Raw genomic sequence first — 57,671 nt, forward strand, 5'->3', positions numbered from 1 at the left:
CTGCACACCGTCTGTGAAGAGGCCGGCTGCCCGAACATCTTCGAGTGCTGGGAAGACAAGGAAGCGACCTTCCTGATCGGCGGCTCCGAATGCACCCGCCGCTGTGACTTCTGCCAGATCGACACCGGCAARCCCTCCCCCGTGGACATGTTCGAACCGACCAAGGTYGCCCGCTCGGTCCAGTCCATGGCCCTGCGCTACGCCACCGTCACCGGCGTCGCCCGCGACGACCTCGCCGACGAGGGCGTCTGGCTCTACGCCGAAACGGTCCGCAAGATCCATGAACTGAACCCCGGCACCGGCGTCGAACTCCTCATCCCGGACTTCTCCGGCAAACCCGAACACATCGCCGCGATCTGCGACTCCAAGCCCGAGGTCTTCGCCCACAACGTCGAGACCGTGCCCCGGATCTTCAAGCGCATCCGTCCCGCGTTCCGCTACGAACGGTCCCTGGACGTCATCAGCCAGGGCCGCAGCCACGGCATGGTCACCAAGTCCAACCTGATCCTGGGCATGGGCGAGACCCGCGAGGAAATCTCCGAGGCCCTSCGSGACCTGCACGAGGCCGGCTGCGACCTGATCACCATCACCCAGTACCTGCGCCCGTCCGAACGCCACCTCCCGGTGGACCGCTGGGTCAAGCCGCAGGAATTCGTGGACCTGCAGCAGGAAGCGGACGAGATCGGCTTCCTCGGCGTCATGTCCGGACCCCTGGTGCGCTCCTCGTACCGCGCCGGCCGGCTCTGGGCCACCGCGATGCGCAAGAAGGGCTGGGAAATCCCCGCCGCCCTCGCCCACATCGAATCCTCCGGCAGCACCCGCCAGGAAGCCAGCTCACTGCTCGCGGCACACTCCTGACAGACCCCTTCAACCATTGCCGCCCAGGGCCGGCACCGGAGCAATCCGGTGTCCGGCCCTGAGCCGTGCATCACGTAGAATTAAGGCACTATGGCGAATTTCCCTGACTCCAGCACGTCCACTTCCTCGGCCGACGAGCCGAAGCGTGGCCTTTTCTCCCGCAAGCCCAAGGTAGCCAAGGCCAAGAAGCCGAGCCGGCTGAAGCAGATCAGGGAAGTCTTCCAGATGACCCGCCGCCACGATCCGATGGTTCCGTGGCTCATGCTGCTGGCGTTCCTCGGCGTCGTCGCGGTCAGCTTCCTGGTCGGATTCCTGCTGGATAACTGGATCACGGGCCTGATCATCGGCATTCCGCTGGGCATCCTGGCCGCCACCCTGATCCTGTCCCGCCGCGCCGAGCGGGCAGCGTTCGCCCAGATCGAAAACCAGCCCGGCGCCTCCGGTGCCGCACTCGGCACCCTGCGCCGCGGCTGGATCACCGAGGACCAGCCGGTCGCCGTCAACCCGCGCACGCAGGACGCCGTCTTCCGCGCCATCGGACGCCCCGGCGTCGTGCTCGTGAGCGAGGGTCCCAGCCACCGGGTCAAGCCCCTGCTCGACGGTGAACGCAAGCGTCTCGCCCGCATCCTGCCCAACGTCACCATCCACGTGATCGAGAGCGGCCGAGGCGAGGGCCAGGTGCCGATCAGCCAGGTCGCCAAGAAGATGGGCAAGATGAAGAACGAACTGACCAAGACCGAGGTCAGCACCGTCTCGAAGCGCATCTCCTCACTCGGCAACCGCCTGCCGATCCCCAAGGGCATCGACCCGTACAAGGCCCGCCCGGACCGCAAGGCCGCCCGCGGCCGCTAGGGACCCGTTGGCTACAGCTTTCCCGGGGCGCCCCGGTTGCCGGCATCTTGCCGGGAGCCGGGGCGGTCCGCTTTAACCGGGCTTAGCCCTTTTTGTCCGACCCGTACGACGACGGCGCCTGCGCTCGGAGGCCGTCACCGCATCGACCGAATCCGGAGACTCCCACGTGAAACTACCTTCGAAAACCGCCGTGCTCAGGGCCTTCAAGATCCTGGCAGTTGCCGAAGCCTTTAGCTGGGCAGCGCTGCTGGTGGGAATGTTCCTCAAGTGGGTGCTGCGGACCACCGAACTGGGCGTCGAGCTTGCCGGGCCGGTCCACGGGGCATTCTTCATTGGCTACGGCCTGACCGCCCTGACGTTGTGGAGGCTGCAGCGTTGGCCGTTCCGGGTGGCCCTGTTCGCCGGGCTGTCCGCGGTGCTGCCTTTCACCACCATCTGGTTCGAGCGCTGGGCTGAGAAGCGCGGCTATCTGTCCGCCAAGGACGTTGCAACCGAACCGTTGCCGGCCCGGGCGTCGGCCGGGGTGTAGCTCCGCGCGGGTTCTCCCTGGTTTGGCGGCGGTTTGCCGGGCGGCCGGGCGCTTCGTCACGGGGCGCCGGCCCGTTCGCCACAGATGGCCGTTATGCACAGTGCAATAGCGGCCATCTGTGGCAAACGGGGAACGATCGCCGCGTGGCGGTGGGCCCGCGGCCGCTAATCCGGCCTGCGGCAGCTACCTTGGACGGCAGCTACAACCCGCGGCAGCTACATCCGGACGAGCACCGTGTTCATGGCCTTGTCGTGCAGGCCGCGGTGGTCCGGGTCGAAGATGACGGCAGGGATCACGAGGCAGAGCAGCAGGCTGCGGACCAGGCCCGCGAGCGGCCCCGCGGGACCACCGCCGAGCCGGATGACATGGATGCCCATGATCCGGTGCCCGATGCTGTAGCCCAGCGTCCCAACCAGCAATGCCTGTTCGACGGCGAAGACCGCAAGATTGGCCCAGGGGTTTCCCGCGAAGGCGAAATTGCTGATCAGCAGGGCGATCCCCCAGTCGATGCAGATGGCCAGAATGCGCCGGCCCGCGCGGGCAATCGAGCCGGGGCCGGACTCGGGCAGCCCCAGCCGCTCCCCCGGGTACTTGGAGATGCCGGACGTGTCCGGTCCGCTGAGCCAGGAGCCTATGTCTTTGCGATCAACCACCCCACAAGCCTATCGGCTCCCGGCCGGGCGCCCGGCCTGTTCATCATTTGGACTTGGGGCGGTCACAGAGCGGACCCGGATAGGCCACACTGTGGACAGCGGCTAGCTTTAACACGTCAGCGCATTCTGTAACCTGCTTGAAACAAAGCGGACACCGTGGGGAAATCCCGTGTCCTTAGGGTGGTAACAGTTGCTAGCGGCATTGTGGGCGGGGTCAACACTGCGTTTACCCCGCCGTCGGACTGCGCTGGACCACACGGCCTGACGGCCAGATCTTTCATATGCGTAAGGAGCATAGATGTTCAAGACTGCGGACGAAGTCCTCAAGTTCATCAAAGACGAAGACATCAAATTCGTTGATATCCGCTTCACCGACCTGCCGGGCGTTCAGCAGCACTTCAACGTCCCGGCCAAGAGCGTAGACGCGGACTTCTTCGTTAACGGCCAGCTTTTCGACGGATCCTCGATCCGTGGCTTCCAGGGCATCGCCGAGTCGGACATGCAGCTCATCCCGGACGTTACGACGGCGTTCGTTGACACCTTCCGCATGGAGAAGACCCTCGCACTGAACTTCTCCATCGTGAACCCCCGCACGGGCGACCCGTACCACCGCGATCCGCGTGGCGTGGCCGAGAAGGCTGAGGCCTACCTGGCCTCCACCGGCATCGCCGACACCGCATTCTTCGCTCCCGAGGCCGAGTTCTTCGTCTTCGACAACGTCCAGTACCAGTCCTCCCCCCAGGGCAGCTTCTACAAGATCGACTCCGAGGAAGCCCACTGGAACACCGGCCGCGAGGAAGAGGGCGGAAACCTCGGCTACAAGACCCCCGTCAAGGGCGGTTACTTCCCGGTTTCCCCGACGGACAAGCAGGCCGACCTGCGCGACGCCATGTGCGTTGCCCTGGACGAGGCCGGCCTTGAGGTCGAGCGCAGCCACCACGAAGTCGGCTCCGCCGGCCAGGCTGAAATCAACTACAAGTTCACCACCCTGACCCACGCGGCCGATGACCTGCAGAAGTTCAAGTACGTCATCAAGAACACCGCCGATGCCTGGGGCAAGTCGGTCACCTTCATGCCGAAGCCGGTCTTCGGTGACAACGGCTCGGGCATGCACTGCCACCAGTCGCTGTGGAACGGCGGCGAGCCGCTGTTCTACGACGAGAAGGGCTACGCCGGCCTGTCCGACACCGCCCGCTGGTACATCGGTGGCCTGCTGAAGCACTCCTCCGCCGTCCTGGCCTTCACCAACCCGACGGTGAACTCCTACCGCCGCCTGGTCAAGGGCTTCGAGGCTCCGGTCAACATGGTCTACTCGCAGGGCAACCGCTCCGCCGGTATCCGTATCCCGATCACGGGCTCGAACCCGAAGGCCAAGCGCATCGAGTTCCGCGCGCCGGACCCCTCCTCCAACCCGTACCTGGCCTTCGCGGCCCAGCTGATGGCCGGCATCGATGGCATCCGCAACCGCATCGAACCGCCGGCTCCGATCGACAAGGACCTCTACGAGCTCCCCGCCGAAGAAGCCAAGGACATCCCCAAGGCCCCGGGCACGCTCGAGGAAGCCCTGGAAGCCCTGGCCGAGGACAACGAGTTCCTGCAGGCCGGCGGCGTCTTCACCCAGGACCTGATCGACACCTGGATCGAGTACAAGTACGAGAACGAGATCCGTCCGCTTTCGCTGCGCCCGAACCCCTATGAGTTCGAGCTCTACTACGGCGTCTAGCCGGAACACGCGGCCACGCCGGGCCTAGCCCGGACCGGTCCGCCAATCCGGTGACAGAAAAGGCCGGCCCGGGGTTTAACCACCCCGGGCCGGCCTTTCGTTTGCCCCGTGCACTTTCCACGTTCGCGGCTACGCTTGGTCTTAGGAACTCCATCGAGGAGCGGTGATGTCCCGGTTCCGAAGCTTCATCCATCGGCACCTAGTGGCCGACGACCCGGCGCCGGGCTATTCGCGCCTGGACCGGTACGGCGGTCTGGGGCAAACGGCCGCCGGCGGGACCGCGCCGGACGGCGGAGCAAATCCCGGCCCTGCAGACCGTTCCGTCGCGGATGCCGAGGCCGAGGCTCTCGCCTCGATCGAGGAACGTCTCACGGCGGAGGAGAATGCCGGCGTTGCGGCCGGGCAGTCCATCCGCGACCGGCGCTACCTCCTCGCCCTCGTTGCGCAGCAGCGCGCCCAACTGGAGCGGGTGGAGGAACTGGCGGCGTATCTGGACAGCCGCGCTCCGGGCGACAAGCACTACGCCTGGCTCCTCCGCGCAGCGCTCACCCCACCCGAGGACGAAACCGGGTTCAAAACCCCCGGTACATGATCCGCTGCGGGCCGGCGTCGCCGCCGAGGTACTGCCCACGGTCCTCGAAGCCCGCCTTGCGGTAGGCGGCCTGTCCTGCAGGGTTGGCCTCGTTGACGGAGAGGACGACGCCGCGCTGGTCTCCGCCGAGCGCCGTCGTGAGCCGGGCTGCCTCCCGCACGGCCGCGGCCGCTGCGGCCGCACCCAGTCCCCTGCCCTGCTGCCGCCGGTCCACGAGGAAGCCGCGCAAAAGCCAGGCGGACTCGTCGTCGTACCAGCCGGCGGCGCGTGCGGCCCCGGCCTGCAAGGTGGCCACGCCGACGGCCGAGCCATTGGAATCCATCACATAGGGAAAGCGGCTGGCCTCCTCGAGGCCCAACAGCATCATCCGCAGCGGATCCCCGACGAACTTCCTTTGTCCCTGCCCAAGCTCCAGGCCCGCGACCTCGCCCAGCTTGATGTCCCGGGCGTCGTCGTCGAGGTTCTTGAGGCTGATCAGCCAGACGTGTGCAGACATAAAGAGAAGCGTATCCAACGCCGGGCCGCCCCSCTGTCGGGGCGGCCCGGCGTCACACACCTAGAGGACCTTGGAGAGGAACTCCCGGGTGCGCGCCTGCTGCGGGTTGCCGAACAGCTCCTCCGGGGCGCCCTGCTCGCAGATGACGCCGTCGGCCATGAACAGCACCCGGTCGGCCACTTCGCGGGCGAACCCCATCTCGTGGGTGACCAGCACCATCGTCATGCCTTCGCGGGCCAGGTCCTTGATTACCTGCAACACCTCCCCCACCATCTCCGGGTCCAGCGCGGAAGTTGCTTCGTCGAAGAGCATGATGTCAGGGTTCATGGCCAGGGCCCGGGCGATCGCCACGCGCTGCTTCTGGCCGCCGGACAGCGACGCCGGACGTGCGTCCGCCTTCTCTGCGAGGCCGACGCGCTCCAGCAGTTTCAAGGCGTTGGCCCGTGCCTCGTCCTTGCCCTGCTTCTTCGACTCCACCGGCGCCAGCATGATGTTCTCGATCACGGACATGTGCGGGAACAGGTTGAAGTGCTGGAAGACCATGCCGATGTGCCGGCGGACCTCGTTGATGTCCACCTTGGGGTCCGTCACGTCGAAGCCGTCCACGGTGACGTGGCCGCCGGTGATGTCCTCAAGCTTGTTCAGGCAGCGCAGGAAGGTTGATTTGCCGGAGCCGGAGGGCCCGATCACGCAGACCACCTCGCCCTCGGCGACCTCGGCGTTGATGCCCTTGAGGACTTCGTTGGCGCCGAAGGACTTCTTCAGCTCCCGGACGGTGATCTTGCTGGGTGCAGTGACTGCCGTGCTCATTTGTTGAACCTCTTATCCGCAACGTTGGCCAGCTTGGTCAGCAGCATGATCACCACGAAGTACAGGACCGCGACGATCAGCAGGGTTTCAGTGATCCGGAAGTTTCCGGCGTAGATCTGCTGGCCCTGGTAGAGCAGCTCGGCGAAGCCGATGGCCAGCAGCAACGAGCTGTCCTTGAGCATGATGATGAGCTGGTTGATCAGGGACGGCGTCATGATCTTGAAGGCCTGCGGGACCACGACTTTCTGCATGGACTTCGCGTAGCCCAGGCCCAGGCTGCGGCTGGCTTCAAGCTGGCCCGGATCCACGGACTGGATAGAGCCCCGCACGATTTCGGTGATGTAGGCGCCGGCGTTGAGGCTCAGGGTGAGCACACCGGCCACCCAGATGTCGATCGGCTGGCCGGTCAACTGCGGGATGCCGAAGTAGAAGAAGAAGGCCCAGACCAGCAGCGGGGTCCCGCGGAAGATGCTGACGAAGGTCGTGGCGATCCCGCGCAGCAAGACGCTCGTGGAGATCTTCAGGAACCCCATGAAGACGCCGATCAGCATGGCCAGGGCGAAGGAAATGGCGGTGACCAGGACAGTGTTCCCGAGCCCCTTCATGAGGGCCGGGAAGCTGCTGGCCAGCAGGTCCCAGAAGCTGGACGGGGCGGCCTGCGTGGGGTCCTTGAGGTATTTGTCCAGGATTTCCTGGTACTTGCCGTTGGACTTCAGTTCGGCCAGGCCGGTGTTGAAGGCCTTGAGCAGTTCCGGGTTTTTGCCCTTGTTGACGGCGAAGCCGTAGGAGCCGCCCTTTTCCTTCTCGGATACGGCTTTGAGGCCGTTGTTCTGGCTGATGCCGTAGGCCAGCACCGGGTAGTCGTCGAAGACGGCGACGGCGTTCCCGGACTTCACCAACTCGTACATGGTGGCGGACTGGTCCAGGGACTTGACCGTGAAACCGTACTTGCCGGCGATCGACTTGGCGAACGTCTCGCCTTCGCTGCCGGTCTTGGCGGTGACGGTCTTGCCTTTCAGGTCCTCGTAGCCCTTGATGTCCTTGTTCGACTTGGCCACGGCCATCTGTACGCCCGATTCGAAGTACGGGTCGGAGAAGTCGTAGATCTGCTTGCGCGGCTCGGTGATGGACATGCCGGCGATCACGCCGTCGACCTGGTTGGAGGACAGTGCCTGCAGGGCAGCGTTGAAGCCGAGCGATTTGATCTCGACGGTGAATCCCTGGCTCTTGGCGATCTCACGGATGATGTCCATGTCGATGCCGGTCAGTTCACCGCCCGCGTCACGGAATTCAAACGGTGCGAACGTGGTGTCCGTGCCGATGACGTAGGTCTTTCCGGAGACGCTCGACGGCGCGGCGGCCGGTTGCGCCCGGTAGACGGACTGGTGCGCGGCGCTGGGCGCGTCCGCGGGCTGGTGGGATGCGCCTGCGGCTGTGGCCGCCGAGGCACCGAAAAGCATGGCGGCGAAGGCCAGCAACGCTCCGATGACCGTGGCCGTCCGCGGCCTGGCGGCCCCGGTCTGCTGGAGTCTGGGCAAGGTAAACAACCCCTAGGTAAGTGCGGCAGCCGGCCCGGAGGACCGGCAAAGTACCCTCCGAGGCTACCCGCATTTGACCGGCGGCGAGATAGATGTCGGCCCGCGGGCCTACTGGCCGTAGAAGACGCGCTCGAAGACAGCCCGTGCACGGCGGCTCAGCCGCAGGTAGTCCTCCTCGAGCTCGGCGGCGTTCCCGTGCCCGTAGCCGCACCAGCGGGCCACGGCTTCGAGGTCCCGGCGCGAGGACGGAAGCAGGTCCGAGGCGCGGCCGGTCCAGATCACGTTGGCGGATCGGATCCGGCTCGCGAGCCGCCAGGCCCGCAGCAGCAGCACCACTTCGCCTGCCTCCAGCAGCTCCAGTTCGGCGGCGGCTTCGAGAGCCTCCACCGTCGAGGTCGTGCGCAGTTCGGGGTGCCTGCCAGCATGGCGAAGCTGCAGGAGCTGGGCGAGCCATTCGACATCGCTCAGGCCGCCGCGGCCCAGTTTCAGGTGCCGGGCCGGGTCCGCGCCGCGGGGCAACCGTTCCGACTCCATCCGGGCCTTGATCCGCCTGACCTCGCGGACATCCTGGTCAGTAATCGCGTCCGGATAGCGGATGGGATCGATCATCGCCAGGAAGTCGGCGGCGAGTTCGTCGTCGCCGGCCATCGGCCTGGCACGCAGCAGCGCCTGCGCCTCCCAGATGAGGGACCAGCGGCGGTAATACTCGGCGTAGGACTCAAGCGAGCGCACCATCGGCCCGTTCTTGCCTTCCGGCCGCAGGTCCGCGTCCACCATCAGCACGCGTTCGGCCAGGATGGCAGGCTTGAGCGGCTGGGTCAGCAGGCTGGAGAGCTTGCCGACGATCCGGGCGGCCTGCTGTTGCGCCTCGTCTTCCGGCACGCCGGGCAGGCCGCGGTGCACGTACATGACGTCGGCGTCGGAGCCGTAGCCGATCTCGCGGCCGCCCTGGCGCCCCATCGCCACCACCAGGACCCGGGTCTTAAGCGGTTCCCGGGCGGACACCACCGTCTCGGCCACGCGGAGGGCACCGAGCATGGCGGCACGGTCGGTATCGGCCAGGGCCGCTCCCACCTGGTCTTGGTCCAGCAGCCCCGCGCTGTCCGCGATGGCGATCCGCAGGATCTCGCGGCGCCGGATCAGCCGGATCAGGCGCATGGCACTCTCCGGATCCGAATGCCGGGACATCTTGGAGGTGATCTCCAGCCACTGCGCCTCGTAACTGAGCGGCACCAGGTCCTTGTCCGAGCCGAGCCAGGCCACCGACTCCGGCGAGACCTCCAGCAGGTCCGAGATGAGCCGGGAGTTGGAGAGCACGTGGCAGAGCCGCTCGGCCGCCGCCGTCGAATCGCGCAGCAGGCCGAGGTACCAGTGCGTGGTGCCGAGCGCCTCGCTGACCCGGCGGAAGGCGAGCAAACCGCCGTCGGGGTCCACGCCTTCGGCGAGCCAGCCGAGCAGGATCGGCAGCAGTTGGCGCTGCAGGGCGGCTCGCCGGCTCACCCCGGCGGTGAGTGACTCGATGTGCCGCATGGCCCCGGGCGGATCCAGGTAGCCGAGCGCGGCAAGCCGGCCCTGCGCGGCCTCGGGCGTGAGCCTGGCCTCCTCGCTGCTCAGCGCGGCGGCGGTATTGAGCAGCGGCCGGTAGAAGATGCGCTCGTGCAGTTCCCGGACGGAACGCTTCGTCTGGCGCCACGTCTTCAGCAGCGCGTCCGGGTGCGGGCGTTCGTCGGAGAACGGGCCCAGGACCGCCTTGGCGAGGGAACGCAGCGACGCTTCCTTGACAGGCATCAGGTGCGTGCGGCGCAGCTGGAACAGCTGGATCCGGTGCTCGAGCAGGCGCAGGTAGCGGTAGTCGCGGTCGAACTCCTTGGCGTCCGAGCGTCCGATGTACCCGCCGGCGGAGAGAGCCGCGATGGCCGAGGTGGTGTCCCGGCCGCGCAGCGATTCGTCCGATTTGCCGTGCACCAGCTGGAGCAGCTGGACGGTGAATTCGACGTCGCGCAGCCCGCCGCGGCCCAGTTTGATCTGCCGCTGCTCCTCCTCGGCCGGGATGTGTTCGGTGACCCGGCGGCGCATCGAACGGACCGACTCGACGAACCCTTCGCGGCCCGCGGAGGACCAGATCAGCGGGGCGACAGCGGCCTCGTACCGGGCACCGAGTGCGGCGTCGCCGGCGATGGTGCGGGCCTTGAGCAGCGCCTGGAATTCCCAGCTTTCCGCCCATCGGGCGTAGTAGCTCTCGTGCGAGGCCAGGGTGCGCACCAGTGGCCCGGATTTGCCCTCGGGCCGGAGGTTGGCATCGACCTCCCAGAGCCCCGGCTCACGGCTTGTGGACATGATGGCCCGCGAAATGCCCGAGGCCAGGGCGGTGCCGATGGTGTTGGCTCGGAAGTCTTCCAGCGCGCCGGGATCGATCACGTAGATGACGTCGACGTCGGAGATGTAGTTCAGTTCGCGGGCGCCGCACTTGCCCATCCCGATCACGGCCAGCCCGACGTCGGCCACCTCCGCCGCGCTGAACTGCTCGGCCGCTTCGGCCCGGGATACGGCAAGGGCGGCCTCGATCGCGGCCCCTGCCAGGTCGGCCAGTTCTGCGCCAACAGCCGGCATGAAGTCCAACGGATCGGCGGCGCAGAGGTCCTTGATGGCGAGCTCCACGAGCCCCCTGCGGTAGGCCGTGCGAAGGGCGGCGTAGCCTTCCTGCCCGGTCAGCGCCGCGACCGGACGGGCGGCCTTCGGGTCGGCGCGGACGGACTGCAGCAGCCGGGTGCGCAGCGCGGCGGCGTCTGCCGCCTGCGGCTCGGGGCTCGCCGTGGTGTGGAAGGCGTCCAGGTGTTCCGGGTGCCGGATGAGGAACTCGCCCAGCGCCTCGGAAGCGCCCAGCACCCGGTAGAGCGGTTCGCTGCGGTCCGGCTCCGCCGCGGCAAGTTTCCGCAGGTCCGGGTGTTTTTCGATCAGCCGGACCAGGGACTGCAGCGCCGTGTCCGGGTTGGCGGCCAGCTGAAGCCCTGCGAACAGCGCGTCCTCGTCCAGGCCCTCCAGCTCGGTGGCGGCCAGGAACCGCTCGCCCTTCTCCAGGTCGTTGAAACCCGCGGCGATGAGGCGCCGTGCCAGGCTCATAGCGGCCGCCTAGAGGATGGCCAGGTTGCGCTGCAGCTCGTAGGGCGTCACCTGGAGGCGGTAGTCCTGCCACTCGGCGCGCTTGTTGCGCAGGAAGTGCTCGAAGACCTGCTCGCCCAGGATCTGCGGCATGAGCTCGGAATCCTCCATGGTCCGGATCGCGTCGTGCAGGCTGGCCGGCAGCGGATCGTGGCCCATGGCGCGGCGCTCGGCCGAGCTCAGCGACCAGATGTCGTCCTCCGCGGCGGCCGGCAGCTGGTAGCCCTCCTCGATGCCCTTCAGCCCGGCGCCCAGCAGCACGGCGTAGGCGAGGTACGGGTTGGCGGCCGAGTCGATGCCGCGGTACTCGATCCGGGCGGACTGGCCCTTGCCGGGCTTGTAGAGCGGCACCCGGACCAGGGCGGAGCGGTTGTTGTGGCCCCAGCTCAGGTAGCTCGGCGCCTCTCCCCCGCCCCAGAGGCGCTTGTAGGAGTTCACGAACTGGTTGGTCACGGCGGTGAACTCGGGGGCGTGCTTGAGGATGCCGGCGATGAACTGCCGGGCGGTTTCGGAGAGCTGGAACTCCGCGCCGGCCTCGTAGAAGGCGTTGGTGTCGCCTTCGAACAGTGAGAAGTGCGTGTGCATGCCTGAACCGGGGTGCGCCGTGAAGGGCTTGGGCATGAAGGTTGCGTAGGTGCCCTGCTGGAGTGCGACCTCCTTGATCACGGTGCGGAAGGTCATGATGTTGTCCGCGGTCTGGAGCGCGTCGGCGTAGCGCAGGTCGATCTCGTTCTGGCCGGGGCCGGCCTCGTGGTGGCTGAACTCGACAGAGATGCCCACGGATTCCAGCATGGTCACGGCGGTCCGCCGGAAGTCCTGCGCCACGCCGCCGGGCACGTGGTCGAAGTAGCCGCCCTCGTCCACCGGAACCGGCGCGCCGTCCGGGCCCGGCTGCTGGGACTTGAGCAGGTAGAACTCGATTTCGGGGTGGGTGTAGCAGGTGAAACCCATGTCCGCGGCCTTGGCGAGGTTGCGCTTGAGCACGTTGCGCGGATCCGCCGCGGAGGGCTCGCCGTCGGGCGTCAGGATGTCGCAGAACATCCGCGAGGTGGCTTCGGTCTCGCCGCGCCACGGCAGGATCTGGAAAGTGGAGGGGTCCGGCTGGGCCAGCATGTCCGACTCGAAGACGCGGGCCAGGCCCTCGATCGAGGAGCCGTCGAAGCCCAGGCCCTCCTCGAAGGCGCCTTCGACTTCGGCCGGAGCCAGTGCCACAGATTTCAGCGAGCCCACGACGTCGGTGAACCACAAGCGCACAAAGCGCACGTCACGCTCTTCGATCGTCCGCAGGACAAACTCTTGCTGGCGGTCCATGGTGCCTCTTTCCGGGTCTACGTCCGTGCCCCGGACCCGTCCCGACTACTCGTCCTGGCTGGCGCCCGCAGCTGCTCTCGAATCACTCTACTAAGCATTCCCGGCGATTGCTGGCCCAGCGCCCCCGCGTAACACACCGTTAACACAACGGCCGCCGGACCGCCGTCCGGGCGCCCCGCTGCGGTGCCGGGACGGCCCCGATTGTGACGGCTTTCACCGGGCCGGCGGGGCCGCCCGGTAGCTAGGACGCCGGGTATCGCACTACGCTCATGGCATGGCCCCCAGCAACAGCCCCGATTCGCCCCTGTCCGCAGAACTCGCTGCCCCCTACGGCAACGGCCCCGCCTCCGGCATGTCCGACGCAGCCCCGGCACCGGCCGCGGGCGGCGACGCCACAGGCGCCGCCCCCAAGGATGGTGCCGCCAAGCCGGCGGGCCGGATCCGCACACACCACCTGCGCCAGGCCAAGCTCAACGGTGAGCGCTTCGCCATGCTGACGGCTTACGACCAGTACACCGCCGAGATCTTTGACGCTGCCGGCATCGAGGTGCTGCTGGTCGGGGATTCCGCGTCCAACAATGTGTTCGGCAACGAAACGTCCCTGCCCGTCACGGTGGACGAGCTGCTTCCGCTCTGCCGTGCGGTGACCCGCTCCGCGCGGCGCGCCCTCGTGGTGGCCGACCTGCCTTTCGGCAGCTACGAGGTTTCCGCCCAGCAGGCGGTGGCGACGGGCGTGCGGTTCCTCAAGGAGGGGCTCGCCCACGCGGTCAAGATCGAGGGCGGCAAGTTCTACGCCGAGACCGTTCGGGCCATGGTCCAGGCCGGAATTCCCGTAATGGCGCATATCGGCTTCACGCCGCAAAGCGAACACGCCCTCGGCGGCTACCGGGTCCAGGGCCGCGGCGACGACGCCCAGCGGCTGATCGACGACGCCGTCGCCTTGGCCGACGCCGGTGCCTTCTGCGTGCTGATGGAAATGGTTCCGGCGCCGACGGCGGCCGCCGTGGACGCCGCTGTCGAGGTGCCCACGATCGGCATCGGAGCGGGCAACGCGACCACCGGCCAGGTGCTGGTCTGGCAGGACATGGCCGGGCTGCGCGGCGGCAAGATGGCCAAGTTCGTCAAGCAGTACGCGGATCTGCGGACCACCCTGAGTGACGCGGCCAAGGCCTACGGCGATGACGTCCGTTCGGGTCACTTCCCCGGCCCGGAGCATTCCTTCTAGTTCAAGCTTCGGGTTCCAGCGTTTCGGGTTCCAGGATTTCGGGTTCCAGCAGGGGCCGGACCTGCCGGCACAGGGCCTCAAGGTCCACCGGTCCCGCTGTACTGACGCGCAGGGTCCGGCCCAGCCCCAGCGGCCCGGCGTGCTGCGCCCATTGCTGCCACAGCTCTTCATCCTCATGCGCTGCGTGGTGGACCGCGTGCCGTTGGCGGCCGCGGCAGCGCTGCCTGGCGGTAGCCGCATCCACACTGCACCACAGCTCAGCAGCCGCGGTCCTCCCGGCGGCGGCCAGGTCCGCGGCGAGGAGCAGCCGGTCCCTGGGGGCAAACCAAAAAGATTCGACGACGGCGGGACCGGGATGTTCGGTGAGTTCGGACCAGAGGCGGGCCACAGCGGCGCGGCCCACGCTGGACGACTCCGCCGCCGTCGGACGCCTGCGGCTGTCCCAGAGGGATTCCTTGTAGGCGTCCTTGGAAAACAGCGCAATGCCCAGCCCGGCCGAGAGCTGGGCCGCGAGCGTCGACTTGCCGGAGCCGGGCAGCCCGTTGACCAGAAGGACAACGGGCGCCGCCCGGCCGTTACGCGTCGTCGTCGCCCTTGTCCCAGGCCTCGTTGCGGGCCTTGACCTTTTCGAGGGCGTGTTCGGCTTCCTCGCGGGTCTTGTAGGGGCCGATCAGCTGGCTCCAGTCGGACATTGCGTCTTCCTCGATCTCGTGAGTGTTGACGTTGTACCAGTATTCGGTCATGAAGACTCCTCCTGTGCGCGTATTTCCGGCTGATAGTCCGGCTGTTTCTCGGCTGTATTTTCCGGCCTTCGGCCGGGTACTTATAGAATCAATCTATGCCTTCCCTCACCTCGACTGCACCCATCGGCACCCTTGTCCCGGGAACAGTCAGCCCGCAACTTGCCGTGCCGGCGTCCATTCCGCGCCCCGAGTACGTCGGCAAACCCGCCCCGGCCAAGTTCACCGGCGCAGAGGTCAAGTCCGCCGAGACCATCGAGAAGATCCGCATCGCCTCGCGGATCGCCGCCCGGGCCATCGTGGAGGTCGGCAAGCACATCGTGCCGGGCGTGACCACGGACCAACTGGACAAGGTGGGGCATGAGTTCCTGCTCGACCACAAGGCGTACCCGTCGACCCTCGGCTACCGCGGCTTCCCCAAGTCGCTGTGCTCCTCGCTCAACGAGGTCATCTGCCACGGCATCCCCGACAGCACGGTGGTCCAGGACGGCGACATCCTCAACATCGACATCACGGCCTTCATCGGCGGCGTGCACGGCGACACCAACTACACCTTCCTCGTGGGCGACGTCGACGAGGAGTCCAGGCTGTTAGTCGAACGCACCGAAGAATCCCTGCGCCGCGCCATCCGTGCGGTGGCCCCGGGGCGTGAAATCAACGTGATCGGCCGGACCATCGAGTCCTACGCCAAGCGCTTCGGTTATGGCGTGGTCCGCGACTTCACCGGGCACGGCGTGGGCGAGGCTTTTCACACCGGGCTGATCATCCCGCACTACGACGCCGCTCCGGCCTACAACACGGTGATGGAGGCCGGCATGGTCTTCACGATCGAGCCCATGCTCACCCTCGGCACCGTCGAGTGGGACATGTGGGCCGACGACTGGACGGTCGTCACGCGCGACCACAAGCGGACAGCACAGTTCGAACACACCCTGCTGGTCACGGAGTCCGGCGCCGAAGTCCTGACCCTTCCCTGATCCCCGCACCGCCTTTCCAAGATCAACAACAAGACCCACCCCGCCCCTGCCACGAACGGAACAACATTGGCCAAGAAGGACGAGAAGTCGAAGAAGAACGCCCCGCTGATCGGCATCGACATCGGTGGCACCGGCATCAAGGGCGGAATCGTTGACCTGAAGAAGGGCAAGCTCGTCGGCGACCGGCTCCGCGTCCCCACCCCGCAGCCGTCCACGCCGGAAGCCGTGGCCGAAGTCGTGGCGCAGGTTGTCACGGAGCTGTCCAAGCGTCCCGACGCCCCCGCGGCCGACTCCCCTGTCGGTGTGACCTTCCCGGGAATCATCCAGCACGGTGTGGTCCACTCGACGGCGAACGTCGACAACTCCTGGCTGAACCTGGACATCGACGCACTGCTGACCGCCCGGCTCGGCCGCCCGGTGGAGGTCATCAACGACGCCGACGCCGCCGGCCTGGCCGAAGCCCGCTACGGCGCCGGTGAAGGCGTCTCCGGCACTGTCCTGGTGATCACCCTCGGCACCGGCATCGGTTCCGCCTTCATCTTCAATGGCAAGCTCGTCCCCAACGCCGAGCTGGGACACCTGGAAATCGACGGGTTCGACGCCGAGAGCAAGGCATCCGCCGTCGCCCGTGAGCGCGACGGCCTGAGCTGGACCGAATACAGCGTGCTGCTCCAGCGCTACTTCTCCCACGTCGAGTTCCTCTTCTCCCCCGAGCTGTTCATCGTCGGCGGCGGCATCTCCAAGCGCGCGGACGAATACCTGCCGCACATGTCACTGCGCACGCCGATCGTTCCGGCCGAGCTGAAGAACGACGCCGGCATCGTGGGCGCCGCCATTGAGGTTGCCCTGACGCACAAGCTCGCGAAGTAACCCCGGCACCGCACAAACGAAACCGGCCCGCAGTTGTCCAACTGCGGGCCGGTTTGTGGTGGAGCCGGTGGTGGCCGCGGCTTCCCCTCCGTTGCCACCACCGGAACTTGTTTGAGCCTAGAGCGGGCTCTTCTGCGGGTTCTTGCCTTCCAGACCCTTGGACTCGGCCTCATGGCGGAGCAGGGCGATGGCGGACTCGAAGTCTTCCAGCGATTCAAAGGCCTGGTACACGCTCGCAAAGCGCAGGTAGGCCACCTCATCGAGGCGCTGCAAGGGGTTGAGGATGGCCAGGCCCACCTCGTGGGCGTCGATCTCGGCGGCGCCGGAGGCTCGGATGGTTTCTTCGACTTCCTGGGCCAGCATGGCGAGGTCGTCTTCAGTGACGGGCCGGCCCTGGCAGGCCTTCCGCACCCCGTTGATGACCTTGCTGCGGCTGAAGGGCTCGCCGACGCCGGAGCGCTTGATGACGGTCAGGCTGGTGGTTTCCACGGTGGTGAACCGGCGTCCGCACTCCGGGCACTGACGGCGTCGCCGGATGGCGGAGCCGTCGTCGGCGATGCGGCTGTCCACCACACGCGAATCAGGGTTGCGACAGAACGGGCAATACACGTCGGTTCCTCCCCTGTCGCAAGCCTGGACCCACCAAGGGCCGAAGCACCGCAGTTGGCGCCTCGGGATCAGTTTACGACTAGATGTTGATGAATAACAAGCCTGTAATTACTACATGTTGTGGTCAGGCGCAGCTGCTGCCGGATGCGCCCGGCGGCGGCCCTAGCTCCGGGCCGGGAACCGCGCGGTGACCGCCTCGCCGTGCGCCGGAAGGTCTTCGGCGCCGGAAAGGCTGACGATGTGAGCGCTGACTTCCTCCAGCGCGCTCCTGCTGTAGTTGATCACCTGGATGGCGCGCAGGAAGGTGGTGACGTTCAGCCCGGAGGAGAACGCGGCCGTTCCGCTCGTGGGCAGCACGTGGTTGGAGCCGGCGCAGTAGTCGCCCAGGCTGACCGGGCTGTAGTCCCCCACGAAGATCGCGCCGGCGTTGCGGATCCGGGCCGCGACGCCGGCAGCGTCCGCGGTCATGATCTCGAGGTGTTCGGCAGCGTACGCATCGCAGGCCGCGATGCCCTGTTCGAGGTCCTCGACCAGGACGACGCCGGATTGCGGGCCGGACAGGGCTTCCCGCACGCGGGCGCTGTGCTTGGTTCCGGCAGCCTGGAGCTCGAGTTCGCGGCGGACTGAGGCGGCCAGCTCCTCGGAGTCGGTGATCAGCACGGAGGCTGCCTGCGGGTCATGCTCGGCCTGGCTGATCAGATCGGCGGCGACGAGGCCGGAGCGCGCCGTCGCGTCGGCGAGGATTGCGATCTCGGTGGTGCCGGCCTCCGAGTCGATCCCCACCACGCCCTTGACGAGCCGCTTGGCGGTGGCCACGAAGATGTTTCCCGGACCGGTGACGACATCGACAGCGTCAATGCCAGCGTCAATGCCGGACTCCGAATCGGAGCCGGGGATGCCGTAGGCGAACGTGGCGATTGCCTGGGCGCCGCCGATTGCGTAGACCTCCTCGATCCCCAGCAGGCACGCGGCCGCCAGGATCGTGGGGTGCGGCAGGCCGCCGAAGTCCTTTTGCGGCGGCGAGGCGAGGGCGATGGATTCCACGCCTGCCGCCAGGGCCGGGACGACGTTCATGATGACAGAGGAAGGGTAGACCGCCAGGCCGCCGGGGACGTAGAGCCCGACACGCGCGACCGGCACCCAGTTCTGGCTCACTACGGCGCCCTCGCCGAGTTCGACGTCGGTGTTCGCCGGACGCTGTGCGTCGGCGAAGCGGCGTGCCCGGCGGATGGACTCCTCGAGGGCGGCGCGAACGGCGGGATCGAGGCCGTCCAGGGCGGCCTTGAGGGCCTCGGCCGGAACCCGCGGGTGGGCTTGTTCGACGCCGTCGAAGTTCAACGCCAGCTCGCGCAGCGCCTCAAAGCCGCGCGTCTGGACCGCCGAAATGATGTCCAGGACCTTTTGCTCGGCGTCGGCCACGGTGCCATGCTGCGCCCGCGGGACGGCGGCGCGGAGTCCGGCGAGGGACAAGCGTTGCCCGCGCACGTCCACGGTGCGGAAGTTCAGTGCGGCGGATGCGGGGGTTGCCGGGGCGGAGGCAGAGGGTACGGGGCTGTCAGCAGTTGGGGTCACGCGTCCATTTTACGCGCCGGCGCGGGGCCCCCGGACGCTGTTACGGAGCGCCCCCGGATCAGGCGTCAGGTCCGCGCCTGCTCCGGCTCCGTCTCCGTCGACCCAAACACCGTGGAAAAGAAGATCGCCAGGGCGATGGCGGCCGGCCAGATGACCAGCATGGCGTAGGCCCGGAGTGAGAAGGCGATGCTGGCGCTGGCCGACGTGTCCGCCGGGGCGCTCCACCAGGAACCGGCGAGCACTCCGGTCCCCCAGGCCAGCAGGGCACCGGCGGCGCCTGCTGCGACTGCCAGGATTACCGCCGCTGTTCCCAGCCGGGCGGGCCTGCTGCCGGCTAGGAAGACCCCGGAAAGGCAGCCTGCCAGCAGGAACAGCCCGGCCAGGACGAGGTCCCGGGGAAGCCACGTCTCGGGGTTGCTGCCGGTGGCGAGTGCGGGGTCGCGGGTGAGGAGGTTCAGCCCCGTCGGCGCCAGAAGCCACCACAGCAGTCCCACCGGAAGACCCGCCGCGGCGATCGCGGCCAGCCCCCGCCAGGGCACCGCGCCGCCGGGGCCTCTGGGTGCGGCGGGCGCAGGGACGCCGGCGTGGTCGTCAACGGGCAGATGCACCGCGGGTTGTGTCATGCAAGAAACCTTAACAAAGGATCCGTCGGCACCGGACATTACGCCGCAACCCGGCACGTGACGCGGGGATAGCCGTCTGACGGGGTCCGAATACCGCGCGCCCGGCCTGCGGGAATACGCTGGCAGTGAGCACCAGTCGCAGAACAGCAGGGAGATGAACCATAGTGGCCTCAGCCGAAGAAGCCTTCGAAGGAACTTTCAAGGAAATGTTCCGCCGGCACGCCGCCGGCGTCGCCATCATCACCGCGAACTTCAACGGCGTCCCCTACGGTTTCACCGCCACCTCGGTGGCATCCCTTTCCGCCAAGCCGCCGCGTTTCACCTTCAACATGGCCCGGACCTCCAGGTCCTGGCCCGCGGTTGCCAACACCGCCTATATCGGGGTGCACATGCTCGGCCTGGAGAACCAGGAGCTCGCCGACCGGTTCGCCCGGTCCAGTGACCGGTTCGAGGGCGACCACTGGGCGCTGGGCCCGCACGAGGTGCCGATCCTCAAGGATGTGACCGGCTGGCTGATCGGCAAGATCCAGATGCGGCTTTCCTTCGAGAACAACGCCGTGGTGGTCGTCGAGGTGGTCGACGGCGCGCTCGGCGGCGACAGCGCACCGCTGCTCTATCACGGCGGCAGCTACAGCCAGCCGGTACCGCTGGACTACGAAATCTAGTCCGCCACCGGGCCGTTTCGACGGTTCCCTGCCGCCAGGACGCTTAGCGGCGTCGAGCCCGCAGGGAACCGTCGAAACGGGGGTCAGCTGTCGAGGCAGGTCGGGCCGAGCAGCACCTTCAGGTCGCCGAACAGCGACGGGCTGGGGTTGACGCGCAGGTGCACGGGCAGGCCTATGACCTCCACCCGGGAGTCACCGTGCAGGTGCAGCCGGACCTCCGACTTGCCGCGGTGGGTCCTGAGGACCTCGCCGAGCTCGTTCACCACGGCTTCGGTGGCCTTGTGCGTCGGCATGGTGATCACCAGCGGCCCGTCAAGGCCTTCGCTGAGGTCCGGCACAGAGAGTTCCATGCAGTTCAGGGCCACGGCGCCGTCGTCGCGGCGCTGCAGCCGGCCCTTGACGACGACGATCAGGTCCTCGGCCAGCACGGAGGCGATTGGTCCGTAGACCTGGCCGAAGAACATCACTTCCACCGAGCCGCCGAGGTCCTCGATCTCGGCACGCGCGTAGGCGTTGCCGCTGGCCTTGGCGATGCGCCGGCTGAGCGAGGTGATCATGCCCGCGATGGTGATGATGGCGCCGTCGTGCGGTCCGTCCTCGGCGATGATCGAGGTGATCGACTGGTCAGCGTGCTGGCTCAGCAGCCCCTCCAGGCCCTGCAGCGGGTGGTCCGAGACGTAGAGGCCCAGCATGTCGCGTTCGAAGGAGAGCTTGTCCTTCTTCTCCCACTCGGGCAGCTCGGGGATCTCGATGCTCAGCGAGGACTCGGACTCGGTGTCGTCGATGCCGGCGAACAGGTCGAACTGTCCGATCGCCTCGTTGCGCTTGAGCGTGATGACCGAGTCGATGGCTTCTTCGTGGATCATGGCCAGGGCCCGGCGGTGGTGGCCCAGCGAATCGAAGGCGCCGGCCTTGATCAGCGATTCGATGGTGCGCTTGTTGCAGACGACCGCCGGCACCTTCATCAGGTAGTCCTTGAAGGAGGTGTAGGCGCCTTCGCGTTCGCGCGCGGCCACCATCGCCTCGACGGCGTTGGCGCCGACATTGCGGATGGCGCCCATGCCGAAGCGGATGTCGTTGCCCACCGGGGTGAAGTTGAGCGCCGACTCGTTGACGTCCGGCGGCAGCACCGTGATGCCCATACGGCGGCATTCGTTGAGGTAGATCGCCGACTTGTCCTTGTCGTCACCGACGCTGGTCAGCAGCGCCGCCATGTATTCCGGCGCGTAGTGCGCCTTCAGGTAGGCGGTCCAGTAGGAGATCACGCCGTACGCGGCAGAGTGCGCCTTGTTGAAGGCGTAGTCGGAGAAGGGAAGCAGGATGTCCCAGAGGGTCTTCACCGCGGCCATCGAGTAGCCGTTGTCCTGCATGCCCTGGGAGAAGCCGGCGAACTGCTTGTCCAGCTCGGATTTCTTCTTCTTGCCCATGGCACGGCGGAGGATGTCGGCCTGGCCAAGGGTGTAGCCGGCGAGCTTCTGCGCCACCGCCATAACCTGCTCCTGGTACACGATCAGGCCGTAGGTCCCGCCGAGGATTTCGGCAAGCGGCTCCTCGAGCTCCGGGTGGATCGGGATGACTTCCTGGATCTTGTTCTTGCGCAGCGCGTAGTCGGTGTGCGCGTTGGCGCCCATGGGTCCCGGACGGTACAGCGCCAGCACGGCGGAGATGTCTTCGAAGTTGTCAGGCTTCATCAGCTTGAGCAGGGAGCGCATGGGCCCGCCGTCGAGCTGGAAGACTCCCAGGGTGTCGCCCCGGGCCAGCAGCTCATAGGAGGCGGCGTCGTCGAGGGCCAGGGACTCGAGGTCCAGGTCGACCCCGCGGTTCATTTTGATGTTTTCCAGGGCGTCGGAAATGATCGTCAGGTTCCGCAGGCCCAGGAAGTCCATCTTGATCAGTCCGAGGCCCTCGGAGGTCGGGTAGTCGAACTGCGTGATGACCTGGCCGTCCTGGAAGCGGCGCATGATCGGGATGACGTCGATGATGGGGTCCGAGGACATGATGACGCCGGCGGCGTGGACGCCCCACTGGCGCTTCAGGCCCTCGATGCCCAGGGCGGTCTCGAAGACCTTCGCGGCTTCCGGGTCCGTGGCAATCAGCTGCCGGAAGTCGCCGGCCTCGCTGTAGCGCTTGGCCTCCGGGTTCTGGATGTCGGCCAGCGGAATGTCCTTGGCCATCACGGCCGGCGGCAGGGCCTTGGTGAGCGTCTCGCCCATGCTGAAGGGATAGCCCAGCACGCGGGAAGAGTCCTTGAGGGCCTGCTTGGTCTTGATGGTGCCGTAGGTGACGATCATGGCGACGCGTTCGTCGCCGTACTTGCGCGTCACGTAGTCGATCACTTCGGAGCGGCGCCGGTCATCGAAGTCGACGTCGAAGTCGGGCATGGAGACGCGGTCCGGGTTCAGGAAGCGCTCGAAGATCAGGCCGTGGTGCAGCGGGTCCAGGTCGGTGATGCGCATTGCGTAGGCCACCATGGAGCCGGCACCGGAACCACGGCCGGGGCCCACCCGGATGCCGTTGTTCTTGGCCCAGTTGATGAAGTCGGCCACCACCAGGAAGTAGCCCGGGAAGCCCATCGAGGTGATGACTTCGAGCTCGTAGTCGGCCTGCTGACGGACCTTGTCCGGGATGCCCTGGGGGTAGCGGTAGTGCAGTCCCTTGTCCACTTCCTTGACCAGCCAGGACGTTTCGTCCTCGCCCTCCGGGCAGGGGAAGCGGGGCATGTAGTTGGCGCCGGTGTTGAAGGACACTTCGCAGCGTTCGGCGATCAGCAGCGTGTTGTCGCAGGCGTCGGGGTGGTCGCGGAACAGTTCCCGCATTTCCTGCGGGGACTTCAGGTAGTAGCCGCTGCCGGAGAAGGCGAAGCGCGAGCCGCCGTTGTCGTAGGTGGGCTCCAACAGGGTGGAGCCGGACTGGATGGCCAGCAGCGCCTCGTGCGCTTTAGCGTCGTGTTCGTGCGTGTAGTGCAGGTCGTTGGTGGCCACGAGCGGGAGGTTCAGTTCCTTGGCCAGCCGCAGCAGGTCTCCGGTGACGCGCCGCTCGATGTCCAGGCCGTGGTCCATGAGCTCGCAGAAGTAGTTTTCGGCGCCGAAGATGTCGCGGAACTCTGCCGCGGCTTCGAGCGCTTCCCGGTACTGGCCGAGCCGGAGCCTCGTCTGGACTTCGCCGGAGGGGCAGCCCGTGGTGGCGATCAGGCCTTCCGAATAGGTGTTCAGCAGCTCACGGTCCAGCCGGGGCCATTTGCCGAAGACCGAGTCCAGCGACGCGATCGAGGAGGCGCGGAAGAGGTTCCGCATGCCGGTGTTGTTGTAGCTGAGCAGTGTCATGTGCGTGTAGGAACCACCGCCGGAGATGTCATCCTTGCGCTGGTTCTCTTCGCCCCAGCGGACGCGGGTCTTGTCCGTGCGCGCGGTTCCCGGGGTGACGTAGGCCTCGACGCCGATGATCGGCTTGATTCCCTTGTCGGTGGCACGCTTCCAGAAGTCGAACGCCCCGAAGAGGTAGCCGTGGTCCGTGGTGGCCAGGGCGGGCATGCCCAGCCGCTCGGTCTCATCGAAGAGTTCCCCGAGGCGCGCCGCACCGTCCAACATGGAGTACTCGGTGTGGTTGTGGAGGTGGACGAACGAGTTGTTGCTGGAAGTCACCGAATCATTCTAGTGCCGGGCAGCGACACTCCCGTGCCGGCACGGCGGGGACAACGGAGCTCCGTGGGTAATACAGCTAGGCGTTGCCGGACTCCAGCACCTCGAGGGCGTACTTCAGGTCCTGCGGGTAGTCGCTGGTCACGGTGACCCGCTCCCCGGTCCGCGGGTGGTCGAAGGAGAGCTGCCGGGCGTGCAGCCACTGCCGGGTCAGGCCGAGGGTGGCGGCCAGCCGGGGATCCGCGCCATAGGTCAGGTCGCCGGCGCAGGGGTGGCGCAGCGCGGAGAAGTGCACGCGGATCTGGTGGGTGCGGCCGGTTTCCAGGTGCACCTCCACGAGCGAGGCCTTCCCGAAAGCTTCCAGCACCTCGTAGTGGGTCACCGAGTCGCGGCCGTCCTCGATCACGGCGAAGCGCCAGTCGTGGCCGGGGTGGCGGCCGATAGGCGCGTCGATGGTGCCGGCCAGCGGGTCGGGCAGGCCTTGGACGACGGCGTGGTAGACCTTGTCCACGGTGCGTTCCTTGAAGGCACGCTTGAGGGCCGTGTAGGCGTTCTCGGTCTTGGCGACCACCATGACCCCGGAGGTGCCGACGTCGAGCCGGTGCACAATCCCCGCCCGCTCGGGCGAGCCGGAGGTGGAAATCCGGTACCCGGCGCCGGCCAGGCCGCCCACCACGGTGGGGCCCACCCAGCCGGGCGAGGGGTGCGCGGCAACGCCCACGGGTTTATCGACGACGACGAATTCGTCGTCGTCCAGCAGGATCTTTAGGCCTTCCACAACTTCCTCCACAACTTCAAGGGGGTCCCGGCGCTCCGGCACGACGACGTCGAGCTCGCCGCCGGCGCTCAGCTTGAGGGACTTCCCCACGACCTTGCCATGGCTGCTGACATGGCCTTCGGCGATCAGCGTGGCCGCCTGCGACCTGGAGATGCCCATCAGCTTGGCCAGGCCGGCGTCCACCCGGGCGCCGGCAAGCTCCTCGGGGACGGTGAAGTGCCGGCGTTCTCCCGTGCTGGCGTTGCCGGGCTCAGACATTGTGTTCCCGCCCGTTTTCTTCCAGGGCAGCCGGGCCGGCGGCGTCGCCGTCCCGGTGCGGCAACAGGTGTGACCCGTCAAGGGTGATGCCGCGGAGGGTGAGCAGGCAGATGATGACCACCGAGGACACCACGGCGGAGTCGGCAATGTTGAAGATGGCGAAGTTGGGCAGCTGGATGAAGTCCACCACGTGTCCCATCGCGAACGACGGTTCGCGGAACAGCCGGTCGGTGAGGTTGCCGAGGGCACCGCCGAGCAGCAGGCCCAGCGCCAGCGCCCACCATGCGGAACCGAGCTTGCGCAGCTGCAGCAGGATGGCGACGGACACCGCCGCCATGATGATCGTGAACACCCAGGTGACGTTCTCCCCGATCGAGAAGGCGGCGCCCGAATTGCGGATGTAGTACCAGTGCAGCAGGGGCGGGAGCACGGGTATCCGCTCCCCCTCGGTCATGGTTGAGGTGACCCAGAGTTTGGTCAGCTGGTCGAAGGCGTAGGCGAACACCGCGAAGCCTGCGAACAAGGTGAGCAGCAGTGCGCGCCGCGGTTTGCGTGCCGGAGCCTGCGCGGCGTCTGCGGGCTGCACGGCGTCGGCGGGCTGGGCGGCGTCTGGGGTTGGTGCGTCAGTCATAGTGCTTTCGTTCCGGTGCCGGTGGTGGCGGGGGGCTTGCGGCTTGCGCGCAGGCTGCTGGGGAGACCGCAGGGCGGCGGTTAATGCCAAAAGCCGGTGGCCGAGGAGTCCTCAGCCACCGGCTTTCAGAATACGTGTAAAACGTCCTAGTTGGCTTCGACCTCGGGGGCCGCAACCGAACCACGGGCGTCCAGGTCACGCAGCTGGCCTTCGATGTAGGCCTTGAGGCGGGACCGGTAGTCGCGCTCGAAGCCGCGCAGCTGCTCGACCTTGCGCTCCAGCACCGAGCGCTGCTGCTCGAGGGCGCCCAGGATCTTGCGGGACTTTTCCTGCGCGTCGTTGACGAGGCTGCTGGCTTCGATCTGCGCTTCGGCGATGATCTTGTCGCGCTGCTGCTCGCCGTCGGCGACGTGCTTGTCGTGCATCTGCTGCGCCATGGCCAGCAGGCCTGCGGCGGACTCTGCGGATGCGGTGGCGGCGACCGGAGCCGGTGCTGCTGCCGGAGCGGGAGCCTTCTCGGCTTCCTTCTTCTTGGCGGCTTCGGCGGCCTTGGCCTCGGCTTCTGCCTTGGCGCGGTCCTCCTTCTCGGCCTTGACGGGTGCCGGCACCTTCTCCACGACGGGAGCGCCAGCAGAGGTGCTGGCGGCCGTGCCGGAACCGGCTTCGGCGAGCTTCTTGCGCAGCTCGTCGTTCTCCTGGTTCAGGCGTCGCAGTTCGACGACGATCTCGTCCAGGAAGTCATCAACTTCGTCCTGGTCGTAGCCTTCGCGGAACTTGGTCGGCTGAAAGCGCTTGTTGACAACGTCTTCTGGCGTCAAAGCCATCTGGTCACCTCGTTGGTCTAGTTAGTCAGTAGGCCTTCCGGCCGTCAAAACTACGGTACCTAAATATGGTCTGGTTCCTCTAATTCAACACCGCAGTGTCAAACCGGAGTTTTTATCTTTTTGGCCAGCGGAGCGGGTCCGCGGCCGGGTTACGTGGCGATCGGCTGCGCGTAGGTGAAGTACCTGGCGAAGCCCATGGCTACAGAGACGGCCAGGAAGAGCACCAGGAACGCCAGGTCCAGCGAGATTCCGCCGAGACGCAGCGGCGGAAGGATCCGGCCGAGCAGTTTGAGGGGTTTGTCTGTGATCGAGTACACAGTGTGGGCGGTGACGAGCGCCACGCCGCGCGGACGCCAGCTCCGGGCGAACATCTGCACCCAGTCGAAGATCAGGCGGATGATCAGGGAGACAAAAAAGAGCAGCAGTGCGATATAGACAAGTCCGAAAACAATTCCCATGAGTTAACTCATATCTCCATGATCATTCCGGATACCGCAGTGTCCTGAAAGTGGTTGCGCAACTATTCCAGCACGTCTATTTCAACACGGATCCTTCAGCACGGATGCCAGGCAGGTGTCCCCTGCCTGGCATCCGAACCGGAATCCCGGCTAGCTCTGGTTGAAGAAGGCGGCCTGTGTCTCGCTGGTCTTCTTGTCGTCGCCGATGACTTCGACATACGACGGCGAGAGCAGGAACACCTTGTTGGTGACCCGCTCAATGCTGCCGCGCAGGCCGAACACCAGGCCCGCAGAGAAGTCGACGAGGCGCTTTGCGTCGGCCTCGCCCATGTCGGTCACGTTCATGATGACGGGGATGCCGTCACGGAAGCTTTCACCGATGAGCTTGGCGTCGTTGTAGGACCGCGGGTGGATCGTGGTGATCTGCCGCAGGCCGGTGGTCTCTTCGCGGCTTGCGGCCGCTCGCTTGATGGGTGTCACGGGTGCGCGGTATTCCTCTTCAGCGGCGTAGGGCTCTTCCCGGGGCACTTCACGGACGGGTGCCGGCGCGCGGCGCTCCTCGCGTTCGTGCTCCATGGATTCGTCCTCATCCTTGTGCGGGGTGTGATGCTCGGACTCGTAGTGTTCGTCGCCATCAGCGAGCCCAAGATAGATCATTGTCTTGCGCAGACCGCCAGCCATGGTCGACTCCTAATCGTGTCCGTTTGCGGGCCGCTCAGTGACTTGTACTGGAATCCCCGCCATTACCTTCCAATACGTTGAACCTACCGCAAGGCCGGGCGCGGACCGAGAATATCGGAGCCTATTCGAAGGTGTGTCGCCCCGAACCGGATGGCCGCTTCGAGGTCCTGGCTCATTCCGGCAGAGATGCCCGTGGCGTGGGGGTGGTCGCTGCGCAGCCGGGCGGAGATTTCCGCCAAATTTTCGAAGGCGCCCTCCGGTGCCGCGCCGAGCGGCGCCACGGCCATGACGCCGGCAAGCCACAGTCCGGGCGTTCCCGAGAGCTGTTCGCCCAGCGCTGGGACATCCGCGGGCAGCGCCCCACCGCGGTGGCCGTCCGCGTCCTCGTCCAGGCTGACCTGGATGAAGCATTCGAGGTCGCCGCGGCCGGTACGTTCCTGCTCCGCGCGGACCGCTTTGGCCAGTGCGGTGACCAGCTGGGGCCGGTCCACGGAGTGCACGGCGTAGGCGTATTTCACGACCGATTTGGCCTTGTTGCTCTGCAGTTGGCCGATGAAGTGCCACCTCAGTTGCAGCTCCTGTAGCCGGGCCGCTTTCTCTGCCGCCTCTTGGTCGCGGTTTTCGCCGACGTCGGTGACGCCGAGCGCGGCGAGCCGTGCGACGTCTTCGGCCGGGTGGAACTTGGTGACCACAATCAGCTGTGGCGGGGCAACCCCGCGCCCGGCATCGGCCGCCGCGTCGCTGATCCGCCGCCGCACCGCGGCGAGCCGTTCGCGGAGCTCGGCGAGCCTCGGGTCAGCTGGTGTGGAGTCCGTCGCTGGCCCCGTCATGCCGTAGCCCCCGTAGCGTCGGTCCAGACCAGGCCCGCGAACCGGCCCGTGTTGTTGTTGCGCCGGTAGGAGTACAGTTCCCCGTCCTCGCGGGTGCAGCCGCCGGCATATTCGACGGCGACCCCCTCGGACTCGAGCTGGCTGCGGACGCCGGCCGGCAGGTCCAGCCCGGGCGTTCCTTGGGCCGTGGTGCACCAGGCCGCGGGGACGATCGCCGCAACGTCAGCGCGCATTCCTTCCGGGACCTCGTAGCACTTTCCGCAGATGGAAGGCCCAATCCAGGCACCGATGTCGACGGCGCCCAGGGCACGCATCCGCGCCAGCGCGGCGGGAACCACACCGGCCGCCAGTCCCGGCCGTCCGGCATGCACGACGCCGAGAACCGGCCCAGCGGTCCCGCTCTCCCCCACCAGCACGATCGGCACACAGTCCGCCACCATGACCGCCAGCGGTTCGCCGGTGGACACCATGGCGTCGGCTGTCGGGGCGGTCGCGGCCGGTTCGCCTGGGATCGCCGCCGGGCCACCGCTGGCATCGGCGGCGATGACGGCCACCTCGCTGCCATGGACCTGGTTCATGAATCGGAAGCCACGCGAGCCGAGCCCGGCAGCCTCTTCCAGCGTCTCGCGGCGTCGGCGCACCGCAGCAGGATCGTCGCCGACGTGAAGCGCCAGGTTGCCCGCGGCCACATTGGTGAACGCCGCCCAGACGCCGGGCCGCACCTCAGCTCGCCAGTAGAACACTCAGCACACCGCCTGTTCGGGAGCAGCAAACAATGAAAAACACATACCAATCACCGTAGCGTGCGAAAAAGCACCATGGCACCGCCGGAGGCAGTGCCATGGTGCTGATTGCTGTTTTGGACCGATGCCTACTTCAGGAAGTCAGGCACATCCAGGTCGTCCGAGTGGCGTCCGGACAGGTCCGGCTCCACGACGGAGGGCAGGTCCACATCGAAACCCGAATCGGCCGGTACGGCCGAGGGGCGCTGCTGTCCCCAGTTGCTGAGCCCGGAAGCGCCCACGCCGGCGTGCATCGGCTGTGCCGGTGCGGAGGCGGGGGCCTGCGCCGGGGCCGGAGCCGGAGCGGCGGCGCGTGCCGGGGCGGGCTGGGACTGGTCCATGGACGGCGAGGTGGCCTTGACGTCGTCGAAGCCGGCCGCGATCACGGTCACGCGGGCCTCGTCGCCGAGGGCGTCGTCGATCACGGCGCCGAAGATGATGTTGGCCTCCGGGTGGGCCACTTCCTGCACCAGGCGGGCTGCTTCGTTGATTTCGAACAGGCCGAGGTCCGATCCGCCCTGGATCGAGAGCAGGACGCCGTGGGCACCATCAATGGAGGCTTCCAGCAGCGGCGAGGCGATCGCCAGTTCGGCGGCCTTGACCGCACGGTCCTCGCCGCGGGCCGAACCGATGCCCATGAGCGCGGAACCGGCACCCTGCATCACGGACTTGACGTCCGCGAAGTCGAGGTTGATCAGGCCCGGGGTGGTGATCAGGTCGGTGATGCCCTGGACACCGGAGAGCAGGACCTGGTCCGCGGAGCGGAAAGCATCCAGCACCGAGACGTTGCGGTCGCTGATGGAGAGCAGGCGATCGTTGGGAATGACGATCAGGGTGTCGACCTCGTCGCGCAGGGCGTCGATGCCGGCTTCGGCGGAACCGGCGCGGCGGCGGCCCTCGAAGGTGAACGGGCGGGTGACCACGCCGATGGTCAGCGCACCCAGCGAGCGGGCGATGCGGGCCACGACGGGCGCGCCGCCGGTGCCGGTGCCGCCGCCTTCGCCGGCGGTCACGAAGACCATGTCTGCGCCGCGGATGACCTCTTCGATTTCGTCGGCGTGGTCCTCCGCTGCCTGTCGGCCGACCTCAGGATTCGCACCGGCTCCCAGGCCGCGCGTCAGCTCGCGTCCGACGTCGAGCTTGACGTCCGCATCGGACATCAACAGCGCCTGCGCGTCCGTGTTGATGGCGATGAATTCGACGCCGCGAAGACCGACTTCGATCATGCGGTTGACTGCGTTCACGCCACCGCCGCCGATGCCGACGACCTTGATGACGGCCAAGTAATTCTGCGGAGCTGCCACGTTACGTGTCCCTTGTTCGTGTTCTATTGCGAAAACTGATGGAGTCAAGCTTGAGGCTTTGAACCTTAACCTTCCAGTTGAAGGTTATAGTTATGTCAAGTAACTCATGTCTGTGACGCTATTTCCTATCCAGAGGACATTCAATAACCGGCTCCGCGTGTCGCGGTAATACCGGCCAAATGCCGTCCGTTTCTACTTTTTTGCTGCTTTGTGGCGACGCCGGATCCCGGCAGGTGCGCCACTTCCACTATCGCCCGCGGACCGCCCCATGTAAGGCAGGCCCGCTACCGGGTGACCGGGTGGCGGGGCACACTCACGTCGTACACGGCCACGGGATTTTTCGGATCCGCGGGCGCCTTCAGCAGGGCCGAGAGCACCCGGGCTTTGAGTTCCTTCTCCCCCGCGTTGCCCCACACAATGGTCCGGCCGTCCAGGAGTTTGAGCTCTACGGCGTCCACGGACTTGGCCGAGGCATCGGAGAGCCGGGCGAGGACGTCCGGCGGAAGTGCCCCGAGGACCCCGGTGATGGCGTGGAACAGGTCGTTGGGCAAGGCGCCCCGGCCGGCGTCGATGACCGGAAGCTTTATCGCAGCCGGGTCCTTGGCCTTGCCGAGCTGGACGCCGTCGACGTCCACCAGCTGGTAGACCTCGCCCTGTTTCACCAGCGCCACCGGTATCCGCTCGGTGATGCGCACCTGGAGCGTGGACGGGGGCCGGGCCTGGGTGCTGACTGCTTTGACCTGGACGAGCGGCTGCAACAGTCCGCTGACTTCCTCGTCGCTGATCTGGGTCAGGGGTTTGCCCTGGAGCGGTTCGAGGGCAGCTTTGACCTGTTTGGTGCTGAGGATCCGGTTGCCCTCCACGGTGACCGTGCGAACGGCAAGCCACGGCGAGTACACGGCCGCCGCGACGATCCCCGCCATCAGCACCGCGATCACGGCGACCGTGGTGAGGACGATCCGACGGCGCCGTTTGGCCTTCGGTTCGGGGAAAGCGAGCACCTTGCCGGGCTGCGGCTCCCCCGTGCCGCCGCCGCCCGGATTTTTGGGGCCGCCCGGGTTTTTCGGGCCGGTCGGGTTTTTGGGCGCACCTGTCGGGCCGGCGCCGGTCGGGGCGGTGTCTGTCGGAGCGGTGTCTGTCGACTTCGACGCCGAGATCACGTCGTCCTGCCCGGCGGCGGGCCGGCCGGAGGCAGGCCCGCGCGGGCCGGAGGGGTACGCGGGCCGGCGCGGGCTAGCCACCGGCGGCCTCGACCGTCAGGGCCTCGACAATGAGCGGGCCGTAGGCGGTGACATCGCCCGCGCCGGCGGTGAGGACGATGTCTCCCGGAGCCGCGGCCTCGAGCACTGCCTTGACGGCCTCGTCCCCGGGGCCCACAAGCCGTCCGCCGGGGCCGAGGTGGTCCGCGATCAGCTGGCTGGTGACGCCCGGAATGGGGTCTTCCCGGGCCGGGTAGATGTCCAGCACCAGCGCGGTGTCAGCCGCGGCGAGGGCCTCCGCGAACTCGTGCGCGAACTCCCTGGTCCGGGAGAAGAGGTGGGGCTGGAAAAGCACGTGGACCCGGTGGTCGCCGGCCACCGAGCGGGCCGCGGCGAGGGCCGCCCGGACCTCGGTGGGATGGTGGGCATAGTCGTCGTAGACGCGGACACCCCGGCCCGAGCCTTTGAACTCGAAGCGGCGCGAGGCACCGGAGAAGTGGGCCAGCGCGCCGGACGCCGCTTCCGGCGTGATGCCGAGCTCCAGCGCCACTGCGAAAGCCGCGGCGGCGTTCAGCGCATTGTGCCGGCCGGGGACCTGGAGTTCGACCGCGAAGCGGCCAGCCGGCGTCGAAATCCAGACACCGCCCGGTCCGCCGTCGTGCAGCGTTACGTCGGCGTCGACCGCCGTTCCGTAGAGGACCACGCGGGTGTTTCCGCGTTCCCGGGTGCGCAGCGCGAGGGCACGGGCGCCGTCGTCGTCGGCGCAGGCCACCAGGAGGCCGTCGGCGGGAAGCAGTTCGGTGAAGCGGTCGAAGGAGGCGTAGACGGCCTCCGCCGTGCCGTAGTGGTCCAGATGGTCCGGCTCGACGTTGGTGACGACCGCAATCCGCGGACGGTAATTCAGGAAGGAGCCGTCCGACTCGTCCGCTTCGGCGACGAACACCGGGGACGACCCGGTGGCCGCGTTGACGCCCAGGGCCGGGACGTTGGCGCCGATGGCGAAGGAGGGATCCATCCCGGCGCCCTGCAGGAGCACCGTGATCATCGACGTCGTGGTGGACTTGCCGTGCGTGCCGGCGACCGTGATGGCCGTGTCCTGCGCCATCGTTGCGGCCAGCGCCTCGGAGCGGTGCAGCACCGGCAGTCCCGCGGCGCGCGCGGCTGCCAGCTCCGGGTTGTCGGAGCGGATGGCGGAACCGGCAACGACGGTCTGCGCGTCGCCAAGGTTTGCCGCGTCGTAGCCGACCGCGATCCGGGCGCCGGCGGCGGCGAGCTCGGCCATGACCGGCAGGTCCTTGGCGTCGGAGCCGCTCACCGGCAGGCCGCGGGCAACCATGATGCGCGCGACGGCGGACATCCCCACCCCGCCGATGCCGATGAAGTGCACGCGCCCCAGCGAGTCCTGGGTGCGGACCCCGGGAGGGGTACCGTTCTGGGCCTGGGTCATTGCTTTACCGCTTCCTGCCGGGTGTTCAAGGTGCTGTCTAGTTCAGGGGTCACTGCTGCGCGGCCGCGCTGCCGGCCGTGGATTGTGCGGCTTCGAGAACGAGTGCGGCCATCCGCCGGTCCGCGTCGCGGATGCCGAGCCGTTCCGCGGCGGCGGCCATCCGGTCCAGCCGGGTGCGGTCCTGCAGCAGCGGGATGACATGGCCGGCGACCCAGGCGGCGTCAAAGGCGGCGTCCTCGACCAGGAGCGCGGCATCGGCGTCGACAAGCCCGGCGGCGTTGAGCGACTGTTCCCCGTTGCCGATAGGAAGCGGGACGAACACAGCGGGGACGCCGACGGCGGCGACCTCACAGACGGTCGCGGCGCCGGAGCGCGCCAGCAGCAGGTCGGCGGCGGCGTAGGCCAGTTCCATCCCGTCGATGTACTCCACTTGGCGGTAGCCGGGCGCGGCCAGCAGCTTGCCCTCGGCATCATGGACGGCCTTGTCCCGCCCGGTGATGTGCAGGGTCTGGATGCCGGCGTCGGCAAGCGCGCCGACCGAGGCGGCAATGGCGCGGTTGATGCTTTGGGCGCCGGAGGAGCCGCCGGTGACGATCAGGGTGGGTTTGTCCTGTTCCAGGCCGAGGGCAGTGCGCGCGGCTTCACGGGCAGCCGTCCGGTCCAGGCCCGAAATTTCACGCCGCATCGGCATCCCGACATGACGCGCCCCGCGAAGTTTGGTCGCCGCGAACGCCACGGCCACATGCCGGCTCAGCCGCGCGCCGACGCGGTTCGCCAGCCCCGGACGGGTGTTTGCCTCGTGCACCACGATCGGGATCTTGCGGCGCCACGCGGCAAGGTACAAGGGGGTGCAAACGTAGCCCCCGACGCCGACGAGGGCGTCCGCCTGTGCCTCGTCGAGGATGGCGCCGGCCTGCCGCACCGCGCCGGCGAGCTTGCCGGGGAGCCGCAGCAGCTCCATCGAGGGTTTGCGGGGAAACGGAACCCGGCTGACGGTGGCCAGCTCCAGCCCCGCGGCCGGAACCAAACGGGCCTCCATGCCGCCGGGGGTGCCGACGGCCAGGAGCTGCGCCTCGGGCCTGGCCTCGAGGATGGCGTTGGCGATGGCCAGCAGCGGGCTGATATGCCCGGCTGTGCCGCCGCCGGCGAGGACGACAGACAGGTTCGGTTTGGTCTTCATGGTGGGCTAGGTACGCTTCCGTGCGGGATTCTTGGGGGCGGGGATCCTGGTGCCGGGCTTCCGGCCGGGCGTGCTGCCTGCCGCGGGCCTGGCTGATTTGGCGGATCGGGCGCCCGTGGCCGCAGCCGGGGCCTTGGCGCCCGCTGCCGGCCCGGCAGCCGGCCGCTTGGTGGCCCGCCTGGCACCCGCCTGTTTGCGGAGGACTTTTGCGAAGCCGGCAGGGCCGAACTTGAACATCCTTTTAGGCTGCATGTTCGGCTCCATCTGGGCGCGGGCCAGTGACAACACTACGCCGATGGCGCACAGCGACATGAGCAGGGCCGAGCCGCCGTAGGAGATGAAGGGCAGCGGCACGCCGATGACGGGGAGCAACCCGGTGACTACGGCCATGTTGACGGTGGCCTGGCCAAGCAGCCAGACCATGATGGAGCCTGCAAGGACGCGGTGGAACAGGTCCTGCTGGGCCACCACGACGCGATAGATGGCAGTGCCAAGCACCGCGAAGAGGACCAGGACCACGATGGTGCCGATCAGGCCGAGCTCCTCGCCGATGATCGCGAAGATGAAGTCGTTGTGGGCTTCCGGAATCCAGCTGTATTTCTGCCGGCTCTGGCCCAGCCCGACGCCGAACCAGCCGCCGGAGGCCAGGGCGTAGAGGCCGTTGGTGGACTGGTAGTTCACGTCCGAGCCGTCGGCGCAGGTTTGGCCAGTCCACGACAGGATGCGGCAAACCCGGTTGGGGCTCGTGATGGCAAGTACCACCGTGCCGACGGCCAGGACCGCGCCGGCGATGCCGAAGAGGTACAGCCGCACGCCGGCGAAGTACAGGGCGGCCGCGGTGATCATCATGACGATCATCGCGGTGCCGAGGTCGTTGCCAAGCAAGATCAGGCCGATCACCCCGGCCGCGCCCGGGAGCACCACGGGAATCAGCGCGTGCTTGGTCAGGTGCAGTAGCTTGGCTTTGGCGTGCAGCACCGTGGCCATCCAGAGCGCCAGCGCCAGTTTCGCCGCTTCGGAGGGCTGGAAGGTGATTCCGCCGACTTCGATCCAGTTCTGGTTGCCCAGTGCGCTGCGTCCCACGAGGAGGACCAGGACCAGCAGGACGAGCGCCCCGAGGATGGCGAACCAGGCGACGCGTTTGAGCCACACCACGTTCACCCGGGAGAGGACCAGCATCACGAAGACGCCGATGGCCGCGAACATCCCCTGCTTGAGGGCCGCGGAATAGGGCGACTCACCGGCCGCGATCGCCTCCACGCTGGAGGCGGACAGCACCATCATGATGCCGATCGCGGTCAGCGCGAGGGTGGAGCCGAGGATGAGGTAGTACGTGGAACCGTTCCGCGACTTCCCGGTGCCTTCCAGGGCGGACCAGAAGGTGCGGTACCAGCCGCGGACACGGGCCACGGGGGTTGCGCCTTGTGTGACTGGCGTACTGCTTACGGCGCCCGTCCGCGGCGCGGTACGGGTGGGCGTGCTGACCATTGCTACTCCTCGGTGGTCTGAGCCTGCCCTTCCACGAGCTCGCGGACAGCTTCGATGAAGGCGTCGCCACGGTGAGCATAGGAAGAGAACTGATCCATGGATGCAGCCGCCGGGGCCAGGAGCACAGTGTCCCCCGAGGTGGCCAGCTGTGCCGCCGACTCAACGGCCCGTGCCATCACAGTCTCACCGTAAATCGGCGAGGGGCCTGCGTCGGCGTGGGCCGTTTCGGCAGTCTGCACGTTTTCAGTTTCGCCCTTTGCCTGGCCGATCACGGGGACATCCGGAGCGTGTCGCTGGAGCGAGGCCAGCAGGCCGGACGAGTCCGCGCCAATCAGCACCACAGCCTTGAGCCGGGAGGCGTTGTCGCGGACCAGTGAGTCGTAATTCACACCCTTGGACAGGCCGCCGGCGATCCACACCACGTTCTGGAATGCGGACAATGAGGCGGCGGCGGCGTGCGGGTTCGTGGCCTTGGAGTCGTTGATCCACAGCACACCCTCGTGGCGGGCCACGGGCTGGATACGGTGGTCCCCCGGCAGGTAGTTCTGCAGCCCTTGGCGGACGGCGGACGGCTCCACCCCGTAGGCGCGGACGAGGGCCGCGGCGGCGAGGGCGTTGGCGACCATGTGCCGGGGCGCCACGGGTCCGAGGTCGGCCATCGCGGCCAGTTCGGCGGCGCTGTCCTTGCGTTCGGGAATGAAGGCACGGTCCACGAGCAGGCCTTCGACGACGCCGACCATGCTGATCGCCGGGGTGACGGTGGTGAAGCCCACGGCGCGGCAACCCTCGACGACGTCGGCGTCTTCCACCATGCGCTCGGTTTCGATCTGCTCGGCGTTGTAGATGCACGCCTTCTGCGTACGCTCGTAGACCTTGGCCTTGTCCGCCAGGTAGGAGTCGTAGGAGCCGTGCCAGTCAACGTGGTCTTCGGCGACGTTGAGGCACACGCTGGCGACCGGCGACACGGAGTGGCTCCAGTGCAGTTGGAAGCTGGAGAGTTCTACGGCGAAGACGTCATAGTCCACCGGGTCGCGGAGCGCGTCCAGGATTGGCGTGCCGACGTTCCCGACGGCGATCGCCTTGAGTCCCGCGGCCTGCAACATCGATTCGGTCAGGCCGACGGTCGTGGTCTTGCCGTTGGTGCCGGTGATGGTGAGCCAGTCCGCCGTCTTGCGGCCCTTGCGTTCGCGGACCCGCCAGGCGAGTTCGACGTCGCCCCAGACCGGGATGTGTGCCCGCGCGGCGGCAGCCAGCAGGGACTGGTCGGGCCGCCAGCCGGGCGAGGTGACGATCAGCTCAGGCTTTTCGCCGTCGACCTTCGGAACGGAGGCGACGGCGTCTTCGCCGAGCAGTACATCGACGGCTCCGACGATCCGCAGGGTGTCCGCCTGGGCGCGGGCCTTCGCGCTGTCCGCGGCGTCCACCACGACCACACGGGCGCCGAGTTCGATCAGGGTGTCGGCGGCGGCAAAACCGGAGATCCCGATGCCGGTGACGACCACGCGGAGGCCGGACCAGTCCGAGTCCCAGCTGGTGAGGTTCTCCAGCCGCGGCGAGGTGGCCAGCGGCTCAGGGATGTTCCCGCTCAAAGCAGCACCACCCATTCGGCGTAGAAGATGCCCAGGCCCGCGGCGACGAAGAGTCCGCAGAGGATCCAGAAGCGGACCACGACGGTGACTTCCGCCCAGCCCTTGAGTTCGAAGTGGTGTTGCAGCGGGGCCATCTTGAAGAACCGCTTGCCCTTGGTGATCTTGAAGTAGCCGACCTGGATGATGACCGAAAGGGTGATCAGGACGAAGAGGCCGCCGATGAAGGCGAGCAGCAGTTCGGTCCGGGACAGGATCGCGAAGCCGGCGACGGCGCCGCCGATCGCCAGCGATCCGGTGTCGCCCATGAAGATCTTCGCCGGAGAGGTGTTCCACCAGAGGAAGCCGACCAGCGCGGCGCTGAGGATGGCCGCGAGCAGGGCGAGGTCCAGCGGGTCCCGGACGGTGTAGCAGCCGGCGCCGGCCTGCCGGGGTGAGCCGCAGGCCTGGTTGCTCTGCCAGATTCCGATGATGGTGTACGCCCCAAAGACCATCACGGAGGCGCCGGCGGCGAGGCCGTCCAGCCCGTCCGTGAGGTTGACGCCGTTGGTGGCGGCGGTGACGATCAGGTTGGACCACAGCACGAACAGGATGGCTCCGGCCACGGTGCCGCCGAACGCGAGGTTCAGCCACGGGATGTCCCGGACCAGGGAGATCTGGTACGACGCCGGCGTGACGTTGTTCTCGTCCGGGAAGTTCAACGCCAGGACCGCGAAGATGATGCCGACCGCGGCCTGCAGGATCAGCTTGGCCTTGGCGTTGAGCCCCAGGCTGCGCTGCGCGGAAATCTTGATGAAGTCGTCCAGGAATCCGACGAGTCCCATGCCGACCATGAGGAAGAGCAACAGCAGCGCCGAGGCCGATGGCCCGGGCGACCGTGGGTTCATCATCCACATGACGAGGTGCGTGATGCCGTAGGAGACCAGGACCGCCACCACGACCACTGTGCCGCCCATGGTGGGGGTGCCGCGCTTGGTGTGGTGCGAGGTGGGCCCGTCGTCCCGGATGAACTGTCCATAGCTCTTCCGGACCAGGAAGCGGATGAAGAGCGGGGTGCCCAGGAAGGAGAGCAGCAGGGCCAGACCGGAGCCCATCAGCAGTGCGATCACGGCAGGGTGCTCCCTTCGGTGGCGGTTTCGGCAGGGGTCTCAGCAGCGTCTCCGGCGGAGGTACCGGCCGGCGCCTCCGGGGCCAATGGGGGTAATGCTATCCGATCCCCCAGATGGCGCAGTCCGATGCTGTTGGAAGACTTGAAGAGGACCAGGTCCCCGGGCTCGAGTTCGGCGCGCAGGATCTCGTAGGCTTCGTCCACGGTCTCGGCGAAGAGGCATTCGTCGCCCCAGGAGCCCTCGTTGACCGCCGAGACGTAGAGGGCGCGGGCCTCGCGTCCGATCACCAGCAAGCGGGAGATGTTGAGCCGGACCACCTGGGTGCCGACGGCGGTGTGCTCGCGGATCGAGTCTTCGCCGAGTTCCAGCATCGCACCGAGCACGGCCCAGGTCCGGCGGCCACGGCCCAGGTCCGCCAGCGTCCGCAGGGCGGCGCGCATGGACTCCGGGTTGGCGTTGTAGGCGTCATTGATGATGGTCACGCCGTCGGGCCGTTCAGTGCGTTCCATCCGCCAGCGGCTGGCCGCTGCTTGGGCGCTCAGCGAGGCGGCGATGTTCGCGCCGGGGATGCCGGCGGCGTGCGCCGCGCCGGCCGCGGCCAGCAGGTTGCCCACGTGGTGGGCCCCGATCAGCTTGGCCGAGACGTGGTGGCGGGCGCTGTCGCCGGGAAGCAGGAGGTCGAATTCGGGGTGGCCGCCGGCGTTGAACTCGACGTTCTCGGCCTGGACGGCGGCCTGCTGGCCGTCGCGGGCGGGCTGGGCGGAGAAGCCGAGGACCGTCGCGGAGGTCCGGGCGGCCATCGCGGCCACCCGCGCGTCGTCCAGGTTCAGCACGGCCGTGCCGTGGACGGGGAGGGCTTCGACCAGTTCACCCTTGGCCAGGGCGATGTTTTCGACGCCGCCGAACTCGCCGGCGTGGGCCGTGCCGACGGCCAGGACCACACCGATCTCCGGGTGGACCATGTTCGCGAGGTAGCGGATGTGGCCGATGCCGGTGGCGCCCATCTCGATCACGAGGTAGCGGGTCCCGAAGCCGGCCTTGAAGACGGTCAGCGGCACGCCGACCTCGCCGTTATACGAACCCTGCGGCGCCACGGTTTCGCCGTGTTCGGCGAGGATCCCGGCGAGCAGGTCCTTGGTGGTGGTCTTTCCCGCGGATCCGGTGATGCCGATGACCGTGAGTGACTCGCCGGCGGCTTCGCGGTGGGCGCGGATCCGGCGCACGGCCTCAGCGGCGAGGGCACCCATGGCCAGGACGGAGTCCGCAACGACCACCGAGGGGAAGTTCCGGCCGTCGGCGGCGGGGACGTCCCGCTCCACCAAGGCCAGCACTGCACCGCGTTCGAAGGCGGCGGCGACGAAGTCGTGACCGTCGGCTGCCTCCCCCGGCTTGGCCACATAGAGGGAACCCGCCGTGGCCTCGCGGGAGTCGGTGACCACAGAGCCGGGCGTGAGGCCCGGTTCGGCGGCCAACCGGCCGTTGGTTATTTCGGCGATTTCCGCCGCTGTAAATGCAATCATCTCGGTTTAGGACTCTATCCGCTGGTCATCGAGAACGGTGAATCCTCGTACTGTCAAGGCGGACCGCAGTTCCACCCGGTCATCGAGCGCCAGATTGACGCCCTTGACTTCCTGCCAGACCTCGTGGCCGCGGCCGGCAACGAGGATTGTGTCCTCCGGGCCGGCCAGTTCCACCGCTTTGCGGATGGCGGCGTCACGGGGGAAGACCTCCAGCACCGTGCAGCCGAGTCCCTCGCGATCTTTGGCTTCGAGGGCGCCCGCCATCACGTCGGCGCGGATGGCTGCCGCGTCCTCATCGTGCGGGTCGTCGTCGCTGACGATCACGACGTCGGCGAGCCGGGCCGCGATCGCCCCCATCGTGGGGCGCTTGCCTTGGTCGCGCTGGCCGGTGGCACCGAACACGACGATCACTTTTGCTCCCGCCTTCGGGGAACGCACGGCTTCGAGCGCGCGGGCGAGAGCGTCCGGGTTATGGGCGAAGTCGACCACGGCGGCCGGCGCTGTCGCGACGAGCTGCATGCGTCCGGGCACGGCTACGGTGAACGGATCCGCCGTGTCCAGCGCGGCTTGCACCTCGGCCGCGGGGACGCCGCTGGCGAGCACCATGGCCGTGGCCAGGGCGGCGTTGGCGACGTTGAAGCTCCCGGGCAGCCCGGTGTGCAGGCGCAGTTCGGTACCGTCCTGGTGGCGCAGAGCGAACTCGGTGCCGAGCCCGCGCGGCTGTGGGTCCACGACAATCCAGTCCGCTGCCGGACCGACTGCGCCAGCCGCATCGTCAACGGCGTCGGTGCGTGTGGCGAGCGTGGTGACGGGGATGCCGGCGCCGGCCGCCAGTTTCCGGCCCCATTCATCGTCGACGGTCACGACGGCGGCCCGGGCGCGCTGCGCGGTGAAGAGCCGGGCCTTGGTCTGGAAGTATTCGTCCATGGTCCCGTGCAGGTCCAGATGGTCCTGGGTGAGGTTCGTGAACCCGGCGACGTCGAACACCACGCCGTCGACCCGGTGGAAGGAGATGGCGTGCGAGGACACCTCCATGGAGGCGGCGTCCAGGCCGCGTTCGCGCATGAGGGCCAGGAGGGCGTGCACGTCTGTCGATTCCGGCGTGGTGAGCAGGCTCGGGATTGCTTCGCCGCCCGCCAGGATTTCGATGGTGCCGATCAGCCCGGTCTTCCGGCCCAGTGCCCGGAGCAGGGAGTTGATGAAGTAGGTGGTGGTGGTCTTGCCGTTGGTCCCGGTGACGCCGAACAGGGCCGGAGCGGCGGCGTTCTCCGGCCTGCTCTGGTAGATCAGCGCGGAGAGGGCCCCGACCAGGCTGCGCGGTTCCCCGGCCAGCAACACCGGGACGGAGATGTCATTGGAGAGCGCCAGCAGGCGGGCACCGGCGTCGTCCGTCAGCACCGCGACGGCGCCGGCTTCCACTGCCTGGGACACGAAGTCAGCTCCGTGCCGGGTGGCTCCGGGCAGGGCGACGTACAGGTCCCCCGGCATGACGGCCCGGGAGTTCAGCGAGATCCCGGTGACCTGGACGTCCGCGGCGGCGCCGGGGACGACGACGCCGATCCCCTCGCCAATGATCTCGAGCGGCACCGGGGCAACCGCCGTGGGCCGGAACGCCGAGGTGGAGTCCTGGCCGGTCGGGGTGGCCGCCGCTTCCGGGGCATTGAGCTCTGACAAAAGGATCTCCATTGGTGGTGCTGGTGCAATGCGGGCCGCGCGCGGAAGATTGATCCGCACGCAGGCCCGGCTGCATGGAACTGGTTGTTGCTGCTGACTCGTCCTGCTGGGTGCTACTTGGCGTACTGCGGCAGCCGGACCGGCTTCCCGGTGGACGGCTCGACGTTGTAGGTGCGCAGCGTCTGGCTCATGACCGAACGGAACACGGGTCCTTGCGTGATGCCGTAGATGCTGCCCTTGGGCCGTTGCAGGACCACTTCAACAATAAACCGCGGATCGTCCATTGGCGCCATCCCGATCAGGGAGGCGGTGTAGCCGCAGAATCCCGACTTGCCGTCGTCGCACGGGGACTCGGAGGTGCCGGTCTTGGCGCCCACCCGGTAACCGTCGATGGCGGCGTCCTTGATTTCGCCCTCGGTGACGGCGCTTTCCAGGATGTCGCGGACCTGCTTGGCGGTGTTTTTGGAGACCACCTGCCGGTTGGGCTTGGCCGGGACCTTCTCCTCGGTGCCGTCGGGGCTGATGTAGCTGTCGATCAGGCGCGGCTGCACCATGACGCCGCCGTTGGCGATGCTCTGGTAGGCGCGGACCGTTTGCAGGGTCGACTGGGCAACGCCCTGGCCGAAGAGCACGGTGTACTGCTGGCGGCCGTCCCACTGGTCGGCCGGGGTAAGGATGCCTTTGGACTCCGCGGGCAGCCCGATGTCCGGCGCCTCGCCGATGCCGAACTTCTGCAGCCAGTCGTGCCGCTTTTCCTTGCTCAGCCGCTGGCCCACCATGACCGTGCCGGTGTTCATCGAATAGCCGACGATGCCGGCCAGCGTCCGTTTCTCGGTGCCGTGTTCGAAGGCGTCGGTAAAGTTCTGGCCGTCCACCGTGTAGCTCGGCGGGATGATGAATTTGTCCAGCGGGCGGGCAGTGCCCTCCTCGATGGCCGAGGCGGCGGTGATCATCTTTTCCACGGAGCCAGGCTCGTAGGCGGCGGTCACCGCTCGGACGCCGCGGTCTTCGGCTGCGACTTTGCCGGGATCATTGGGGTCCGGCGCATTGGTGTCCGCCATCGCGATGATGTTGCCGTTCTTGGCGTCCTGGATGATGATGATGCCCCACTCAGCGCTGAGCTTGTCCTTCTGGCTTTGGATGGCCTGCTGGGCAAAGTACTGCAGGTCGGAGTTGAGCGTGAGTTTGATGTCCTTGCCGTTGACGGCCGGCGTGAACTGGTCGACGCCCACCGGGATCCGCAGCCCGTCGGCGCCGATCTCGAACAGCCGCTTGCCTGCGGTGCCCTTGAGCACGTCATCCTGGGTTTGTTCCAACCCCGCCTGGCCGGTGGTGCCGTCCTTGAGGAAGCCGACGATTCCGCCGGCCACCGAGCCGTTGGGATAGACGCGTTTGCTGGTGCCCTCGGTGACGATGCCGGGGACCTGGAGTTTGGAAACACGGTCCTCCACGTCGGGCCGGATGTCCTTCGCCACGATGTAGTAGCGGGACGTGCCGGTCAGCGCCGTTTTGAGGTCGTCCATCTTCATGCCCAGCACGGTCGCCAGCTCTTCGATGCCCTGGTCGCGCGGGATCTTGACCACCGTGTCCTTGCCGTCGACCTTTTCGAGCCTCGGGAACGATTCGGTGTTCGTGTTGACGGTCTGGTCAACCACGACGTTATAGCGGATCACGCTGCTGGCCAGCACCGTGCCGCGGGAGTCGAGGATGCTTCCGCGCTCCGCGGGCAGTTCAATCGGCTTGAGCCGGTTCTGGAGGGCCGCCTCGGCCATGCCGCCGACGTCGAGGCCCTGGACCAGGAACAGTTTCCCGCCAACGACCAACAGCAGCGTGAGCATGAGGCCCAGCCCAAGCCGCAGCCGTCGCGTGGCGCTCGGCGTCTTGCTGGGGCGTGCCTTGCCGGTGTTCTGCGCCACGATGTTTCCTTGCTACTTGCCTGGCTGGTCGTTGGTCCCGTCGGCTATTTTCCGGGGACCTTCTGCGCGGGGGCGGGGATGGTGCCGCCGTAGAGGTTCACCGACAGGGCGGGAACCTTGACGCGCGCTGCCTTCGCAGTCTGCGCGGCGGCAGCGGCTTCAGCGGCTGCCGGGAGGCTCGACGCCGGCTTGCGGCTCAGGAGCGGTTCGTTCTCCGAGGCGGACGGAACCACATTGACCTGGCCGGCAACAGCCGGCGCGGCAATGACGGAGCCTGCATCGTCGCCCTTCACGGCGGGCTTGGCCTGCCCGGTCACCGCGAGCGTGGCCAGGTCGATCTGGCCCTTGCCTGCGGAGGCCACCATGCCCAGCTCCGTGGCCTTGGCGGCCAGGTTCTGCGGGGCGTCAAAGTTCTGCACCTGCTGGGTGAGGTCCTGGTTCTGCTTGGTCAGCGTGGACTGCTGGGCCCGCAGCTCGACCAGCTGGTACTGCGCCGAGGAGACGGAGATGTTCAGGACGAGCACGGCCATCAGGGCCAGGGCGAGGATACCGAAGCACATCACCACAAACGGTGCCCGACGCTTGCGCGGAACGGAGCGGACGACGGAGAGCGGCGTCCGGGACTTGCGGACGGGCGCACCGGGGTGCAGCGCCGGGAGGGCACGGGCCGTGGCAGCGGTGGCAACGGGGAAGCTGTTGACGGCGGCGGTGCTCATGCGACTCTCCTGGCTTTGATGCGTTCCACGGCGCGGAGCCTGGCGGAGGCGGCGCGTGGGTTTTCTGCTGTTTCTTCGGCGGTGGGCACCTCGGTGCCCTTCGTCAGGGTCTTGAGTTCGGGTTTGTGCTCCTCAAGCTCCACCGGGAAACCGAGCGGGGCCGAGGACTTGGAACCGGCTTGGAAGACTCCCTTGACGATCTTGTCTTCCAGCGAGTGGTAGGACATGACGACAACCCGGCCGCCGAGGGCGATCGAGGCCACGGCCGCCGGAATCGCGCGCTCCAGCACCTCGAGTTCCTCGTTGACCTCGATCCGGAGTGCCTGGAAAGTCCGCTTGGCGGGGTGGCCGCCGGTCTTGGCGGCACCGGACGGAACCACGGCCCGGATGGTTTCGACAAGTTCGCCGGTGGTAGTGAAAGGCTTCTCGGCGCGGGCTGCAACGATCCGGTTGGCGATCCGGCCGGCGAACTTCTCCTCGCCCCACTTCCGGATGATCCGGACGAGGTCCTCTTCGCTGTAGTTGTTCACGACGTCGGCAGCGGTCTGGCCGCGGCTGGTGTCCATCCGCATGTCCAGCGGCGCGTCGAAGGAGTAAGCGAAACCTCGTTCGCGTTCATCGAGCTGCAGCGAGGAGACGCCGAGGTCCATCAGGATGCCGTGGACCTCGGCGAAGCCCAGGTCCTGAAGGACTTCGGGGATTTCGTCGTACACCGCGTGGACCAGGTCGATCCGGTCAGCGAATGGCTTCAGGCGTTCTCCCGCCAGGGCGAGGGCTTCCTCGTCACGGTCGATGCCGATCAGGTGCAGGTCCGGAAACCGCTGCAGCATGGCTTCGGAGTGGCCTCCCATGCCGAGCGTCGCATCGACGGCGACCGGCGTCTCGCCACGGCGTCGCGCCTCTTCGAAAGCCGGTGCCAACAAATTGATGCACCGGTCCTTGAGGACCGGTACATGTCGTTCGGACGTAGGCTTCGCCTGGTTTGAGTCGTCACTCATGCCTGCGTCCTTTCGTTGTCGGGTGTGGCTGTCGCGTGGCGCTGCGGGTGTTCCCCGCGGTGCCGGTTTGCGGCTTCTTGATCCAGATCCCCATCCGCGCCTACCCTGCGGTCCGCCTGGCTCCGGGGAAGTGAGCCAGGTGAACTGCCGGATGGGCGGCTGGAGATCTCAATCAAGAAACGCTTGGTGCTGATGGTGCCGCCCGGGTCTCAGAGGATTCCCGGGATGGCGTCGTCGGTTTCCGAGAAGGCGGTTTCCTTTTCGGCCAGGTACTCGTTCCAGGCCTGGGCGTCCCAGATCTCCGCGCGGGTGCCTGCGCCAATGACGGCCAGTTCCCTGCCGAGACCTGCGTATTCCCGGAGCGCCGGCGGAATCGTCACGCGCCCCTGCTTGTCAGGTACCTCGTCAGAGGCTCCAGAGAGGAAAACGCGGATGTAGTCACGGGCCTGCTTGGAGGAGATTGGAGCCTCCCGCATCTGCTCGTGAACCCGGCCGAATTCCGCCTCACTGAAGACGTAGATGCAACGTTCCTGGCCCCTTGTGAGAACCAGGCCGGCGGCGAGTTCCTCGCGGAACTTTGCCGGCAGGATGATTCGACCCTTTTCGTCCAGACGCGGCGAATGAGTGCCGAGAAACACGGCCCACCGCCTGTCTGTTGTAGGAAGTCCAACGTCCCCTGTGCTGCCACTACCCTCTTACGTCCTCCACATTACTCCACTTCACTCCCCCGTCAACGACATTTGGCATATTTTTGGTCAATTTAGCGTCAGTTTTCAACCAAATGTCCCTTGCGAATAAAGGGAACCGGCAAAAGTGGAGCGCGGTGGAGGGATTTGACCCCGCCGAAGCCCCGGCGGGCCACCGTTTGGCCGCCAGGGCCCACGCCGTGCGGACTTGACCGGCACAGCGTTCTCATGGCCGTTACAGGGCCCGGCGCCTGCTGCCAATAACGGGCGGTCAGCGAGTATCTGGCGCCGGTTAAACGGCAAAAGACCCGCCGAAGCGGGTCTTTATGGGCGTAGCCGTGGTCTGGGTGGTGCGAAGTGGAGGTCCGGTGGCTGCCCGGGGAGCTGAACCGTATCAGCCGTCCCCGCGGTGCCGTTCCTCCCAGCGCTCCTCGAGGTTGCTCATGAACGAACTGCGGGGCTTGCCCGGCTTCCTGCCGGCGGCTCCGGACTTGGACTTGCCGGCCGTGCTGCGCATGGTCGCAAAGTAGACGCCGGCGCCCATGACCACAAAGCCAAGGACACCAACAACGATGCTCTGCAGCGAGACGCCCAGCAATAACAAGAGAATGCCCGCGAGGGTGCCGAGGACCCCGATGACCAGATGACGGGTGGACCAGGAGCGACCCGGATCCGATCCCATGGAGCTGGCAAACTTGGGATCGTCCTCGTGCAGCTGCTTCTCAAGTTGCTCAAGCAACTTCTGTTCGTGCTCCGAGAGCGGCATCACGACCTCCTTAAGTCGACCAACGTCCAGATTTGACGCGGCCCTTGTCCCTAAAACCCTAACGACCGGGATGAGCGTCTGGTTCCCCGTTTCCCGTCATTGGTGAAATGGGGATCCGCTCTTCCCTGAAAGGTGTTTAGTTGGCATGGCCGGCAACCCGAACGTTCGATCCAGTCGTTCGAAATCTATGTATCTCTAAGGATAGATTGTTGCGCCCTGTTCTGAAAGACGCTGTCTGCGGCTTCGGGCGGCCTGCGGCGGCCCGGCGCAGCGGCGCCCCTGCCGGCTGTCACCGCTGCACCCGGGGCCGCCAGCTCACTCGGCGCCAGGCCCCGGATCGAGCAGCCGGGCAGGGAGGACGGACTTATTGCCGAATTTGCGGGTGACGCGGTCCAGGGCCTGCTCGGCGGCGCGCCAGTTATCGTCCCGGCGGTCCAGGCTGAGCTGCAGCGGCGCCTGGGCGGCTTCCTCGAGCTGCTCCGCCCGGATGCCCACAAGGCGCACCGTCATGGGCCGTTGGCCGACCGACTCAAGTAGTTGCACGGCGACGCCGTAAAGCAACTGTGCGCTATCTATCGGGGTGCTGACGGTGCGGCTGCGGGTGATGGTGGAGAAATCGGCGTAGCGCAGCTTCAAGGCAACGGTCCTGGCATGCATCCCGGCGTTCCGGAGCCGTTCCGCCGTGCGGTGCGAGAGACGCAGCAGCTCCCGGTGCAGCAGGGCGTCGTCGGCCGTATCCACCGCAAACGTCTCCTCCGCGCCGATGCTCTTTTCGAGCCGGACCGGAGTCACCGGCCGGGGGTCGATGCCCCACGAGAGCCGGTGGACGTGCTCCCCCGTGGCGCCCAGAATCTTGCGCAGTGACGGCAGCGGCGTGGCGGCGACGTCGGCAACGGTACGGATTCCCATCCGGGCGAGAACCTCGACTGTCTTGGCTCCCACCCCCCAGAGGGCGCTGACCGGCAGCGTGTGCAGGTAGGGCACCGTCTCGTCGGGGCCGATCAGCAGCAGCCCGTCGGGCTTGCACCGGGTTGAGGCGATCTTGGCCACGAACTTACTGGCGGCGATCCCCACTGACGCCGTGATGCCAAGCTCGCTCTCGACCCTGCGCCGGATCAGTTCCCCGATTTCCCGGGGCGGCCCGAGCCGTCGGATGGCACCGCCGACGTCGAGGAACGCCTCGTCGACGCTCAGCGGTTCCACGAGGTCGGTGATCGAGCCGAAGATGGCCATGATCTGGGCCGAAACCTCGTAGTAGAGCTTGTGCCGCGGTTCGATGATGACGGCGGAGGGGCACATCCTGGCGGCGACCGCCATGGGCATCGCTGACTTGACGCCGAACTTGCGGGCGGCATAGGAAGCTGACAGGACCACCGAGCGGTCCGCCGGGTAGCCCACAATCACGGGGCGCCCCTTGAGTTCGGGGCGGCTGCGCAGCTCCACCGATACGAAGAATGCGTCCATGTCCACGTGCAGGATACTGCTGCGCCGGAGTTCGCGAAGACCCGCCTCGCTGAACTGTGTCCCGGCGTGCTTCTCGGCGTGATTCTCGCTGTGTTTATCGATGTGTTTATCGATCTGATTTTCCCTGTCCGGCCCCACACATCAATCCTATGCGTAGGTACTGACTAAACTGGAGGCTGATCCGGCGTCAACACTAGGAGGAATGCCCCCGTGAAGGTTATTGGAGAGCGCAAGCGCGCCGTGACGGCTGTGGCCGCCGCTGGCGTCTTGCTGGCCCTGGCCGCGTGCACCCCCGGCCCGGCAGCGTCGTCCACTGCGGCGTCCGAGCCCGCAGCGGCCGCGCAGTCCACCGCCCAGCCTTCCACCACGGCTCCCCCCAGCCCCTCCGCCAAACCCGGCACCTCCGCCACCGTAGGCGCCCTTGTGGAGGGCTTCCCCAAGAAACTGCTGCCGGTGATGCCGGGCGCACAGGTGGAATCAAGCAGTTTTGACAAGAGCGGCGCCCCCGCGACCGTTGCCCTGGTGGCCAAGATCACCTCGCCGGCAGCCGACGTCGTGTCGTACTACAGCAAGCAACTGAAAAGCCAGGGATTCAAGGCAGTCCCGGGCGGCACCGTCGGCTCGGTGGCCTCCAAGGACTTCCTGCGCGGGGACAACGAAACCGTGAACCTGGCTGTCGTCGAGGCCGCCGGGATCTCCACCTTCACGATTGGCGCCAACGTCGCCGCCGAGTCCGTCAAGTGAGCCTGGCCGAACAACTCCGGGTTGAGCAGGCGGATTTCGTGGCCGCCGTCGCCGGCAAGCTGACCGACTTCCTTACCTCGCGTTCGACGGTGATGTCCGCCATCTCCCCGGACATCGACCCGCTCATGGGGTCCATCTCCAACCTGGTCACCGGCGGCAAGCGCCTCCGCGCCCTGATGTGCTACTGGGGCTGGCGCGGCGCGGGCGGCGGCGCCGCGGCCCGCGAGGTGGTCACCGCCGGCTCGGCGCTGGAGCTGTTCCAGGCCGCGGCACTGATCCACGACGACATCATTGACCGCTCGGACACCCGCCGGGGCGGTCCCAGTGTGCACCGCCGTTTCAGTGAGCTGCACGCGAGCCAGGGTTGGGCGCTGGATCCGGAGCGCTTCGGCCACGCGGCGGCGATCCTCACCGGTGACCTGTGCCTGTCCTTCAGCGAAGAATCGTTTACTGAAATCGGCGATCGCGCGGCCTCCGGCAGCCAGGCGCGGCTCATCTTCAACCTGATGCGCGCCGAGGTCATGGCCGGCCAGTACCTGGACATCCTGGAAGAAGTGGCCGGCCCGCACCGCGACCGGGCCGGGGCGGTCAGCCGTGCCCAGTCCATCATCCGCTTCAAGTCGGCCAAGTACTCCACCGAGCACCCGCTCGCGCTGGGCGGCGCCTTGGCCGGCGCCTCGGACGATCTGCTGCGCGGCTACTCCGCGTTCGCGCTCCCCCTGGGCGAGGCCTTCCAGCTGCGGGACGATGTGCTGGGCGTCTTCGGCGACCCCGTCACCACCGGGAAGCCCGCGGGCGACGATCTCCGCGAAGGCAAGCGCACCGTGCTGGTGGCCTTCGCCCTCGACCAGGCGACTCCCGCCGAATCGAGCTTCATCGATGCGAAGCTCGGCAGCCCTGACCTGAGCACCGGCGACGTCGAGGAGATCCGGCGCATCATCGTCGACTGCGGGGCACTGCAGGCCACGGAGGTCCTGATCGAGGAATTCGGCAAGGCCGCCTTCGACGCCCTGGACCTGCTCCCGCTCGAGGAACTGCCCAAGACGGCGCTCCGGAAACTCGCCGAGGCCGCTGTCAGCCGCACAGCCTGAACGGACGGGAATCCGCAGGCGGGTTCAAGACCAACAGGGACAACAAAGGCCGTGCCCGGCGTTACACGCCGGGCACGGCCTTCGCCGTATTAGCAGGAACCGCAGTACTACCAGGCCATCGTCTGGGCCCGGCGGCGGATTTCCGTCTTGCGTCCTTCGCGGAGGGCGTCGATCGGACGGCCCCGCAGGGACTCGTCCGGGGTGAACAGCCAGGTGATGAGTTCTTCGTCCGAATAGCCGGCGTCGGCCAGGACAACGATCGTGCCCTTGAGGCTCTCCACCGCGTGGCCGTCCTGGATGAACGCCGCCGGCACGGAGCGGATCCGCCGGTCACCGATCCGCACCGCCGCCAGTGCGCGCTCGTCGAGCAGCGCATGAACCTTGGTGATGGACACGTCCAGCAGCTGTGCTACGTCGGGCAGGGGCAGCCATTCGCCTACGAGGCTTTCTACAGTACTCACGGATCAAGATTGCCATGCCGGGGCGGAATGCGCCTAGTCAGCCACGACCCATTAATTCGGCCGCTTAATCCAACGTATAAAAGGGACAACAAATAAGCCCCCCGGCGGCGCCGCCCCGGGCGGCCAGCCGGACGCCCGGGGCAAGACGCTCCCGCGGGTGTCATTGCAGAATGTCAAACAGTTCTTGTGCTATTTCGCAATTCATGAGAGATTCGCATGGATCACATTTGTAACTGCAGTATCTTCAGTCACACTGGTAACACCAGTAACACTGTCTGTCCTGCGGGGTTCGCCGCTGAGAAGAGGATCTTTCCCATGACGACGTCACGTTCGCCGAAGCACAACCCGAGGCCCGGCCTCCCGCTGATTGCGGCGACGACGGCGGCGCTTCCCGCCGTCGTGCTTTCGTCCTTGGCGATCGCGCAGCCGGCAGCTGCCGAAGCACGTCCCCGGGCCATCCCGGCGACGCTCGCGGCGGCCATGAAGGCACAGGGGCAGGCCAGCTCGGCGGTGTCTTCGGCCCTGATCCCAGCAGCAGCGGTTCCGGCCACCGTTCCGGCCTCGTTCCAACCGGCCAAGGTCGCCGCTCCGGCGCGGTACACGATTGTCCGTGGCGATACGATCAGCGCGATCGCCCACAGGTATGGCCTGAACACCCACGCACTGCTCAAGCTGAACAACTTGCAGCCCCGGTCTGTGATCTACCCCGGCCAGAGGATCAAGCTCACGGGTTCCGCCAGCGGCCCCGCCGCCAAGGCAGCTCCGGCGAAAGCTGCACCGCCGAAGGCGGCTCCGGCACGTACCGGTGGCAGTGTCTACACCGTCAAGTCCGGCGACACTCTGAGCGGCATTGCCGCGCGCCACGGCGTCAGGCTCGCGGATGTCTTCAGCCGGAACGGGCTCAGCGCCCGCTCCGTGATCTACCCGGGCCAGAGGATCAACATCGGAGCCGCCGCGGCAGCTCCAGCCCCCCGCGCCGCAGCCCCGAAGGCCGCACCCGCCCGGCCGGCGGCGCCGAAGCCTGTCCCGGCCCCCGTCAGCTCAGGGTCCTACACCATCAAGTCGGGCGACACGCTCTCCGGTATCGCTGCCCGGCACGGAGTGAAGCTCTCCGCCGTCCTGTCGGCAAACCGGCTGACCATGAGCAGCATCATCTACCCCGGACACAAACTCGTCATTCCCGGCGCAAGCACCAGCACCATCAAGCCGGCCTCCAGCCAGCCACCAGCCGCGGTTACCCCCTTGGTGCCCAGCACCTTCCTGGGTTTCAGCTACCCGAAGGCCGTGGTCAGCTCCGCTAACCAGAACAAGGCGCTGCTCAATGCCTCGCCGGTTCCCACCCGTGAACAGATGAAGCAGATCGTGGCAGACACGGCACGCCGGATGGGCGTCTCGCCGTCGCTGGCCATGGCCTTCGCCTACCAGGAGTCAGGCTTCAACCACCGCTCGGTCTCCCCCGCGAACGCGATCGGCACCATGCAGGTCATTCCGTCCTCGGGCGGCTGGGCCTCGGACCTCGTGGGCCGCAAGCTGAACCTGCTGGACCCGTACGACAACGCCACGGCCGGCATCGCCATCATCCGCCAGCTGGTCGCGACCAGCAAGAACCTGGACTACGCCATCGCGGGGTACTACCAGGGACAGTATTCGGTGAGCACAAAGGGCATGTACGAAGATACGAAGGCCTATGTGGCGTCGATCAAGGCGCTGCAGAAGACCTTCAGCTAAAACCACCAGCATCGCGCGGGGACTGAGACCTCCGTCGCGTAACGTTACGGGTCCGGGTTGCATGTCAATCCGGACCCGTTTCCGTGCAGAGCTTAGGATCAAAGGGTGCAGGAATACACATCGGACGCTCTCGTCGGGACCCTGGTGGACAACCGGTACCTGATTCGATCCAAGCTGGCCCGGGGCGGAATGTCCACGGTCTACCTCGCCACCGACCGCCGGCTCGAGCGGGACGTGGCACTCAAGCTCCTGCATCCGCACATGGCCGGCGACCCGCAATTCCTGGATCGGCTGGGCCGCGAAGCCAAGGCCGCCGCCCGGCTCTCGCACCCGCACGTCGTGGGGGTCCTGGACCAGGGCGATGACGGTCCGCTGGCTTATCTGGTGATGGAGTACATCAAGGGCCACACGCTGCGGGATGTGATCAAGGAAAAGGGCGCCCTCACGCCGAGGCTTGCGCTGGCACTGATCGACCCGGTGGTGGAGGGACTCGGAGCCGCCCACGCGGCCGGCCTCATCCACCGGGACGTCAAGCCCGAGAACGTGCTCATCGCCGACGACGGACGGATCAAGATCGGCGACTTCGGGCTGGCGCGGGCCATCACGACGACCACCAGCACCGGCGCCCTGATCGGGACCGTGGCCTACCTCTCCCCCGAACTCGTGCTGGGCCGGCAGGCCGACGCCCGCAGTGACATCTATGCCCTCGGAATCATGCTCTACGAGATGCTCACCGGCAGCCAGCCGTTCGAGGGCGAGGTGCCGATCCAGGTCGCCTACCAGCACGTGAACTCCACCGTCGGACCGCCGTCGGACCTGGTCCCGGGGCTGGCGGAAGAACTCGACGAGCTCGTCCAGTGGTGCACGGCCAATGACCCGGACAAGCGCCCTGTCGACGGCAACGCCTTGCTCTTCGAACTCCGGCACATCCGAACCAACCTCAGCGACACCGAGCTGGACCTCCGACCCCCGGCTGCCCTGCCGGCGGCCGTCGCGGGCGGGGCGGCAGGCGCCGGCGCCACCCCCGGAGCACCCCTGGCAGAACCGCGTCAGGCAGCCGCGGACGCGCACACGGAATTCCTCGGCGCCGTCCAGCAGCCCACGGAAGTCATCAACCGCGCCAGCAACCCGACCACCATCCTCGCCGGCAGGCCCCGGCCGGGCGCCTACGGCCCGCTCGCCACTCCGGAGGAACACGACGCGGCGGCCTACCCGGACGAAGCTCCGGAGGGCCTGCCTGAGCCCGCGAGCAAGCGGGCGCAGCGCAAGCAGGACCGCGACGAGGAGAAGGCACGGCAGCGCGCGGCGGCTACCCCCAGCCGCAGCCTGCGGGCGGGGAACCCGCGGCGCCGGGGCCTGGCCTGGATCCTGGTGCTGGTCCTCGTGGCGTTGCTCGCGGCCGGCGCCGGCTGGTTTTTCGGCATGGGCCCGGGGTCCCCGGGGACCATCCCGCAGCTGGCCAACAAGACGGTGGCCGAGGCACAGCAGTTGCTCCGCACCGCCGGTTTCCAATCAACGACCCGGGATGTCTTTGACGACAACGTTTCCCCGGGCCTCGTGGTGGGCTCGGAGCCGCAGGCCGGCCAGGTCGTACGCAAATTCGAGTCCGTCTCGCTGGCCGTTTCGAAGGGTCCGGAGCTGTTTCCCCTGCCCCAGCTGACGGGCAAGTCGCTCGACGCGGCGAAGAAGGCCCTCAACGGCGCCGGCATGGCCCTGGGCCCGATCACGGAGCGCTACGACGAGGCCGCGGCGGCCGGGACCGTGCTGGCCCAAAAACCGGCCAAGGGCACCCCCGCCAAACACGGAACACCCGTGGGGCTGACGGTCTCCAAGGGCCCGCAGCCTATCCCGGTGCCCGATCTGCGCGGCAAAGACCAGGAGACCGCGGTGAAGACCATCGAAGCCGCCGGACTCAAAGCCGTCGTCGCCCCGGAAACCGTCTTTGACCGCGATGTGCCCAAGGGAGCGGTTGCCGCCCAGGACCCGGCCACCGGAAATCTCACCAAGGGTGGCACCGTGACCCTGACAATCTCCAAGGGGCCCAAGTTCGTCCAGGTTCCGGACGTGTTCCGCAAGCCGGAGGAGGAAGCGGTCCAGGCGCTCAAGGACGCCGGTTTCGAGGTGAAGGTCAATTACGCCTTCGGCTCCTCCGTGCTCGGCCTCGTCGCCGGCCAGGACAAGACCGGGCGGCAGCCCGAAGGCTCCCTCGTGACCATCACCGTGACCTGAGCCTGAACCCGGCGGGCCGGCTTCGGCGGGCCCGCTTCGATCAGCATGCTTCGGCCGGTGTGCCTGCTGCACCAAGAGCTCCGCCCCGGCTGGAATCAGCCGGGGCGGAGCTCTTTGCTGTGCCGGGGGCCGGCGGGTTGCGGCCTAGCGCTTGGCGAGGGCTCCGGCCACCAGGAATGCCATTTCGAGGGACTGCATGTGGTTCAGCCGAGGATCGCAGACCGACTCGTAGCGGTCCAGGAAGGCGTCCTGGTCGATCGGGTCGGCGCCGCCCAGGCACTCTGCCACGTCGTCGCCGGTCATCTCCACGTGCAGGCCGCCCGGCACGGTGCCGAGGCCGTGGTGGACCTCGAAGAAGCCGCGCACCTCGTCGATGACGTCGTCGAAGTTGCGCGTCTTGTAGCCGTTGGGCGAGGTGACCGTGTTGCCGTGCATCGGGTCGGTGACCCACAGGACCTGGGCTCCGGAGGCGGTGACGCGTTCGACGATGGGCGGCAATTTCTCCCGGATGTTGCCGGCACCCATCCGGGTGATGAAGGTCAGGCGGCCCGGTTCCCGGTTGGGGTCGAGCTTGTCGATCAGGCGCAGCGCGTCATCGCCGGTGGTCGAGGGGCCCAGCTTGACGCCGATCGGGTTCCGGACGCGGGAGAGGAAGTCGACGTGCGCGTGGTCCAGTTCGCGGGTGCGCTCCCCGATCCACAGGAAGTGCGCCGAGGTGTCGTAGGGCAGGCCGGTGCGGGAGTCGATGCGGGTCAGGGCGCGCTCGTAGTCCAGCAGCAGGGCCTCGTGGCTGGCGTAGAACTCCACGCGCTTGAGTGCTTCGAAGTCCGCCCCGCAGGAGGACATGAACTTAATGGCCCGGTCGATGTCGCGGGCCAGGGATTCGTAGCGCGCGTGCGCCGGGTTCTCGGTGAAGCCCTTGTTCCACTGGTGCACCAGCCGCAGGTCCGCGAAGCCGCCCTGCGTGAACGCCCGGATCAGGTTCAGGGTCGACGCCGAGGTGTGGTACGCCTTGAGCATCCGGCCGGCGTCGTGGGCCCGGGATTCCGGGGTGAAGTCGTAGCCGTTGACGATGTCGCCGCGGTAGGCCGGCAGTGTGACGCCGTCGCGCGTTTCATCGTTGGAGGAGCGCGGCTTCGCGAACTGGCCCGCCATCCGGCCCATCTTGATCACGGGCATCGCCGCGCCATAGGTGAGGACGACTGCCATCTGCAGGATCGTCTTGACCCGGGCGCTGATCTTGTCCGCGGTGGCGGCTTCGAAGGTTTCCGCGCAGTCCCCGCCCTGGAGCAGGAATGCCTTACCCTGCGCAGCCGCGGCGAGGCGTTCGCGCAGGATGTCCACTTCGCCGGCGAAGACCAGCGGGGGCAGTACGGAAAGTTCCTTGACTGAGGCTTCAAAGACCGCGGGATCGGACCAGCTGGGCTGTTGCGAAGCGGGCAGCTCCCGCCAGTGGTCCAGTCCCGGATAGTTGGCGGCACCGCTCTGGGCCGTGCTGGTGAAAGCAGAGCCGGTCAGGGCGGAACCGGCCAAGGTACCGGCCGGCGTGGAAGTGTTCAGGGACGTCGAAGGCGCAGATAGCTCAGTCACCCTCTAAGGATAGTTGCCCCGGGGTTGAACGGGGGCGCCCGGCGTCATTGACTGCGGGCGCTTCGTCACACAGTTCCGGGCTTCTCCGGTTCCGGGCCGGCACCGGCCTCCGGCGCCTCGGTAGCTTTTCCGGCGAGCCGCAGTTTGACGACGGCAGCGTACTCGTCGACGTATTCCTGGCCGGAGAGCCGCATCAATTCGTACATGATCTCGTCCGTCACGGAACGCTGGATCAGGCGGTCATCTTCCATCCCGTAGTAGCGGCTGAAGTCCAGGGGCTCGCCGAAGATCATCCCAATCCGCCGGATGTTGGGCATCCGCTTGCCGATGGGCTGAACCTTGTCGGTGCCGATCATCGCGACCGGGATCACCGGGACCCGGGCCTGCAGGGCGAGCCGGGCAACACCCACCTTCCCGCGGTACAGCCGGGCATCCGGGCTGCGGGTTCCCTCGGGGTAGATGCCCAGGAGCGAGCCGTTCTTGAGCACATCCATGCCGGCGTCGAGCGAGCGGGCGGACGCCGCTCCCCCGGACCGGTCCATCGGCAGCTGGTTGGTCAGGCGAAAGAAGGCAGCCGTCAGTTTGCCCTTGATTCCCTTGCCGGTGAAGTATTCCGATTTGGCCAGGAACACGACCGGGCGCGGCACCATGAGCGGCATAAAGATGGAGTCGGAGAAAGACAGGTGGTTGGAAGCCAGGATCGCGGCGCCCTCGGCCGGAACGTTGTCCAGGCCCTTGACCCACGGCCGGAAGAGCGTCTTCAGGACAGGCCCAAGGACGAACGTCTTCATGAACCAATAAAACACGTGGTGTACCTCTCCGGCAGGCGTCTGGCCGGCCCTTCCTCGGGCCCGGCCAGGACTTCAATGACACCCTACTCTAGTGAGTTTTGTCGCGAACAGTGACACGATGGGCTCATGAGCGAAAGCAGCAGTCCGATGGCGCCTGCCGCTTTTCGCTACCCCGGCCACGGCGACAACGCAGGTACCGGCGTCGCCATCTGCCACGGCTTCACCGGAAGCCCCCTGAGCGTGCTCCCCTGGGCCGAGCACCTGGCCTCCCTCGGGTTTGCCGTCTCGGTTCCCTTGCTGCCCGGCCACGGCACCGATTGGCGGGACCTCGCACGGCACGGCTGGCAGGACTGGTACGGCGCCTTCGAGGAGGCGTACCTCGAGCTGGCGGCGGGAACCGGCTCGTGCTTCGTGGCGGGCCTCTCCATGGGTGGGACCATCGCCCTGCGCACTGCCGCCCGCCACCGGGTGGCCGGCGTCGCCGTCGTCAACCCCGGCCTCAGCTTCTACGACCGCCGGGTGCGCTACATCGGGCTGCTCAAATACCTCCAGCGCACCACGGTCCCGCTGCAGGAGTCGGAGTCGACGGCGGCAGCCACCGAGGACGGCGACTACTCGCTGACTCCGCTGGCGGCCGTCCACCAGCTGAGCAAGCTGTTCACCGCAACCCTGCGGGAGTTGCCCGCTATCACAGCTCCGGCGCTGGTGTTCAAGTCCGACACCGACGCAGTGGTGCCGCCGAGCTCGCTGGAGCTGCTCCGCCGCCGCCTTGGCTCGCGGGAGCTTACCGTCGTGCCGCTGCCGGACAGCGGCCACGTTGCAACGCTCGACGTCGACGCTCCCGTAATCTTTTCGCAGTCCGAGCGCTTCTTCCGAGAGCACGCGGACACGTCAGCCATCAAACCCAGCGCAGCCGTCAAACCCAGCGCAGCCATGAACACGGAGCAGCCATGAGCACAGCCCCCGACCACTCGCCGTTCAGCAGCCCGTTCACCGGCTCCGGTCCCCGGACCGGCGTCGTGGTTTCCCACGGTTTCACCGGCAGCCCGCACGGCGTCCGGGCTTGGGCGGAGTCCCTGGCTGCGGCGGGCTACGCAGTCCGGATGCCACTGCTGGCCGGACACGGCACTAGCTGGCAGGAGCTGGCCCGGACCCGCTGGCAGGACTGGCATGCGGGACTCGACGCCGCCTACCTGGAACTAGCCGAGGAGTGCGACCACGTGGTGGTGGCCGGCCTTTCAATGGGCGGTGCCCTGGCGCTGCGGCTCGCGGCCACCCGTCCCGTGGCTGGGGCGGTGCTGG

51 protein-coding genes and 1 pseudogene (1 of these 52 running past the window's edge) are annotated in these 57,671 nt (G+C 67.4%); 15 read left to right on the forward strand and 37 right to left on the reverse strand.

What is annotated here, in order from left to right; genetic code table 11:
* The 3 genes from AC1DNC_RS16185 to AC1DNC_RS16195 form a co-directional block, all read left to right on the forward strand.
* On the forward strand, positions 1–858 hold an 858-nt coding region (locus AC1DNC_RS16185), incomplete at its 5' end, for a lipoyl synthase (RefSeq protein ID WP_476863556.1).
* A gap of 90 nt (positions 859–948) precedes the next feature.
* Positions 949–1,710 carry a DUF4191 domain-containing protein gene (locus AC1DNC_RS16190; RefSeq protein ID WP_476863557.1) on the forward strand — a complete coding sequence of 254 codons (762 nt, stop codon included), beginning with the start codon at positions 949–951 and terminating at the stop codon, positions 1,708–1,710.
* 166 nt (positions 1,711–1,876) lie between these two features.
* Positions 1,877–2,239: a DUF3817 domain-containing protein gene (locus AC1DNC_RS16195; protein ID WP_476863558.1), complete on the forward strand. Its 363-nt coding sequence runs from the start codon at positions 1,877–1,879 to the stop codon at positions 2,237–2,239.
* 215 nt (positions 2,240–2,454) lie between these two features.
* Here the strand turns inward: AC1DNC_RS16195 and AC1DNC_RS16200 are convergent, their stop codons facing one another.
* Positions 2,455–2,892 carry an RDD family protein gene (locus tag AC1DNC_RS16200; protein WP_476863559.1) on the reverse strand — a complete coding sequence of 146 codons (438 nt, stop codon included), beginning with the start codon at positions 2,890–2,892 and terminating at the stop codon, positions 2,455–2,457.
* Positions 2,893–3,190: 298 nt separating this feature from the next.
* Between AC1DNC_RS16200 and glnA (AC1DNC_RS16205) the strand changes: the two genes are divergently transcribed.
* Both glnA (AC1DNC_RS16205) and AC1DNC_RS16210 read left to right on the forward strand, forming a co-directional pair.
* Positions 3,191–4,615 carry a type I glutamate--ammonia ligase gene (glnA, locus tag AC1DNC_RS16205; protein WP_476863560.1) on the forward strand — a complete coding sequence of 475 codons (1,425 nt, stop codon included), beginning with the start codon at positions 3,191–3,193 and terminating at the stop codon, positions 4,613–4,615.
* A 166-nt stretch (positions 4,616–4,781) separates the two neighbouring features.
* Positions 4,782–5,207 carry a hypothetical protein gene (locus tag AC1DNC_RS16210; RefSeq protein ID WP_476863561.1) on the forward strand — a complete coding sequence of 142 codons (426 nt, stop codon included), beginning with the start codon at positions 4,782–4,784 and terminating at the stop codon, positions 5,205–5,207.
* Here AC1DNC_RS16210 and AC1DNC_RS16215 read toward each other — a convergent pair.
* The 5 genes from AC1DNC_RS16215 to glnA (AC1DNC_RS16235) all read right to left on the reverse strand — a co-directional run bounded on the left by AC1DNC_RS16215 (position 5,188) and on the right by glnA (AC1DNC_RS16235) (position 12,521).
* Complete coding sequence (locus AC1DNC_RS16215; protein ID WP_476863562.1) at positions 5,188–5,703, reverse strand: GNAT family N-acetyltransferase; 516 nt, start codon at positions 5,701–5,703, stop codon at positions 5,188–5,190. The genes AC1DNC_RS16210 and AC1DNC_RS16215 overlap by 20 nt on opposite strands.
* 60 nt (positions 5,704–5,763) lie before the next feature.
* Positions 5,764–6,513, reverse strand: coding sequence for an amino acid ABC transporter ATP-binding protein (locus tag AC1DNC_RS16220; RefSeq protein ID WP_476863563.1), 750 nt, complete (start codon positions 6,511–6,513; stop codon positions 5,764–5,766).
* Complete coding sequence (locus tag AC1DNC_RS16225; protein ID WP_476863637.1) at positions 6,510–7,973, reverse strand: amino acid ABC transporter substrate-binding protein/permease; 1,464 nt, start codon at positions 7,971–7,973, stop codon at positions 6,510–6,512. The genes AC1DNC_RS16220 and AC1DNC_RS16225 overlap by 4 nt, the downstream gene beginning before the upstream one ends.
* 186 nt (positions 7,974–8,159) lie before the next feature.
* Entirely contained in the window at positions 8,160–11,171 is a 3,012-nt protein-coding gene (locus tag AC1DNC_RS16230) for a bifunctional [glutamine synthetase] adenylyltransferase/[glutamine synthetase]-adenylyl-L-tyrosine phosphorylase (RefSeq protein WP_476863564.1), read from the reverse strand.
* 9 nt (positions 11,172–11,180) lie between these two features.
* A complete protein-coding gene (gene glnA / locus AC1DNC_RS16235; RefSeq protein ID WP_138769615.1) occupies positions 11,181–12,521 on the reverse strand; it encodes a type I glutamate--ammonia ligase in 1,341 nt (446 codons plus the stop codon).
* A 274-nt stretch (positions 12,522–12,795) separates the two neighbouring features.
* Between glnA (AC1DNC_RS16235) and panB the strand changes: the two genes are divergently transcribed.
* Positions 12,796–13,746 (forward strand): 3-methyl-2-oxobutanoate hydroxymethyltransferase, encoded by a 951-nt coding sequence (gene panB / locus AC1DNC_RS16240; protein WP_476863565.1) that lies wholly within the window; start codon positions 12,796–12,798, stop codon positions 13,744–13,746.
* 1 nt (position 13,747) lies between these two features.
* Here panB and AC1DNC_RS16245 read toward each other — a convergent pair.
* Both AC1DNC_RS16245 and AC1DNC_RS16250 read right to left on the reverse strand, forming a co-directional pair.
* Positions 13,748–14,311: pseudogene (locus AC1DNC_RS16245) on the reverse strand (P-loop nucleotide/nucleoside kinase family protein); the annotation flags it as partial.
* A gap of 10 nt (positions 14,312–14,321) precedes the next feature.
* Positions 14,322–14,489, reverse strand: coding sequence for an SPOR domain-containing protein (locus AC1DNC_RS16250; protein WP_476863566.1), 168 nt, complete (start codon positions 14,487–14,489; stop codon positions 14,322–14,324).
* 95 nt (positions 14,490–14,584) lie between these two features.
* Between AC1DNC_RS16250 and map the strand changes: the two genes are divergently transcribed.
* Entirely contained in the window at positions 14,585–15,463 is an 879-nt protein-coding gene (gene map, locus AC1DNC_RS16255) for a type I methionyl aminopeptidase (protein WP_476863567.1), read from the forward strand.
* Between the two features lie 66 nt (positions 15,464–15,529).
* A complete protein-coding gene (ppgK, locus tag AC1DNC_RS16260; protein ID WP_476863568.1) occupies positions 15,530–16,333 on the forward strand; it encodes a polyphosphate--glucose phosphotransferase in 804 nt (267 codons plus the stop codon).
* A gap of 117 nt (positions 16,334–16,450) precedes the next feature.
* Here ppgK and nrdR read toward each other — a convergent pair whose 3' ends face one another.
* The 3 genes from nrdR to AC1DNC_RS16275 form a co-directional block, all read right to left on the reverse strand.
* A complete protein-coding gene (gene nrdR, locus AC1DNC_RS16265) occupies positions 16,451–16,942 on the reverse strand; it encodes a transcriptional regulator NrdR (RefSeq protein WP_476863569.1) in 492 nt (163 codons plus the stop codon).
* Between the two features lie 162 nt (positions 16,943–17,104).
* Entirely contained in the window at positions 17,105–18,514 is a 1,410-nt protein-coding gene (gene hisD / locus AC1DNC_RS16270; RefSeq protein WP_476863570.1) for a histidinol dehydrogenase, read from the reverse strand.
* Positions 18,515–18,579: 65 nt separating this feature from the next.
* A complete protein-coding gene (locus tag AC1DNC_RS16275) occupies positions 18,580–19,137 on the reverse strand; it encodes a hypothetical protein (protein ID WP_476863571.1) in 558 nt (185 codons plus the stop codon).
* A 206-nt stretch (positions 19,138–19,343) separates the two neighbouring features.
* Between AC1DNC_RS16275 and AC1DNC_RS16280 the strand changes: the two genes are divergently transcribed.
* On the forward strand, positions 19,344–19,802 hold the full coding sequence (locus AC1DNC_RS16280) for a flavin reductase family protein (protein WP_476863638.1): 459 nt from the start codon (positions 19,344–19,346) through the stop codon (positions 19,800–19,802).
* Between the two features lie 83 nt (positions 19,803–19,885).
* On the opposite strand, the gene dnaE is transcribed toward AC1DNC_RS16280, so the two are convergent.
* From dnaE to dinB, 23 genes are all read right to left on the reverse strand, one after another.
* Positions 19,886–23,443 carry a DNA polymerase III subunit alpha gene (gene dnaE / locus AC1DNC_RS16285; RefSeq protein WP_476863572.1) on the reverse strand — a complete coding sequence of 1,186 codons (3,558 nt, stop codon included), beginning with the start codon at positions 23,441–23,443 and terminating at the stop codon, positions 19,886–19,888.
* A gap of 76 nt (positions 23,444–23,519) precedes the next feature.
* A complete protein-coding gene (locus AC1DNC_RS16290; protein WP_476863573.1) occupies positions 23,520–24,476 on the reverse strand; it encodes an RluA family pseudouridine synthase in 957 nt (318 codons plus the stop codon).
* Positions 24,469–25,107, reverse strand: coding sequence for a signal peptidase II (lspA, locus tag AC1DNC_RS16295; RefSeq protein WP_476863574.1), 639 nt, complete (start codon positions 25,105–25,107; stop codon positions 24,469–24,471). The genes AC1DNC_RS16290 and lspA overlap by 8 nt, the downstream gene beginning before the upstream one ends.
* A 146-nt stretch (positions 25,108–25,253) precedes the next feature.
* Complete coding sequence (locus AC1DNC_RS16300) at positions 25,254–25,931, reverse strand: DivIVA domain-containing protein (RefSeq protein WP_476863575.1); 678 nt, start codon at positions 25,929–25,931, stop codon at positions 25,254–25,256.
* Positions 25,932–26,080: 149 nt separating this feature from the next.
* Positions 26,081–26,389, reverse strand: a complete 309-nt coding sequence (locus tag AC1DNC_RS16305; RefSeq protein ID WP_476863576.1) for a YggT family protein — start codon at positions 26,387–26,389, stop codon at positions 26,081–26,083.
* Positions 26,390–26,539: 150 nt separating this feature from the next.
* Positions 26,540–27,070 (reverse strand): cell division protein SepF, encoded by a 531-nt coding sequence (locus AC1DNC_RS16310; protein ID WP_476863577.1) that lies wholly within the window; start codon positions 27,068–27,070, stop codon positions 26,540–26,542.
* A gap of 83 nt (positions 27,071–27,153) precedes the next feature.
* Positions 27,154–27,900, reverse strand: a complete 747-nt coding sequence (locus AC1DNC_RS16315) for a YggS family pyridoxal phosphate-dependent enzyme (RefSeq protein ID WP_476863578.1) — start codon at positions 27,898–27,900, stop codon at positions 27,154–27,156.
* Positions 27,897–28,643, reverse strand: a complete 747-nt coding sequence (locus AC1DNC_RS16320) for a purine nucleoside phosphorylase YfiH/LACC1 family protein (protein WP_476863579.1) — start codon at positions 28,641–28,643, stop codon at positions 27,897–27,899. Before AC1DNC_RS16320 ends, AC1DNC_RS16315 begins: the two co-directional genes overlap by 4 nt.
* A 128-nt stretch (positions 28,644–28,771) precedes the next feature.
* Positions 28,772–29,986, reverse strand: a complete 1,215-nt coding sequence (ftsZ, locus tag AC1DNC_RS16325; RefSeq protein WP_476863580.1) for a cell division protein FtsZ — start codon at positions 29,984–29,986, stop codon at positions 28,772–28,774.
* A 284-nt stretch (positions 29,987–30,270) separates the two neighbouring features.
* Entirely contained in the window at positions 30,271–31,227 is a 957-nt protein-coding gene (locus AC1DNC_RS16330) for a cell division protein FtsQ/DivIB (RefSeq protein ID WP_476863581.1), read from the reverse strand.
* Complete coding sequence (gene murC, locus AC1DNC_RS16335; RefSeq protein ID WP_476863582.1) at positions 31,220–32,632, reverse strand: UDP-N-acetylmuramate--L-alanine ligase; 1,413 nt, start codon at positions 32,630–32,632, stop codon at positions 31,220–31,222. The genes AC1DNC_RS16330 and murC overlap by 8 nt, the downstream gene beginning before the upstream one ends.
* Positions 32,633–32,681: 49 nt before the next feature.
* Complete coding sequence (gene murG, locus AC1DNC_RS16340; RefSeq protein WP_476863583.1) at positions 32,682–33,812, reverse strand: undecaprenyldiphospho-muramoylpentapeptide beta-N-acetylglucosaminyltransferase; 1,131 nt, start codon at positions 33,810–33,812, stop codon at positions 32,682–32,684.
* A 6-nt stretch (positions 33,813–33,818) separates the two neighbouring features.
* A complete protein-coding gene (gene ftsW / locus AC1DNC_RS16345) occupies positions 33,819–35,300 on the reverse strand; it encodes a putative lipid II flippase FtsW (RefSeq protein WP_476863584.1) in 1,482 nt (493 codons plus the stop codon).
* 2 nt (positions 35,301–35,302) lie between these two features.
* Positions 35,303–36,904, reverse strand: a complete 1,602-nt coding sequence (gene murD, locus AC1DNC_RS16350; RefSeq protein WP_476863585.1) for a UDP-N-acetylmuramoyl-L-alanine--D-glutamate ligase — start codon at positions 36,902–36,904, stop codon at positions 35,303–35,305.
* Complete coding sequence (gene mraY / locus AC1DNC_RS16355; protein WP_476863586.1) at positions 36,886–37,995, reverse strand: phospho-N-acetylmuramoyl-pentapeptide-transferase; 1,110 nt, start codon at positions 37,993–37,995, stop codon at positions 36,886–36,888. Before mraY ends, murD begins: the two co-directional genes overlap by 19 nt.
* The gene (locus AC1DNC_RS16360) at positions 37,992–39,515 is read right to left on the reverse strand and encodes a UDP-N-acetylmuramoyl-tripeptide--D-alanyl-D-alanine ligase (protein WP_476863587.1); all 1,524 of its coding nucleotides are present in this window, start codon (positions 39,513–39,515) and stop codon (positions 37,992–37,994) included. The genes mraY and AC1DNC_RS16360 overlap by 4 nt, the downstream gene beginning before the upstream one ends.
* Positions 39,516–39,521: 6 nt before the next feature.
* Complete coding sequence (locus tag AC1DNC_RS16365) at positions 39,522–41,189, reverse strand: UDP-N-acetylmuramoyl-L-alanyl-D-glutamate--2,6-diaminopimelate ligase (RefSeq protein ID WP_476863588.1); 1,668 nt, start codon at positions 41,187–41,189, stop codon at positions 39,522–39,524.
* 113 nt (positions 41,190–41,302) lie between these two features.
* The gene (locus AC1DNC_RS16370) at positions 41,303–43,105 is read right to left on the reverse strand and encodes a peptidoglycan D,D-transpeptidase FtsI family protein (RefSeq protein WP_476863589.1); all 1,803 of its coding nucleotides are present in this window, start codon (positions 43,103–43,105) and stop codon (positions 41,303–41,305) included.
* Between the two features lie 44 nt (positions 43,106–43,149).
* A complete protein-coding gene (ftsL, locus tag AC1DNC_RS16375; RefSeq protein WP_476863590.1) occupies positions 43,150–43,821 on the reverse strand; it encodes a cell division protein FtsL in 672 nt (223 codons plus the stop codon).
* Positions 43,818–44,819 carry a 16S rRNA (cytosine(1402)-N(4))-methyltransferase RsmH gene (rsmH, locus tag AC1DNC_RS16380; protein ID WP_476863591.1) on the reverse strand — a complete coding sequence of 334 codons (1,002 nt, stop codon included), beginning with the start codon at positions 44,817–44,819 and terminating at the stop codon, positions 43,818–43,820. The genes ftsL and rsmH overlap by 4 nt, the downstream gene beginning before the upstream one ends.
* A 209-nt stretch (positions 44,820–45,028) precedes the next feature.
* The gene (gene mraZ / locus AC1DNC_RS16385) at positions 45,029–45,457 is read right to left on the reverse strand and encodes a division/cell wall cluster transcriptional repressor MraZ (protein WP_056740915.1); all 429 of its coding nucleotides are present in this window, start codon (positions 45,455–45,457) and stop codon (positions 45,029–45,031) included.
* Positions 45,458–45,899: 442 nt separating this feature from the next.
* The gene (locus tag AC1DNC_RS16390; RefSeq protein WP_476863592.1) at positions 45,900–46,271 is read right to left on the reverse strand and encodes a DUF3040 domain-containing protein; all 372 of its coding nucleotides are present in this window, start codon (positions 46,269–46,271) and stop codon (positions 45,900–45,902) included.
* Between the two features lie 315 nt (positions 46,272–46,586).
* The gene (dinB, locus tag AC1DNC_RS16395) at positions 46,587–47,750 is read right to left on the reverse strand and encodes a DNA polymerase IV (RefSeq protein WP_476863639.1); all 1,164 of its coding nucleotides are present in this window, start codon (positions 47,748–47,750) and stop codon (positions 46,587–46,589) included.
* A gap of 195 nt (positions 47,751–47,945) precedes the next feature.
* Here dinB and AC1DNC_RS16400 point away from each other — a divergent pair, with 195 nt between their 5' ends.
* Together AC1DNC_RS16400 and AC1DNC_RS16405 are read left to right on the forward strand one after the other, a co-directional pair.
* Entirely contained in the window at positions 47,946–48,479 is a 534-nt protein-coding gene (locus AC1DNC_RS16400; RefSeq protein ID WP_476863593.1) for a hypothetical protein, read from the forward strand.
* Positions 48,476–49,570 carry a polyprenyl synthetase family protein gene (locus AC1DNC_RS16405; RefSeq protein WP_476863594.1) on the forward strand — a complete coding sequence of 365 codons (1,095 nt, stop codon included), beginning with the start codon at positions 48,476–48,478 and terminating at the stop codon, positions 49,568–49,570. Before AC1DNC_RS16400 ends, AC1DNC_RS16405 begins: the two co-directional genes overlap by 4 nt.
* A 107-nt stretch (positions 49,571–49,677) precedes the next feature.
* On the opposite strand, the gene AC1DNC_RS16410 is transcribed toward AC1DNC_RS16405, so the two are convergent.
* The gene (locus AC1DNC_RS16410; RefSeq protein ID WP_476863595.1) at positions 49,678–50,031 is read right to left on the reverse strand and encodes an Rv2175c family DNA-binding protein; all 354 of its coding nucleotides are present in this window, start codon (positions 50,029–50,031) and stop codon (positions 49,678–49,680) included.
* Positions 50,032–50,346: 315 nt separating this feature from the next.
* Here AC1DNC_RS16410 and AC1DNC_RS16415 point away from each other — a divergent pair, with 315 nt between their 5' ends.
* Together AC1DNC_RS16415 and AC1DNC_RS16420 are read left to right on the forward strand one after the other, a co-directional pair.
* Positions 50,347–51,759 (forward strand): LysM peptidoglycan-binding domain-containing protein, encoded by a 1,413-nt coding sequence (locus tag AC1DNC_RS16415; protein ID WP_476863596.1) that lies wholly within the window; start codon positions 50,347–50,349, stop codon positions 51,757–51,759.
* A 105-nt stretch (positions 51,760–51,864) separates the two neighbouring features.
* Entirely contained in the window at positions 51,865–53,988 is a 2,124-nt protein-coding gene (locus tag AC1DNC_RS16420; protein WP_476863597.1) for a protein kinase domain-containing protein, read from the forward strand.
* Between the two features lie 144 nt (positions 53,989–54,132).
* Here the strand turns inward: AC1DNC_RS16420 and AC1DNC_RS16425 are convergent, their stop codons facing one another.
* Both AC1DNC_RS16425 and AC1DNC_RS16430 read right to left on the reverse strand, forming a co-directional pair.
* Positions 54,133–55,521, reverse strand: coding sequence for a class II 3-deoxy-7-phosphoheptulonate synthase (locus AC1DNC_RS16425; RefSeq protein WP_476863640.1), 1,389 nt, complete (start codon positions 55,519–55,521; stop codon positions 54,133–54,135).
* Between the two features lie 122 nt (positions 55,522–55,643).
* The gene (locus AC1DNC_RS16430; protein ID WP_476863598.1) at positions 55,644–56,384 is read right to left on the reverse strand and encodes a lysophospholipid acyltransferase family protein; all 741 of its coding nucleotides are present in this window, start codon (positions 56,382–56,384) and stop codon (positions 55,644–55,646) included.
* Between the two features lie 111 nt (positions 56,385–56,495).
* On the opposite strand from AC1DNC_RS16430, the gene AC1DNC_RS16435 reads away from it, so the two are divergent.
* Both AC1DNC_RS16435 and AC1DNC_RS16440 read left to right on the forward strand, forming a co-directional pair.
* Positions 56,496–57,323 carry an alpha/beta hydrolase gene (locus tag AC1DNC_RS16435; RefSeq protein WP_476863599.1) on the forward strand — a complete coding sequence of 276 codons (828 nt, stop codon included), beginning with the start codon at positions 56,496–56,498 and terminating at the stop codon, positions 57,321–57,323.
* Positions 57,320–57,671, forward strand: partial view of an alpha/beta hydrolase gene (locus AC1DNC_RS16440; protein ID WP_476863600.1) — the 5' end (the start) only. It continues 452 nt past the right edge of the window; the window shows 352 of its 804 coding nt (coding positions 1–352); its start codon is at positions 57,320–57,322; its stop codon lies off the right edge, out of view. The genes AC1DNC_RS16435 and AC1DNC_RS16440 overlap by 4 nt, the downstream gene beginning before the upstream one ends.

It is taken from the genome of Arthrobacter sp. 01N442 (genome assembly GCF_056399345.1).

Coding starts and splice junctions, on each gene's coding strand:
- AC1DNC_RS16305 (WP_476863576.1), bottom strand. CDS start 26,389: ATGGGAATTGTTTTCGGACTTGTCTATATCGCACTGCTGCTCTTTTTT.
- panB (WP_476863565.1), top strand. CDS start 12,796: ATGGCCCCCAGCAACAGCCCCGATTCGCCCCTGTCCGCAGAACTCGCT.
- AC1DNC_RS16230 (WP_476863564.1), bottom strand. CDS start 11,171: ATGAGCCTGGCACGGCGCCTCATCGCCGCGGGTTTCAACGACCTGGAG.
- murC (WP_476863582.1), bottom strand. CDS start 32,632: ATGACCCAGGCCCAGAACGGTACCCCTCCCGGGGTCCGCACCCAGGAC.
- AC1DNC_RS16300 (WP_476863575.1), bottom strand. CDS start 25,931: ATGGCTTTGACGCCAGAAGACGTTGTCAACAAGCGCTTTCAGCCGACC.
- murD (WP_476863585.1), bottom strand. CDS start 36,904: ATGGGTGGTGCTGCTTTGAGCGGGAACATCCCTGAGCCGCTGGCCACC.
- map (WP_476863567.1), top strand. CDS start 14,585: ATGCCTTCCCTCACCTCGACTGCACCCATCGGCACCCTTGTCCCGGGA.
- AC1DNC_RS16435 (WP_476863599.1), top strand. CDS start 56,496: ATGAGCGAAAGCAGCAGTCCGATGGCGCCTGCCGCTTTTCGCTACCCC.
- ftsW (WP_476863584.1), bottom strand. CDS start 35,300: ATGGTCAGCACGCCCACCCGTACCGCGCCGCGGACGGGCGCCGTAAGC.
- AC1DNC_RS16250 (WP_476863566.1), bottom strand. CDS start 14,489: ATGACCGAATACTGGTACAACGTCAACACTCACGAGATCGAGGAAGAC.
- AC1DNC_RS16210 (WP_476863561.1), top strand. CDS start 4,782: ATGTCCCGGTTCCGAAGCTTCATCCATCGGCACCTAGTGGCCGACGAC.
- rsmH (WP_476863591.1), bottom strand. CDS start 44,819: ATGAGTGACGACTCAAACCAGGCGAAGCCTACGTCCGAACGACATGTA.
- AC1DNC_RS16310 (WP_476863577.1), bottom strand. CDS start 27,070: ATGGCTGGCGGTCTGCGCAAGACAATGATCTATCTTGGGCTCGCTGAT.
- lspA (WP_476863574.1), bottom strand. CDS start 25,107: ATGACTGACGCACCAACCCCAGACGCCGCCCAGCCCGCCGACGCCGTG.
- AC1DNC_RS16315 (WP_476863578.1), bottom strand. CDS start 27,900: ATGACGGGGCCAGCGACGGACTCCACACCAGCTGACCCGAGGCTCGCC.
- ftsL (WP_476863590.1), bottom strand. CDS start 43,821: ATGAGCACCGCCGCCGTCAACAGCTTCCCCGTTGCCACCGCTGCCACG.
- AC1DNC_RS16360 (WP_476863587.1), bottom strand. CDS start 39,515: ATGATTGCATTTACAGCGGCGGAAATCGCCGAAATAACCAACGGCCGG.
- murG (WP_476863583.1), bottom strand. CDS start 33,812: ATGAAGACCAAACCGAACCTGTCTGTCGTCCTCGCCGGCGGCGGCACA.
- AC1DNC_RS16390 (WP_476863592.1), bottom strand. CDS start 46,271: ATGCCGCTCTCGGAGCACGAACAGAAGTTGCTTGAGCAACTTGAGAAG.
- glnA (WP_138769615.1), bottom strand. CDS start 12,521: ATGGACCGCCAGCAAGAGTTTGTCCTGCGGACGATCGAAGAGCGTGAC.
- AC1DNC_RS16280 (WP_476863638.1), top strand. CDS start 19,344: ATGTTCCGCCGGCACGCCGCCGGCGTCGCCATCATCACCGCGAACTTC.
- AC1DNC_RS16190 (WP_476863557.1), top strand. CDS start 949: ATGGCGAATTTCCCTGACTCCAGCACGTCCACTTCCTCGGCCGACGAG.
- AC1DNC_RS16415 (WP_476863596.1), top strand. CDS start 50,347: ATGACGACGTCACGTTCGCCGAAGCACAACCCGAGGCCCGGCCTCCCG.
- AC1DNC_RS16215 (WP_476863562.1), bottom strand. CDS start 5,703: ATGTCTGCACACGTCTGGCTGATCAGCCTCAAGAACCTCGACGACGAC.
- glnA (WP_476863560.1), top strand. CDS start 3,191: ATGTTCAAGACTGCGGACGAAGTCCTCAAGTTCATCAAAGACGAAGAC.
- AC1DNC_RS16220 (WP_476863563.1), bottom strand. CDS start 6,513: ATGAGCACGGCAGTCACTGCACCCAGCAAGATCACCGTCCGGGAGCTG.
- AC1DNC_RS16290 (WP_476863573.1), bottom strand. CDS start 24,476: ATGTCTGAGCCCGGCAACGCCAGCACGGGAGAACGCCGGCACTTCACC.
- AC1DNC_RS16225 (WP_476863637.1), bottom strand. CDS start 7,973: ATGCTTTTCGGTGCCTCGGCGGCCACAGCCGCAGGCGCATCCCACCAG.
- AC1DNC_RS16275 (WP_476863571.1), bottom strand. CDS start 19,137: ATGACACAACCCGCGGTGCATCTGCCCGTTGACGACCACGCCGGCGTC.